The 57,671-nt window shown below is 56.7% G+C and carries 52 protein-coding genes (2 of these 52 cut by a window edge); 18 read left to right on the top strand and 34 right to left on the bottom strand.

The window, feature by feature from the left end:
* From greA to FNL37_RS04835, 5 genes are all read right to left on the bottom strand, one after another.
* Nucleotides 1-66, bottom strand: partial view of a transcription elongation factor GreA gene (gene greA / locus FNL37_RS04855; protein WP_013442662.1) — the 5' portion only. Its footprint begins 411 nt before the window's first position; the window shows 66 of its 477 coding nt (coding positions 1-66); it begins with the start codon at nucleotides 64-66; its stop codon lies beyond the left edge, outside the window.
* A gap of 85 nt (nucleotides 67-151) precedes the next feature.
* Entirely contained in the window at nucleotides 152-3,361 is a 3,210-nt protein-coding gene (carB, locus tag FNL37_RS04850; RefSeq protein WP_015830490.1) for a carbamoyl-phosphate synthase large subunit, read from the bottom strand.
* 78 nt (nucleotides 3,362-3,439) lie between these two features.
* Nucleotides 3,440-4,576 (bottom strand): glutamine-hydrolyzing carbamoyl-phosphate synthase small subunit, encoded by a 1,137-nt coding sequence (gene carA / locus FNL37_RS04845; protein ID WP_015830491.1) that lies wholly within the window; start codon nucleotides 4,574-4,576, stop codon nucleotides 3,440-3,442.
* Nucleotides 4,577-4,802: 226 nt separating this feature from the next.
* Complete coding sequence (gene dapB, locus FNL37_RS04840) at nucleotides 4,803-5,609, bottom strand: 4-hydroxy-tetrahydrodipicolinate reductase (RefSeq protein WP_159355328.1); 807 nt, start codon at nucleotides 5,607-5,609, stop codon at nucleotides 4,803-4,805.
* Between the two features lie 85 nt (nucleotides 5,610-5,694).
* Nucleotides 5,695-6,534 (bottom strand): outer membrane protein assembly factor BamE, encoded by an 840-nt coding sequence (locus FNL37_RS04835; RefSeq protein ID WP_244948204.1) that lies wholly within the window; start codon nucleotides 6,532-6,534, stop codon nucleotides 5,695-5,697.
* Nucleotides 6,535-6,626: 92 nt separating this feature from the next.
* Between FNL37_RS04835 and fur the strand changes: the two genes are divergently transcribed.
* Nucleotides 6,627-7,049 carry a ferric iron uptake transcriptional regulator gene (fur, locus tag FNL37_RS04830; protein ID WP_013442667.1) on the top strand — a complete coding sequence of 141 codons (423 nt, stop codon included), beginning with the start codon at nucleotides 6,627-6,629 and terminating at the stop codon, nucleotides 7,047-7,049.
* Nucleotides 7,050-7,052: 3 nt separating this feature from the next.
* Here fur and recN read toward each other — a convergent pair whose 3' ends face one another.
* Together recN and FNL37_RS04820 are read right to left on the bottom strand one after the other, a co-directional pair.
* Nucleotides 7,053-8,708, bottom strand: coding sequence for a DNA repair protein RecN (gene recN, locus FNL37_RS04825; protein WP_159355326.1), 1,656 nt, complete (start codon nucleotides 8,706-8,708; stop codon nucleotides 7,053-7,055).
* Between the two features lie 28 nt (nucleotides 8,709-8,736).
* Entirely contained in the window at nucleotides 8,737-9,600 is an 864-nt protein-coding gene (locus FNL37_RS04820; protein WP_041362253.1) for an NAD kinase, read from the bottom strand.
* A gap of 423 nt (nucleotides 9,601-10,023) precedes the next feature.
* Between FNL37_RS04820 and hrcA the strand changes: the two genes are divergently transcribed.
* The 8 genes from hrcA to FNL37_RS04780 all read left to right on the top strand — a co-directional run bounded on the left by hrcA (nucleotide 10,024) and on the right by FNL37_RS04780 (nucleotide 18,906).
* Nucleotides 10,024-11,040 carry a heat-inducible transcriptional repressor HrcA gene (hrcA, locus tag FNL37_RS04815; protein WP_041362792.1) on the top strand — a complete coding sequence of 339 codons (1,017 nt, stop codon included), beginning with the start codon at nucleotides 10,024-10,026 and terminating at the stop codon, nucleotides 11,038-11,040.
* 2 nt (nucleotides 11,041-11,042) lie between these two features.
* Nucleotides 11,043-11,963: a flagellar brake protein gene (locus FNL37_RS04810; protein ID WP_159355325.1), complete on the top strand. Its 921-nt coding sequence runs from the start codon at nucleotides 11,043-11,045 to the stop codon at nucleotides 11,961-11,963.
* 6 nt (nucleotides 11,964-11,969) lie between these two features.
* Nucleotides 11,970-13,079, top strand: coding sequence for a ferrochelatase (hemH, locus tag FNL37_RS04805; protein WP_159355324.1), 1,110 nt, complete (start codon nucleotides 11,970-11,972; stop codon nucleotides 13,077-13,079).
* A gap of 200 nt (nucleotides 13,080-13,279) precedes the next feature.
* Nucleotides 13,280-14,260 (top strand): ADP-glyceromanno-heptose 6-epimerase, encoded by a 981-nt coding sequence (gene rfaD, locus FNL37_RS04800; RefSeq protein ID WP_159355323.1) that lies wholly within the window; start codon nucleotides 13,280-13,282, stop codon nucleotides 14,258-14,260.
* An 11-nt stretch (nucleotides 14,261-14,271) separates the two neighbouring features.
* A complete protein-coding gene (locus FNL37_RS04795) occupies nucleotides 14,272-14,835 on the top strand; it encodes a D-sedoheptulose 7-phosphate isomerase (RefSeq protein ID WP_159355322.1) in 564 nt (187 codons plus the stop codon).
* 2 nt (nucleotides 14,836-14,837) lie between these two features.
* Nucleotides 14,838-16,304 (top strand): D-glycero-beta-D-manno-heptose-7-phosphate kinase, encoded by a 1,467-nt coding sequence (gene rfaE1, locus FNL37_RS04790; protein WP_159355321.1) that lies wholly within the window; start codon nucleotides 14,838-14,840, stop codon nucleotides 16,302-16,304.
* Between the two features lie 8 nt (nucleotides 16,305-16,312).
* Complete coding sequence (waaF, locus tag FNL37_RS04785; protein ID WP_159355320.1) at nucleotides 16,313-17,329, top strand: lipopolysaccharide heptosyltransferase II; 1,017 nt, start codon at nucleotides 16,313-16,315, stop codon at nucleotides 17,327-17,329.
* A gap of 17 nt (nucleotides 17,330-17,346) precedes the next feature.
* The gene (locus FNL37_RS04780) at nucleotides 17,347-18,906 is read left to right on the top strand and encodes a glycosyltransferase family protein (RefSeq protein WP_159355319.1); all 1,560 of its coding nucleotides are present in this window, start codon (nucleotides 17,347-17,349) and stop codon (nucleotides 18,904-18,906) included.
* Nucleotides 18,907-18,957: 51 nt separating this feature from the next.
* Here the strand turns inward: FNL37_RS04780 and FNL37_RS04775 are convergent, their stop codons facing one another.
* The 11 genes from FNL37_RS04775 to FNL37_RS04725 form a co-directional block, all read right to left on the bottom strand.
* The gene (locus FNL37_RS04775; RefSeq protein ID WP_159355318.1) at nucleotides 18,958-20,055 is read right to left on the bottom strand and encodes a glycosyltransferase; all 1,098 of its coding nucleotides are present in this window, start codon (nucleotides 20,053-20,055) and stop codon (nucleotides 18,958-18,960) included.
* A 4-nt stretch (nucleotides 20,056-20,059) separates the two neighbouring features.
* Nucleotides 20,060-20,755: a BUD32 family EKC/KEOPS complex subunit gene (locus tag FNL37_RS04770; protein WP_159355317.1), complete on the bottom strand. Its 696-nt coding sequence runs from the start codon at nucleotides 20,753-20,755 to the stop codon at nucleotides 20,060-20,062.
* Entirely contained in the window at nucleotides 20,752-21,414 is a 663-nt protein-coding gene (locus FNL37_RS04765; protein WP_159355316.1) for an HAD family hydrolase, read from the bottom strand. Before FNL37_RS04765 ends, FNL37_RS04770 begins: the two co-directional genes overlap by 4 nt.
* 107 nt (nucleotides 21,415-21,521) lie before the next feature.
* Nucleotides 21,522-22,148: a bifunctional 4-hydroxy-2-oxoglutarate aldolase/2-dehydro-3-deoxy-phosphogluconate aldolase gene (eda, locus tag FNL37_RS04760; protein WP_013442685.1), complete on the bottom strand. Its 627-nt coding sequence runs from the start codon at nucleotides 22,146-22,148 to the stop codon at nucleotides 21,522-21,524.
* A 103-nt stretch (nucleotides 22,149-22,251) separates the two neighbouring features.
* Nucleotides 22,252-24,066, bottom strand: a complete 1,815-nt coding sequence (gene edd / locus FNL37_RS04755; RefSeq protein WP_013442686.1) for a phosphogluconate dehydratase — start codon at nucleotides 24,064-24,066, stop codon at nucleotides 22,252-22,254.
* Nucleotides 24,067-24,197: 131 nt separating this feature from the next.
* Nucleotides 24,198-25,928: a carbamoyltransferase family protein gene (locus tag FNL37_RS04750; protein WP_159355315.1), complete on the bottom strand. Its 1,731-nt coding sequence runs from the start codon at nucleotides 25,926-25,928 to the stop codon at nucleotides 24,198-24,200.
* A gap of 10 nt (nucleotides 25,929-25,938) precedes the next feature.
* A complete protein-coding gene (locus FNL37_RS04745) occupies nucleotides 25,939-27,435 on the bottom strand; it encodes a lipopolysaccharide kinase InaA family protein (RefSeq protein WP_159355314.1) in 1,497 nt (498 codons plus the stop codon).
* Nucleotides 27,436-27,466: 31 nt separating this feature from the next.
* Nucleotides 27,467-28,273, bottom strand: a complete 807-nt coding sequence (locus FNL37_RS04740) for a glycosyltransferase (RefSeq protein ID WP_159355313.1) — start codon at nucleotides 28,271-28,273, stop codon at nucleotides 27,467-27,469.
* A gap of 94 nt (nucleotides 28,274-28,367) precedes the next feature.
* Nucleotides 28,368-29,153, bottom strand: a complete 786-nt coding sequence (locus tag FNL37_RS04735; RefSeq protein WP_159355312.1) for a lipopolysaccharide kinase InaA family protein — start codon at nucleotides 29,151-29,153, stop codon at nucleotides 28,368-28,370.
* A 25-nt stretch (nucleotides 29,154-29,178) separates the two neighbouring features.
* Entirely contained in the window at nucleotides 29,179-30,009 is an 831-nt protein-coding gene (gene rfaP, locus FNL37_RS04730) for a lipopolysaccharide core heptose(I) kinase RfaP (RefSeq protein WP_159355311.1), read from the bottom strand.
* Nucleotides 30,006-31,148 (bottom strand): glycosyltransferase family 4 protein, encoded by a 1,143-nt coding sequence (locus tag FNL37_RS04725; protein WP_159355310.1) that lies wholly within the window; start codon nucleotides 31,146-31,148, stop codon nucleotides 30,006-30,008. The genes rfaP and FNL37_RS04725 overlap by 4 nt, the downstream gene beginning before the upstream one ends.
* A 130-nt stretch (nucleotides 31,149-31,278) precedes the next feature.
* Between FNL37_RS04725 and waaC the strand changes: the two genes are divergently transcribed.
* The 4 genes from waaC (at nucleotide 31,279) to dnaJ (ending at nucleotide 36,253) form a co-directional block, all read left to right on the top strand.
* Complete coding sequence (gene waaC, locus FNL37_RS04720; RefSeq protein ID WP_425325803.1) at nucleotides 31,279-32,253, top strand: lipopolysaccharide heptosyltransferase I; 975 nt, start codon at nucleotides 31,279-31,281, stop codon at nucleotides 32,251-32,253.
* A 96-nt stretch (nucleotides 32,254-32,349) separates the two neighbouring features.
* A complete protein-coding gene (grpE, locus tag FNL37_RS04715; protein WP_013442694.1) occupies nucleotides 32,350-32,874 on the top strand; it encodes a nucleotide exchange factor GrpE in 525 nt (174 codons plus the stop codon).
* Nucleotides 32,875-33,067: 193 nt separating this feature from the next.
* Nucleotides 33,068-34,993 carry a molecular chaperone DnaK gene (gene dnaK, locus FNL37_RS04710; RefSeq protein ID WP_159355308.1) on the top strand — a complete coding sequence of 642 codons (1,926 nt, stop codon included), beginning with the start codon at nucleotides 33,068-33,070 and terminating at the stop codon, nucleotides 34,991-34,993.
* 138 nt (nucleotides 34,994-35,131) lie between these two features.
* Nucleotides 35,132-36,253 carry a molecular chaperone DnaJ gene (gene dnaJ / locus FNL37_RS04705; protein ID WP_013442696.1) on the top strand — a complete coding sequence of 374 codons (1,122 nt, stop codon included), beginning with the start codon at nucleotides 35,132-35,134 and terminating at the stop codon, nucleotides 36,251-36,253.
* A gap of 130 nt (nucleotides 36,254-36,383) precedes the next feature.
* On the opposite strand, the gene FNL37_RS04700 is transcribed toward dnaJ, so the two are convergent.
* Nucleotides 36,384-37,406, bottom strand: coding sequence for a glycosyltransferase family 9 protein (locus FNL37_RS04700; protein ID WP_244948203.1), 1,023 nt, complete (start codon nucleotides 37,404-37,406; stop codon nucleotides 36,384-36,386).
* Nucleotides 37,407-37,543: 137 nt separating this feature from the next.
* Here FNL37_RS04700 and FNL37_RS04695 point away from each other — a divergent pair, with 137 nt between their 5' ends.
* Nucleotides 37,544-38,812: an O-antigen ligase family protein gene (locus FNL37_RS04695; protein ID WP_159355306.1), complete on the top strand. Its 1,269-nt coding sequence runs from the start codon at nucleotides 37,544-37,546 to the stop codon at nucleotides 38,810-38,812.
* A gap of 33 nt (nucleotides 38,813-38,845) precedes the next feature.
* Here the strand turns inward: FNL37_RS04695 and FNL37_RS04690 are convergent, their stop codons facing one another.
* The 13 genes from FNL37_RS04690 to FNL37_RS04630 form a co-directional block, all read right to left on the bottom strand.
* Nucleotides 38,846-39,760, bottom strand: a complete 915-nt coding sequence (locus FNL37_RS04690; RefSeq protein WP_159355305.1) for a glycosyltransferase family 9 protein — start codon at nucleotides 39,758-39,760, stop codon at nucleotides 38,846-38,848.
* Between the two features lie 39 nt (nucleotides 39,761-39,799).
* Complete coding sequence (locus FNL37_RS04685) at nucleotides 39,800-40,813, bottom strand: glycosyltransferase (protein ID WP_159355304.1); 1,014 nt, start codon at nucleotides 40,811-40,813, stop codon at nucleotides 39,800-39,802.
* A complete protein-coding gene (locus FNL37_RS04680; protein ID WP_159355303.1) occupies nucleotides 40,810-41,946 on the bottom strand; it encodes a glycosyltransferase family 4 protein in 1,137 nt (378 codons plus the stop codon). Before FNL37_RS04680 ends, FNL37_RS04685 begins: the two co-directional genes overlap by 4 nt.
* A 10-nt stretch (nucleotides 41,947-41,956) precedes the next feature.
* Complete coding sequence (locus tag FNL37_RS04675; RefSeq protein ID WP_170291268.1) at nucleotides 41,957-42,922, bottom strand: mitochondrial fission ELM1 family protein; 966 nt, start codon at nucleotides 42,920-42,922, stop codon at nucleotides 41,957-41,959.
* Between the two features lie 226 nt (nucleotides 42,923-43,148).
* Nucleotides 43,149-44,840, bottom strand: a complete 1,692-nt coding sequence (leuA, locus tag FNL37_RS04670) for a 2-isopropylmalate synthase (RefSeq protein ID WP_425325802.1) — start codon at nucleotides 44,838-44,840, stop codon at nucleotides 43,149-43,151.
* A 364-nt stretch (nucleotides 44,841-45,204) separates the two neighbouring features.
* Entirely contained in the window at nucleotides 45,205-46,200 is a 996-nt protein-coding gene (locus FNL37_RS04665; protein ID WP_159355301.1) for an alpha/beta hydrolase, read from the bottom strand.
* 207 nt (nucleotides 46,201-46,407) lie between these two features.
* On the bottom strand, nucleotides 46,408-46,797 hold the full coding sequence (gloA, locus tag FNL37_RS04660) for a lactoylglutathione lyase (protein ID WP_159355300.1): 390 nt from the start codon (nucleotides 46,795-46,797) through the stop codon (nucleotides 46,408-46,410).
* 81 nt (nucleotides 46,798-46,878) lie between these two features.
* The gene (locus tag FNL37_RS04655; protein ID WP_159355299.1) at nucleotides 46,879-48,648 is read right to left on the bottom strand and encodes a methyl-accepting chemotaxis protein; all 1,770 of its coding nucleotides are present in this window, start codon (nucleotides 48,646-48,648) and stop codon (nucleotides 46,879-46,881) included.
* Nucleotides 48,649-48,770: 122 nt separating this feature from the next.
* Entirely contained in the window at nucleotides 48,771-49,022 is a 252-nt protein-coding gene (locus FNL37_RS04650; RefSeq protein WP_015830523.1) for a YfhL family 4Fe-4S dicluster ferredoxin, read from the bottom strand.
* A gap of 9 nt (nucleotides 49,023-49,031) precedes the next feature.
* Nucleotides 49,032-49,547 (bottom strand): pantetheine-phosphate adenylyltransferase, encoded by a 516-nt coding sequence (gene coaD / locus FNL37_RS04645; RefSeq protein WP_159355298.1) that lies wholly within the window; start codon nucleotides 49,545-49,547, stop codon nucleotides 49,032-49,034.
* On the bottom strand, nucleotides 49,534-50,127 hold the full coding sequence (rsmD, locus tag FNL37_RS04640) for a 16S rRNA (guanine(966)-N(2))-methyltransferase RsmD (protein WP_211371941.1): 594 nt from the start codon (nucleotides 50,125-50,127) through the stop codon (nucleotides 49,534-49,536). The genes coaD and rsmD overlap by 14 nt, the downstream gene beginning before the upstream one ends.
* On the bottom strand, nucleotides 50,117-51,433 hold the full coding sequence (locus FNL37_RS04635) for a M16 family metallopeptidase (protein WP_015830526.1): 1,317 nt from the start codon (nucleotides 51,431-51,433) through the stop codon (nucleotides 50,117-50,119). Before FNL37_RS04635 ends, rsmD begins: the two co-directional genes overlap by 11 nt.
* 68 nt (nucleotides 51,434-51,501) lie before the next feature.
* Nucleotides 51,502-52,851 carry a M16 family metallopeptidase gene (locus FNL37_RS04630; RefSeq protein ID WP_015830527.1) on the bottom strand — a complete coding sequence of 450 codons (1,350 nt, stop codon included), beginning with the start codon at nucleotides 52,849-52,851 and terminating at the stop codon, nucleotides 51,502-51,504.
* A gap of 306 nt (nucleotides 52,852-53,157) precedes the next feature.
* Between FNL37_RS04630 and ftsY the strand changes: the two genes are divergently transcribed.
* From ftsY to ribA, 4 genes are read left to right on the top strand one after another with little or no spacing between them, the layout of a single operon-like run.
* Complete coding sequence (ftsY, locus tag FNL37_RS04625) at nucleotides 53,158-54,183, top strand: signal recognition particle-docking protein FtsY (protein WP_015830528.1); 1,026 nt, start codon at nucleotides 53,158-53,160, stop codon at nucleotides 54,181-54,183.
* Between the two features lie 33 nt (nucleotides 54,184-54,216).
* On the top strand, nucleotides 54,217-54,870 hold the full coding sequence (gene ftsE, locus FNL37_RS04620; protein ID WP_159355296.1) for a cell division ATP-binding protein FtsE: 654 nt from the start codon (nucleotides 54,217-54,219) through the stop codon (nucleotides 54,868-54,870).
* A complete protein-coding gene (ftsX, locus tag FNL37_RS04615) occupies nucleotides 54,867-55,769 on the top strand; it encodes a permease-like cell division protein FtsX (RefSeq protein WP_013442715.1) in 903 nt (300 codons plus the stop codon). Before ftsE ends, ftsX begins: the two co-directional genes overlap by 4 nt.
* A 20-nt stretch (nucleotides 55,770-55,789) precedes the next feature.
* On the top strand, nucleotides 55,790-56,392 hold the full coding sequence (ribA, locus tag FNL37_RS04610; protein WP_013442716.1) for a GTP cyclohydrolase II: 603 nt from the start codon (nucleotides 55,790-55,792) through the stop codon (nucleotides 56,390-56,392).
* Nucleotides 56,393-56,507: 115 nt separating this feature from the next.
* Here ribA and FNL37_RS04605 read toward each other — a convergent pair whose 3' ends face one another.
* Together FNL37_RS04605 and FNL37_RS04600 are read right to left on the bottom strand one after the other, a co-directional pair.
* Complete coding sequence (locus FNL37_RS04605) at nucleotides 56,508-57,284, bottom strand: ferredoxin--NADP reductase (protein ID WP_159355295.1); 777 nt, start codon at nucleotides 57,282-57,284, stop codon at nucleotides 56,508-56,510.
* Nucleotides 57,285-57,320: 36 nt separating this feature from the next.
* On the bottom strand, nucleotides 57,321-57,671 hold the end of the coding sequence (locus FNL37_RS04600; protein ID WP_159355294.1) for an electron transfer flavoprotein subunit alpha/FixB family protein. The gene runs 576 nt beyond the window's last position; only the last 351 of its 927 coding nucleotides appear in the window; the start codon falls outside the window, past its right edge; it ends in the stop codon at nucleotides 57,321-57,323.

Raw genomic sequence — 57,671 nt, 5'->3', positions numbered from 1 at the left:
GCGAAGGCGTTGCAACTCCTGCTTGAGCAGTTCCGCGCCGTTTACTGTAATTGGGATTTGATTCATATTCTTTTCTCTACCATTGCAAACTATAAAACAAAAACCACACCTTCAGCCTGGAGGCGAAGGCGTGGTTTTGTGTAGGTCTATATTATGACTGAGTAAGCTGCTGATGCAAGCTTTGCAAGGACTGTACTTCCAGTTCCTGCATATGCGCCATGCCGATACACGCAGCCTTGGCACCGGCCAGGGTGGTGTAATACGTTACCTTTTGCTGCAAGGCACTGCGACGAATTTCATAGGAATCCGCCACGGCTTTTTTGTCTTCCGTCACATTGACAATAAAACTGATCTCGCCGTTCTTGATCATGTCGACAATATGCGGACGACCTTCGGCTACCTTGTTGACGGGAGTGACTTTGAGGCCAGCATCAGCCAGCGCTGCCGCAGAACCCTTGGTCGCCACCAGTTGAAAGCCGAGGTTTGCTAGTGAGCGTGCAATCTCGATGACCTTCTCACGGTCTTCGCGACGCACACTGATGAACGCCTTGCCTGCTTTGGGCAGCTTGGTGCCGGAACCCAGCTGGGACTTCACAAACGCCTCGGCAAAGGTCTTGCCTACGCCCATGACCTCCCCCGTCGACTTCATTTCAGGACCGAGGATGGTATCAACGCCAGGGAACTTGATGAAGGGGAATACTGCTTCCTTGACCGAGTAATACGGCGGCACGATTTCCTTGGTGACGCCTTGCTGCTTGAGGGTCACGCCCGTCATGCAGCGCGCGGCCACTTTGGCAAGTTGCAATCCACAGGCCTTGGAGACGAAAGGCACGGTACGCGAAGCACGTGGATTCACTTCCAGCACATAAACCACATCGCCCTGAATCGCGAATTGCACATTCATCAGGCCAACCACGCCGAGTGCCTTGGCCATCTGCACGGTCTGCACACGCAGTTCATCCTGCATCGCCTGGGTCAGGCTGTAAGGCGGCAGCGAACAGGCGGAGTCACCTGAGTGCACGCCTGCCTGCTCAATATGTTCCATGATGCCGCCGATGATGACATCCTCACCATCCGACAGCGCGTCCACGTCCACTTCCAATGCATCGTTCAGGAAGCGGTCCAGCAATACGGGGGATTCATTCGATACCTTGACGGCTTCGCGCATATAGCGCTCAAGTTGCGCCTGCTCATGCACAATTTCCATGGCACGACCACCCAGCACATAGGATGGGCGCACAACCAATGGGTAACCGATTTCCTGCGCCAGGCGAATGGCTTCTTCCGGTGTACGTGCAGTGCGGTTAGGCGGCTGCTTGAGGCCCAGTTCCTGCAGCATTTGCTGGAAGCGCTCACGGTCTTCAGCACGGTCAATCGCGTCAGGGCTGGTGCCGATAATCGGCACACCGGCTTTTTCCAGATCACGTGCCAGCTTCAGTGGTGTCTGGCCACCGTATTGCACGATCACGCCAACCGGTTTTTCCAGTGCCACGATTTCCAGCACATCTTCCAGCGTCAGCGGCTCGAAATACAAACGATCAGAGGTGTCATAGTCGGTAGAAACAGTTTCCGGGTTGCAGTTGACCATGATGGTCTCGTAACCATCTTCACGCATGGCAAACGCCGCGTGCACACAGCAGTAATCAAACTCGATACCCTGACCGATACGGTTAGGACCGCCACCCAGCACCATGATTTTCTTGTTGCTGGTCGGTTGCGCTTCGCACTCATCTTCATAAGTCGAGTACATGTAGGCGGTATCAGTCGCGAATTCGGCAGCGCAGGTATCTACCCGCTTGTACACCGGGCGTACATTGAGCGCCTGGCGATAAGCCCGCACTGCGTGCTGATCGGTACCCAGCAACTTGGCAAGGCGACGGTCAGAGAAGCCGCGGCGCTTGAGCTGGAACAGCAGATTTTTGTCCAGATCCGCCAGGCCCTTGCCCTTCAGTGCCTCTTCTCGCGCGATCAGATCGGCAATCTGCACCAGGAACCACTTGTCAATCTTGGAAAGCTGATGCACCTGCTCTACGGTCATGCCAGCACGGAATGCATCGCCCACATACCAGATGCGCTCAGGACCAGGCTCGCCCAGCTCCTTGTTGATCTGGTCTGTATCGGTTGTTTTTTCGTCCAGGCCATCAACACCTACTTCCAGGCCGCGCAGGGCTTTCTGGAAGGATTCCTGGAAGGTACGGCCAATGGCCATGACTTCACCAACAGACTTCATTTGCGTCGTCAGACGGGAGTCGGCCTGTGGGAATTTCTCAAAGGCAAAACGGGGGATCTTGGTGACAACGTAGTCAATCGAAGGCTCAAACGAAGCTGGCGTCGCGCCACCGGTGATTTCATTGCGCAGTTCGTCGAGCGTGAAGCCCACCGCCAGCTTGGCAGCCACTTTCGCAATCGGGAAACCCGTTGCCTTGGAGGCCAAGGCAGAGGAGCGCGATACGCGCGGGTTCATTTCAATGACGATCATGCGACCGTCGTCAGGATTGATGGCGAACTGTACGTTGGAGCCGCCAGTATCTACACCAATCTCGCGCAATACCGCCAGCGAGGCGTTACGCATGATCTGATATTCTTTATCGGTCAGCGTTTGTGCTGGTGCCACGGTGATGGAGTCACCCGTGTGCACACCCATGGGGTCCAGGTTTTCGATGGAGCAGATGATGATGCAGTTGTCCTTGCTGTCGCGGACCACTTCCATCTCATACTCTTTCCAGCCCAGCAGCGACTCTTCGATCAGCAGCTCGCTGGTAGGCGATGCCTCAAGACCGCGTTCACATATGGCAAGAAACTCTTCTTTGTTATAAGCAATACCACCGCCGCTGCCGCCCATGGTGAACGATGGACGAATGATCGCTGGGTAGCCAATACTGGCTTGTACCTGCAATGCCTCTTCCAGACTATGGGCAACCGATGAACGCGCAGAGCCCAGACCGATCTTGGTCATGGCTGTCTTGAATTTCTCGCGGTCTTCCGCTTTGTCGATCGCTTCTTTTGAAGCGCCAATCAGCTCAACATTGTATTTTTCCAGCACGCCATGCTTGGCTAGATCCAAGGCACAGTTCAATGCGGTTTGGCCACCCATGGTAGGCAGCAAGGCATCTGGACGCTCAATGGCAATGATCTTTTCCACCATTTTCCAGGTGACGGGCTCGATATACGTCGCATCCGCCATTTCCGGGTCGGTCATGATGGTGGCAGGATTCGAGTTCACCAGAATGACGCGGTAACCCTCTTCACGCAAAGCCTTGCAAGCCTGAGCGCCAGAGTAGTCGAACTCGCAAGCCTGGCCGATCACGATCGGGCCAGCGCCTATGATGAGGATGGATTTGATGTCTGTACGTTTTGCCATATGTTCTTTAAACCGCTGGTGAGCGCCGAAACCCACCACTGCACGCCGGTTTCTGGCATGCGTGGCGCAGCCCGGCGGTTAATTTGTTTTTTGCTTTTCCATCATGTTGATGAATCGATCAAACAGGTAGGACATTTCCACAGGGCCCGGGCTTGCTTCCGGGTGCCCCTGGAAACTGAATGCTGGCTTGTCGGTACGGGCAATGCCCTGCAGACTGCCATCAAACAGTGATACATGCGTAGCCCGCAGGTTAGCCGGCAGCGAGCTGGCATCCACCGCAAAGCCGTGATTCTGGCTGGTAATGAATACGCGCTGGTCGTCGGCATCCTGCACAGGATGGTTGGCACCATGATGGCCAAACTTCATCTTCAAGGTACGCGCACCACTCGCCAGGGCCAGCAACTGGTGGCCAAGGCAGATGCCGAACGTGGGCACACCACGATCAACGACGGTACGGATAGCCTCAATCGCATAATCGCAAGGCTCAGGATCACCAGGGCCATTGGAAAGGAAAATACCGTCAGGATTCAGCGCCAGGGCATCTTCTGCAGAAGCCTGTGCTGGCAACACCGTCACCTTGCAACCGCGGGCCGTCAGCATGCGCAGGATATTGCGCTTGACGCCATAGTCGAACGCAACCACATGGTAACGGCTGGCCTCAGGCTTGGCATACCCCGAACCCAGCACCCACTCTCCCTCATCAAAGGTATACGACTGGGTACAGCTGACTACCTTGGCGAGGTCCATGCCAGCAAGGCCAGGGAAAGCACGTGCCAGTTCAATCGCCTTGGCCTCATCAGCCTCGCCGGTAATAATGCAACCAGCCTGGGCGCCTTTTTCACGCAGAATGCGTGTCAGTTTGCGGGTATCAATATCGGCAATCGCCACCACATTATTGGCAGCCAAATAATCGGAAAGTGTTTGTTGACTGCGCCAGCAGCTATCCGTCAAAGGAAGGTCGCGGATGATCAATCCACTGGCATATACCTGACCGGACTCGACATCTTCGGTATTAACACCGACGTTGCCGATATGCGGATAAGTCAAGGTAACGATCTGCTTGGTGTAGGAAGGATCAGTGAGGATTTCCTGATAGCCCGTAATGGAAGTGTTGAACACCACCTCGCCAACCGTATGGCCTTGGGCACCAATCGAAATACCACGAAACACAGTTCCATCAGCAAGAACCAACATGGCTGGTGTGTGTTGCGGCACGTTCTAACCCCTTGTTTTTCAATGTTGACGCTAAGATAACAGCGGATGTGCAAAGCGGGACAAGTTCGAACTTATCCCGCCTGTAAAGTTTCAAGATTATAGCCTAAAAGGCTGCTCTCTTCAACGCGACCTTTCACTTCAACATGAATTAGCAGCTTCTTGCAGTGGGCTCGCTCAAAGCCGGTCAACACTGCGCAAAAAGACGCAATACGCGCGCGGTGTCTGCTTACTTGAGCGACAAGACATCCCGCATATCAAACAAGCCGCTGCTGCGCCCCGTCAGAAATTTGGCTGCGCGCAACGCACCCAGCGCAAAGGTGGCGCGACTGCTCGCCTTGTGGGTCAGCTCAACACGTTCACCGATACCTGCAAACAATACGGTGTGATCACCAACCACATCACCACCACGCACGGTGGCGAACCCAATAGTGCTGGGATCCCGCTCGCCCGTCACGCCTTCCCGGCCATACACCGCACACGTCTCCAGATCGCGTCCCAACGCCTCGGCCGCAGCTTCGCCTAATCTCAAGGCAGTGCCAGACGGCGCATCCACCTTGTGCCTATGGTGTGCCTCAATAACTTCAATGTCGTAACCTTCGGACAGCACCTTGGCTGCCTCCTTGACCAGATTGATCAGCAACGTCACGCCCACGCTCATATTGGGAGCAAATACCACCGCGATATCCGCCGAAGCTGCTTCAATCTGCTGTTTTTGCTCAGGTGTAAATCCGGTCGTGCCAATCACCATGGCAACCCCTGCCTGACGGCAAGCCTGCAAATACTGCAAGCTGGGCTCAGGACGCGTAAAGTCCACCAGCACATCTGCCCCGGCCAATGCTGCCGCAACATCGTGACTGATCAGCACACCGGTTTTACGGCCGAATTGTTCGCCTGCGTCACGCCCCAACTGAGGACTGTCCGAGCGGTCAAGAGCGGCATGCAATTGCAAAGCCTCATCGGCAAACACCCCTTCAAGCAGGGCATAGCCCATACGCCCACTGCAACCCGCGATCACTACATTCAGTTTTTTCATGACATCCTCACAAAACAAAACAGACCTCCCGTCGGAGGTCTGCCCAAATTACACATTAATGCCGCCACGCTAGTGGCGAAGCGTCTTAGAAACCAATTTTTTCCAGCATGCGCTCAAAGTAGCCAGGGTCTTCTTCTGGCGGCAAATCCTCTTCAGGTGCAGACTTGGAAGCTGCTGCTGGCGCTGCCTTGGCAGGTGCAGACTTGGCAGCAGGCGCTGAAGTCGCATTGCCCGAGGCCGACGGCGCGGCCTGCTTGGCAGGGGCAGCCTGAGTAGCGGCGGGAGCTGCTGCCGCTGGCTTGCTTGGCACTTGCTTGCTTGGCGCCGGTGCGGCAGCAGGTGCATCCTGCACTACCGCTGGTGCAATAGGCTCAGCCGGGTCACTGACATCGGATGGGCGGGCAGGCGACGAAGCAGGTGGATTGACCAGCATGGGGTCAAGCGCATCCTTGCTGGATGGCGTCTCGGCCACGGCGGGGGCAGTCGCAGCTGCAGCGCCAGCCGCGGCAGCTTCATCCGACTTCCAGAATTTCAGACGGTCCCACAAGCCTTTCTCTGGCTCCACTGAGCGACGTTGCAACTCAGGCACCGTGGGATCAACACCTGCCGGGATAGTATCGCCACGAACACGCTTCAGCTGCTCGTTCTCAAACTCAAGAATCACGCGACGTTGCTGAATGATCTTTCCATCCTTGCGATACTGATAGAAGTAATCCCAGCGATCGCCGTGGAAACTATCCTGCAAAAGCGGGGTCCCCATCACAAATCGCGCTTGCGATTTGCTCATGCCGGGCTTCAATTGCATCAACATTTTGGAGGTGACAATGTTGCCCTGCTGGATGTCCATGCGATAGGGCTTGAACGATGGAAATGCCGAACTGCAGGCGGCACATAAAAAGGTCAGTAAGAGAATTGTGTAGCGCATTACCATGACTTTGGCTGGAAATGGCGTTAATATACCATGACAGCCAGACGCCAGAACACCAACATCCCAAATACTAGTTGAGTACCGAAATCATGCGTGAACCCGATGAATTAAAAAATGCCGGACTGAAGGCGACCCTGCCGAGACTGAAGGTGTTGAGCCTGTTCGAAAACAGCAAAGACCGTCACTTGTCCGCAGAAGATGTTTACAAGATATTACTGTCCACCGGTGAAGATGTAGGCCTTGCCACCGTCTACCGCGTGCTTACCCAGTTTGAACAGGCTGGCCTGCTGATCCGCCATCACTTTGAAAGCGGCAAGGCCGTGTTTGAACTGAATCAGGGCGGTCACCACGACCACATCGTCTGTATCAAGTGTGGCCGTGTAGAAGAATTTTTTGATGAAGAAATCGAAAAGCGTCAGAAAATGGCCGCCACCGAACGCGGTTTTACCATTCAGGACCATTCCTTGTACATCTATGGCGTCTGCACCAAGCAGCCCTGCCAACCCAAGTAATCGCTAGGCTTTAGCCAGCATCTCGGCCGCGTGCTGCAAGGTGGTTTCGGTAATATCCACGCCACCCAGCATGCGCGCCACTTCACTGATACGTTCATTCGCACTCAAAGGATCAATCCGGCTCAGGGTTAATCCATCCTGCTGACGCTTGCTCACGCGCAAGTGTTGCTGCCCTTGGGCGGCGACCTGTGGAAGATGGGTAATCACCAGCACCTGACGTTCCTGCCCCAGCTGCTTCAGTAACTGGCCGACTATTTCCGCCACCCCACCGCCAATACCGACATCCACTTCGTCAAAAATCATGGTCGGAATATCGCCTTGTTGCGCAGTCACCACGCGAATGGCAAGGCTGATACGTGACAATTCGCCGCCAGATGCCACTTTGCTTAATGGCCTTGGCGCCGTACCGGCGTGCCCGGCGACCAGAAACTCCACCTGCTCCAGCCCCTGGGCAGATGCCTGCTGCTCGGCAAGTGCCACCTCGAAGCGTCCGCCAGAAAGCGACAGCCGCTGCATTTCGGTACTGATCAATGCGGATAGACGTTGTGCCGCCACCTGACGCTCCTTGCTCAAGCGCTGAGCCAGGTCATGATAAGTCTGCCATGCAGCCTTTTCCTGCTGCGCCAGCTGACCATCATCGACCATCAACTCAAGCTCGGCCATGCGCTGCTGCCATTGCGCCATCAGTTCCGTCAACTCTTCCGGCCGGACGCGATGTTTGCGCGCCATGCCGTGCAAGGCCTGTATGCGCGACTCCACCTCGGCCATGCGTTCAGGATCCAGCTCGGTACGCTGCAAATAGCGATTCAATGATCGGTCAGTTTCTTCCAGCTGAATGATGGCGGAATCCAGCGTGTCGGCCGCTTCCTTAAGGGTTTCATCCAGCTCGACCAGCGCCTGCAATTTATGCTGCAGTGCGCTGAGTTGCGGCATGACGGAATATTCACCTTCACTCAATATCTGCCGACACGCCTCCCCGCCAGCAATAAGGCCAGCACCATTGGATAGCCGCGCATGCTCCTGCTGCAAGGGTTCCCACTCATCGGCCACCGGCGCAAGCTGGCCAAGCTCGCGGAGCTGATCACGCAGCTCCGCCAGTTCATCAGCATAAGCCGCGGCATTCTGCTCGGCCGCCAGGCGTCGCTCATGCAAGGCATGCCAGGCATGAAAGTGCTGTGCGACATCTGCCACCAAGGCCGATTGCCCGGCATACAGATCCAGGGTCTGGCGCTGATAACTGGTCTTGAGCAGCGAATGATGGGCGTGTTGGCTGTAAATATCGACCAGGAATTCGCCCGCCTCACGCAATTGCTGCACGGTTGCCGGCATGCCGCCAATAAAAGCCTTGGAGCGCCCATCGGCATAAATCACACGGCGCAGCAACAGCTGCTGGTCATCCGACGGCAGCTCATGCTCATCCAGCCATTGCTGCAAATCAGGCAAACCCGCAATGTCAAAACTGGCGCTGATATCGGCGCGATCACACCCACTACGGGTCACGCCACCCTCGCCTCTTGCACCAAGTGCCAGAGAGAGCGCATCAATCAGGATGGATTTGCCCGCACCGGTTTCGCCGGTCAATACGGTAAAGCCGCGATCAAACTCGAGGTTGAGTTGATCGACAATGACGAAGTCGCGGATAGTGAGTGTCTGTAACATGGTGTCCTGCTGCGATGATGGGTGGGAATCAACCCCAGTTGAGCTTTTCCCTGAGCATGTCGTAATGGCTGTGGCCAAGCAAGTGCAGAAGCGTGACGGTTTTTTTCGCCCGCTCTACCAGTATCCTGTCGCCCTGCTGCAATTCAAACTGCATCTGGCCATCTAGGTGCATGCGCACATCCGGCGCTTGCACCACGGTAATTTCCACCTTGCTATGACTGCTGATGGCGATGGGCCGATTACTTAAGGTATGGGGGCAAATCGGCACCAGCGCAATGGCATCCAGCATAGGATGCAGAATCGGACCACCGGCAGACAATGAGTATGCCGTCGTGCCTGTGGGTGTCGCCAGAATCAAGCCGTCGGCGCGCTGGCGATGCACGAACTGGCCATCGATATGCACCTCCAGCTCAATCAGCCGTGCCATGCCATTTTTATTGATGACCACGTCATTCAGCGCCCGCCCCTGATGCACCGGTTCACCGTTACGCATGACCGTGGCCGACAGCAAAATGCGCTGCTCGGTCTGATATTCGCCTGCCAGAATCAGGCTCATAGCCTCGCACATGGATTCAGACGTAATATCTGTCAAAAACCCGAAGCGCCCACGATTCACGCCAACCAGCGGAATCTGATAATCCACCAGCGAACGCGCCACGCTCAGCATGGTGCCATCGCCACCGAGCACCACGGCAAGGTCAGCATAGGCGCCGATCGCATTGATATGCACCGTCGTGTAGCCCTTGATCTGGGATTGCTCGGCGGTTTTTTCCTCAATGAAAATACCAATCTGCCGCTCCGCGAGAAACCGGGCCAGCGCGAGTATCTGCTCGCGCATTTCGGGGTTCATGTATTTCCCGATCAGCGCTACCGTTTGGAATGCATTTTTCATGGCATGCATTTAATCATAGATAAGATAAGCACAGAAGAGCGCCGGTACGATGTGCGTCAACCGACCGCTGAAATTACTCCAACTCGAAGCATGCAAACATTACAGACAACGGCAGAGGCCGATTATCAAAATTTGAGCATCCTAGCTTCCACCCAAGCTGACGTCGCATTCCCGAATAAACAAAAACCTATATAAATTCATGCACATAAAAAAATCATACTCAGCGAGCACAAGCTTTGCATGGTAACCGCCACTTTAATGATTATTGGACAGGTTAATCCCGCCACATGGTCGTGGTGCGCCCTCAGCCGTAACAAGCCCGTCCGGGGTGCGTAATACTTATTGCGCTCCTCCTGCTTGTACCGGATAATTTTCAATGATGGGCAACCCGCCCGCCACAGACATTCGGTACAAGTGACTACTCTGGATAAACGCGCACAAATTCTGCTTAAAACGCTGGTTGAACATTACATCAGCGATGGTCAGCCCGTGGGATCGCGCACGCTTTCAAAATGCTCCGGGCTGGACCTCAGCCCCGCCACCGTGCGCAATGTCATGTCCGATCTTGAGGAGATGGGCTTCATTGCCAGTCCGCATACCTCGGCGGGCCGCGTTCCCACTCACCGTGGCTACCGTTTCTTTGTTGATACCCTGCTCACCATCAAACCGCTGCAAACACAGGAAATCCAGCGGCTGGAAAGCGAGCTTTCCTCGCCCGACCCACAAGAGCTGATTTCATCTGCGGCGGGCCTGCTCTCCAGCCTGACGCAGTTCGCCGGTGTGGTCATGATTCCACGCCGCAAGTCGATTGCCTTCAAGCACCTGGAGTTCCTGCCGCTTTCGGATACCCGGCTGCTGGTCATTATCGTCACTTCTGACGGCAATGTGCAGAACCGCATCATAGTCACCGATAAAGCCTACAGCGCGGCCGAGCTCACCCAGGCCAGCAACTTCTTCAATGCCAATTACTCGGGCAGCACCTTTGAGGATGTGCAGAAAAAGCTGCACGAAGAATTGAAACAGATGCAGTCGGACATGAACCGCCTGATGGCCGCCGCATTGGATGCCAGCAGCAAGGCGCTGGATGAAGATCGCGACAATGTGGTGATTTCCGGTGAACGCAACCTGCTGCAGGTAGACGAGCTGTCGACCAATGTCACCTCGCTACGCAAACTGTTCGAGATATTCGAGCGCCGCACCTCGCTGATGCAGTTGCTGGACAATAGCCAGCGCGCCGAAGGCATCCAGATTTTCATTGGAGGCGAATCCGGTTACCTGCCGCTGGATGAATGCAGCATGGTAACCGCTCCCTATGAGGCCAATGGCCAGATCGTCGGCACGCTGGGCGTCATTGGGCCCACTCGCATGGCTTACGAACGCGTCATTCCGATTGTTGATATTACGGCCAAGCTGCTCTCCAGCGGCCTGTCCATGAAATAACCATGTCGCGCCCCTCCAGCTTTCAGTTACTGAACAAATCCACCTTGCACATAGGAGCCACCATCCGGCATCCCCTGTTTGACGCCAAGGGACTGCTGGTATCGCCTGCGGGCCAGGTGATCCAGGACGCTGCCATGCTGGACGAGTTGCGCGCGAAAGATCTCTATGTCGACAGCGAGATCAGTGGCGACCAGAACCCCATCGAATCCATGCAGAAAAACGGCAAGGATATCAAGGTGGAAACCGTGGATGCCAGCAAGGAAAACATCACGCGCCAGCTGGCAATCGGCGACAACATCCAGCTTAAATTCCTGACCACGTCCGGCAGCCAGGATGCCTTCTTCGTCAAGTTTCTTGGCGGCTTGGCCCAGCGCAGCATCGTCTGCAGCCTGCCGGTAGTGAATGATCGTGTCATGTTCATCAAGGAAGGCAGCGCATTTTCAGTATCGCTGTTCAGCGGCCGCAATGTGTATGCCTTTACCACCACGGCCGAGGTGGTGTTTAGCCGCCCCTATCCCCATATGCACCTGGCTTACCCACGCACGGTGACCATGTCGAAGATACGGCGCTCGCAACGCATTCAGGTCAACATCATCACCTCTTTCACCAACCTTTCCACCCTGCTCAAGAGCAAGGCATCGGGCATGCTGGTTGATATCAGCATGGGCGGTGCACTGGTCGAATCTACCGAAGGCGTGGGCCAGGTTGGGCACGAACTGGAATGCAATTTCAAGCTGCACATCAACGGCACGGAAACTTTTTTCAGCTTGCCCAGCCATATCTGCAGCCAGCGCACCATACAGACTGACAGTGGCAAACTGGTAGTACAGCAGGGCCTGGAGTTCGATGACATTCCCTACCAGCAGAAAATCCTGCTGCAGAACTTCATCCTGCAATCCATTTCCAACATTCAACTCGGATAACACCGCATGAAAAAAACCATGGGGGCCTTTGATCATGCCACCCTGCCGAAAACCGGCATCCTCCTCGCCAATCTGGGTACACCGGATGCGCCTACCGCCAAAGCCTTGCGCCCTTACCTCAAGCAGTTCCTGAGTGACAGGCGCGTGGTGGAAATCCCGCGCATTATCTGGTGGCTGATTCTGAACCTGATCATCCTGAATCTGCGCCCGCGCAAATCCGCTGAAAAATATGCGCAAATATGGACCAGCGAAGGCTCGCCGCTACTGGCGAATGCCCGCAAGCAAACGGCACTGCTGCAGGGTTTCCTGAGCCAGCGCATTGCATCGCCTTACGCTGTTGAACTGGGCATGCGCTATGGCAATCCCTCGATTGCCTCCGCCATTGCCAAATTACAAGCACAAAACTGCACGCGCATTCTGGTGTTTCCGCTCTATCCGCAATACGCGGCAAGCAGCACCGCCTCGGCGCTGGATGCGGTTTGGGACACATTAAAACAAACACGCAATGTGCCGGCGATTCGCACCATACGCAATTACCATGATCATCCGGCTTACATCAAAGCGCTGGCAGATAGCGTGCGCGAATACTGGTCTATCAATGGCAAACCGGAAAAACTGGTCATGAGTTTTCATGGGGTGCCACGTTACACACTGGATAAAGGCGACCCTTACCATTGCGAATGCCACAAAACCGGCCGCCTGCTGGCAGAGGCGCTGGGGTTAAACAAGGATCAGTACCTGATCGCATTCCAGTCGCGTTTCGGCAAAGCGGAATGGCTAAAACCCTATCTGGCTGCCACGCTTGAAAAACTGGGTAAAGATCAGGTTAAACGTGTTGATGTGGTTTGCCCTGGCTTCTCCAGTGACTGTCTGGAAACCCTGGAAGAAATTGCCATGGAAGGCAAGGAGATTTTCCAGCATAACGGTGGTGGCGAATACCACTACATTCCCGCCCTGAATAGCCGCGAGAGCTGGATACACGCCATGTGCGACATTGCACTCGATAATCTCCATGGCTGGGTAAGTACCGAATGGGATGCCGAGCATGCGCGCCAGGAAGGCCTGAAAACCGCCCTGCGCGCCCAGGCATTAAGCGAAAGCAAGGCGGATGTCTGAGCTTCACTGAAGCTTGCGGCAGTCCCTGCCAGTGAGCGGTTTGCTATACTTGCAACCTTGCAGGCAAGTCGCATGGGCAGCGCCGCTGTCGCCACGCCCAGACCCCGGCTGACTGGCAGGTTAGAAACCTCACCCGCCACCCCGGACATGCGGTGACATTCACCGTGTGCCCCAACCTCGCAGAATTGGATACATAGCGCATGATAGTAATTACCGGCGGCGCCGGCATGATAGGCAGCATGATTGCCTGGCACCTCAATACCCAGGCAGGTCGCGATGACCTGGTCATCGTTGATCGCCTGCATCATCCCGAACAATGGCAGAACCTGGTGCACCGAAAGTACGCCCAGTATCTGGACAAGGACGAACTTGCCGGCTGGCTGGAGCAAGGCCACAAGGTTGAAGCAGTGATCCACATGGGGGCTATCAGCGCCACCACTGAGCGCGATTTCAACAAGCTAGTCCAGGACAACATCCACTTCAGCCAAGCCCTCTGGCAGTATTGCGCCGACAAGGGCATCCCCTTTCTCTATGCCAGCTCCGCAGCGACATACGGCGGTGGTGAAAAAGGCTATGTGGACGATGAGTCCTCCATCGATAGCTTGCGCCCGCTGAATGGTTACGGCTATTCCAAGCAGTTTTTTGATCAATGGGCATTGCGTCAGGTACGCACACACCAAGCCGTGCCACCGCAGTGGCAAGGCTTCAAGTTTTTCAATGTATACGGCCCCAATGAATACCATAAGGAACGCATGGCCAGTGTGGCGTTCCATACCTTTAACCAGTTCCGCGAACACGGCACGGTCAAGCTGTTCAAGAGCCATGTCGAAGGCTATGCCGATGGCATGCAGCTGCGTGACTTTGTCTATGTGAAGGACGCTGCAGCCGTGGTTGCCCACTTCCTGTTGCAGGGTGGTGCTTCCGGCATTTACAACATTGGCACCGGCAAGGCACGCGCCTTCCGCGACCTGGCGACCAATGTCATGACCAGCATGGGCAAAACGCCTTCCATCACCTACATCGACATGCCGCAGGATTTACACGGCAAGTATCAGTACTTTACCGAAGCCAGCATGCAGAAACTGCAGGCTGCGGGCTATACCAGCGCTTTCCATACGCTGGAAGAAGGCGTACGCGATTACGTGCAGAATTATCTGCTTCAGGCAGACCCTTACGCATAAGGCTGAGCAATATGACTCCCATTGAAAATTTACAGCAAGCCCTGTCCCAGCATGCCAGCGTGATGGCACAGCTGAAACCCATGCTGCCCCAAATCGCCGAAGTAGCCCAGGTCTGGCGCGACTGCCTGGCGAATGGCGGCAAGATCTTGTTCATGGGCAATGGCGGCAGTGCCGCCGATAGCCAGCACGTGGCAGCGGAGATCGTCGGCCGCTACAAGAAAGAACGCAAAGGCCTGCCTGCCATTGCGCTGACTACCGATACCTCCATTCTGACCTCGGTGGGCAATGACTACGGCTTTGATTTCATTTTCTCGCGTCAGGTAGAGGCATTGTGCCTGCCGCAGGATGTGGTGGTCGGCTTTTCCACCTCGGGCAATAGCGCCAATGTGGTCCGCGCCATTGAAACGGCCAAGGCCATCGGCGCCAAGACCGTGGGCATGACCGGCGGCAGTGGCGGCAAACTGGCTGCGCTCTGCGATTATTGCCTGACCATGCCGTCATCCGATACGCCACGCATTCAGGAAGCCCATATTTTTATTGGCCATAGCCTGTGCGATCTGCTGGAAGCCGATTAGCAATGTCGAACTTACTGATCAGCACCGTCAAAGAGCGCTTTGGGCAAGGCGACGGCTGGGCGCTTGTCATTGGCGACCTCATGCTGGATCGCTACCTGATAGGCGAAGTACAGCGCATCTCGCCGGAAGCCCCTGTTCCGGTGGTATTGCTGAAAGAGCGCAACGAACGCGCTGGCGGTGCGGCCAACGTCGCCGCCAACCTCGCCCTGCTTGGCATTCCGACCCGCATCTGCGGTGTGGTAGGACATGACGTGGAAGCACAAAGCCTTCTGACACTGATGCAGACGGCCAAGATTGGCACGACGGGCGTAATGCACAGCGGCGAGCGCCCGACCATCACCAAGACGAGGGTACTGGGTGGCATACAGCAAATGATGCGCCTGGATCAGGAAAGCAGCGCCGCTTTCAGTGCCGATGAAAAGCAACAACTGCAACAGCAGGTCGATGATCTGCTGGCGCAACAGCCCGCCATGATCATCCTGTCCGATTACGCCAAGGGCGTGCTGGGTGCCGAATTGGCGCAGCACGTCATCAAGTATGCCAAGCAGCACGGCATCCTCCTGCTGGTAGACCCCAAGGGACGCGATTACAGCAAATATCGCGGCGCCACGGCATTGACCCCGAACAAGCGCGAAACCGCCGAGGCCTGCAATGTCAGCGGGCAGGACAATGCGGCATTGTTGCAAGCCGCCGCAGAATTACGCAAAACGCTGGCGCTGGATTTCCTCGCGGTTACCCGCGGGGAAGAGGGCATCAGCATGATAGAGGCGGACGCCACCAGCCATATCCCCGCCACCGCCAAACAGGTATTCGATGTCTCTGGCGCGGGCGATACCGTTATCGCAACCTTGGCCGCAGGCATGATGCACGGATTGCCACCGCACCAGGCATTACAGCTGGCAAATATCGCGGCGGGTATAGTGGTCGGCAAGGTCGGCACCGTGCCCATTTCGCGTGAAGAGCTGCTGAACACTTTATTGAGCGCTGAAACCGCCAGTCAGGCCGACAAGGTGTGCAACATGGAAACATTGCTGGCAAGAGTAGCGGCCTGGCGCCAGGCTGGTGAAAAAATCGTCTTCACCAATGGCTGCTTTGACCTACTGCACGCAGGGCATGTGACTTATCTGGAGGCCGCCAGCAAGCGCGGCACCCGCCTGATTCTGGGATTGAACACCGATCGCTCCGTGAGCGCGCTCAAAGGCCCTACCCGCCCCGTTATCCACGAGATGGACCGGGCACGTGTATTGGCCGCGCTGGAAGCCATCGATGCCGTGATCCTGTTTGACGACGACACGCCGCTTGAACTCATCAAGGCCATACGCCCAGATGTGATCGTCAAAGGCAGTGATTACCGTGAGGACCAGGTAGTGGGCGGCGCCGAAGTCAAATCCTGGGGTGGCGAGATCGCGCTCATCCCGGTCGTCCCCGGTCGCAGCACCAGTGGAATCCTGGAAAAAATCGCCAGTTAGGCTTGGTCATGGCAGTGAATAAAATCCTGGTAATGGGCCCCTCTTGGGTGGGCGACATGGTGCTGGCGCAAAGCCTGTTCAAAACCCTGCGCCAGCAGGACCCTGATGTCATTATCGACGTCGCCGCCCCGAGCTGGACACTCCCCTTGCTGGAGCGCATGCCCGAAGTCAACCAGGGCATTGCCCTGCCCTTCAAGCATGGGCAACTCGCGCTGCTTGAGCGCATACGCTTCGGCCGCGCGCTACGTCAGGGGCATTACACCCAGAGCATCATGCTCACCAACTCGTTGAAATCCGCGATCCTGCCTTTTGCGGCGGGCATTCCGCAGCGTACCGGTTTTCTGGGCGAACAGCGCTATGGCCTGCTCAATGACATCCGCCCGCTGGACAAGCAGAAATTACCCCGTACGGTGGACCGTTTTGTGGCCCTGAGCCAGCCGCGCGATACAGAACCACAGCGCCCACTCGCCATCAGCAACCCCAGCCTGCAAGCCAACCCGGAGCAAGCGCAGGCTGCGCTTGGCAAGTTAGGCCATACCCTGCCGCAAGTGCCCGTATTGGCGCTTTGCCCGGGCGCCGAATATGGCGAAGCCAAGCGCTGGCCAGTGGAATACTATGCGGAGGTCGCCCGTGCCGCGACGGCCCAAGGCTGGCAGGTCTGGTTGTTCGGCTCGGCTAAAGATATTCCCGTCACGCACGAGATCAACCGCTTGAGCAATATGGCTTGCCTGGACCTGGGAGGCAAAACCCAACTGGGTGAAGCCATAGACCTGATGGCTTTATGCACCGCCGTCGTCAGCAATGACTCCGGCCTGATGCATGTCGCCGCCGCCCTCGATAAGAAATTGATCGCCCTTTACGGCTCATCCGATCCGCACCACACCCCGCCGATGAGCAGCAAAGCCATCATCGAATACCTCGGCCTGTCATGCAGCCCCTGCTTCAAGCGCGAATGCCCGCTGGGACATTTGAATTGCCTGAAGATGATTTCACCTGACCGCGTCATCCAGGCGATTTCCATATAAATACGACGGATAAACCGATGAAGAATATGTGGCAAAAGCTTATCGTGATGAACACACGGCCATTGATCTTACTATTGACACTGACCGGCATTTTACTGGCTGTCGAGACCAATTACATCCAGCATGGCTGGATCAACAACGATAGCGTCCTTTACTTTGAAGCTGCCCAACGCGCAGTTGCAAAAGATTGGCAGGGCATGATGCAAATCTTCCCATGGCCTTTTTTCTCGCTTTTCATTGCTGGCTTGCACCAACTTACGGGATTCAGCATACACCTGAGTGCTCAAATCTTGAACACCGCCTTTTTTGGAATTGCCACCTTCAGTTTTCTGAGCTTGGTAAGGGAAAGTGGCGGTAATAATCCAGAAATTGCTGCTGGTGCCATTCTCCTTTTCAGCTCAAGTTATATTGTTGGAGATATCCTGCCAATGCTGATCAGAGATCAGGGTTTCTGGGCCTTTTTTCTACTCAGCATATTATTCTTTGTGCGCTACACCATCCAGCAACGTTGGCAGGATGCTTTATGGTGGCAAGCTGCGATGATGCTTGCACTGTTGTTTCGTGTGGAGGCCATTGTTTACCTGTTCAGTCTCCCCTTATTACTGCTCGGGCTGAAAGGCAAACCCTTTAAGCAACGTCTTATCGCTTTTATTCAAGCTAGTAGCCTGACACTCATAGCGTTGGTGATGCTGACAGTAGTTTTGCTGACAACCCATATTGGCATCGAAAAACTTGGGCGTCTCAAAGAAGTTTTTTCAACTGACATTTACCAGCAAATTACTCAAAAACTGTTCGAGCGGGCTGAAATCATGGGCTCGCAGGTGCTCGGTGAATACCTGGACGAATTCGGGCTTACTGGACTGTTATTGACGTTTATGTACGTCATGCTCAAAAAAACCGTGTTTTCTACAGGAATCATCACTACCGTTCTGGCTGCAGTAACATTACGTAAAACATCACCGATTCTAGATAAAAAAGCACTTCACGTTGTGGTGGGCGTGATGACCATATCTTTGGTCATCATGTTTTTGATCATCACAAAAGTATTTGTATTATCAAGCCGCTATATCATTCCCTTGTCGTTCATGCTGATGCTGCTTGCGGCATTTTCCCTTGGGCAAATACTTTCTCACTTGCACCAAAAAACAATAGCTAAATCCTGGAAAAAAATACTGCTAATTCTGATACTCGGACTAATGGGGCTCACTACGATCAAAAACATCCTGCCCAAGCCAGCAGGATATACCTACGAGCAAGAAGCGGCTCGTTGGCTGCGTCAGGAAAATTCCCGTCATGAGGCCGTCTACTTTGACAGTGCCCGTCTGAGGTATTATGCCGGAGAGCCTTATACGGGAACATTAACGCCATTGGCCGCATGGAAAAATTTCGAAAAGGCAGTTTCTAACGGCGAGATCAATCGGTATAGGTTTATTGCGCTTAATTTGGCCCAAAAACATCCTGAAAAAAGTGCCTATATTCAGAAAAATTTATCAGGATATGCTGAGGTTGCCCGCTTCAGCTCTGATGACAAGAAGAAAAGCATCGTGATATTCAAAAAAGCACCATCTGGGGAATGAAGTTCGAGTGAGAACTCCGTTTTACTTTGGAATACGAAAATCCACCAGGTATTACGCAGTAATAGGCAATGCCTTTTTTATGTAAGGCAAACTGAAAAAAGTTGAGCGGGCAGCTGTGTCTGAGAAGCGACTCATAAGAGTCTCACGTGCAATAGGCGCATTTAGCAATTGCCCCCTGCTAATCAAAAGCTCAGATAAGGCCGTCGCATCCCCCAGCGGGAATAAGGTGCCCACGCCCGCTACTACTTCCGCCCCGCCCCCGCTGTTGCTGCAGATGATGGGAAGGTCAGCGGCCATGGCTTCAAGCAGGACCATGCCAAAAGGTTCATGGTCCGAGGTCAGGACAAATAGATCAAAAGCACGGAAATAGCGCCGTGCGTCGGGGATGACGCCGAGGAAGCGCACGCGATCGGCAATATTCAAGCTATCGGCCAGCGCCTTGAGCTCACGCTCCAGTGGGCCTTTACCCAGTATCACCAGTTCGGTGTTGGCAGGCAGCTCTGGCAATGCTCTGGCATAGCCTTTCAACAGCGTGGCCTGATCCTTGTCGTGATGCAGGCGCCCGACATTGGCGATCACATACCTATCCTCGGGCAATTGCAGGGCTTGGCGCGCCTGATCTCGAGGGACTAGCGCGGAGGTAACAGCCTCCACATCGATGCGGTTATACAGGGTTTCAATCTGTTCGGCTGGCCAGTGCGAAAGATGGGAGCGCATTTCATCGCGCACGGAATCCGAGACACATAGCATCAACAGGCGTTTGCGGCAGAGATTAACGAGCAAGCGGCGCGAGAAACGGCCAAAGTCATTGTAATTGTGATGAATACTGACAACGGGAAGGGAGGTCGCCAGCAGCGCTACATAGGTAGGCTTGGCCCGGTGTGCAATGCACATCACGAAGTCGCGCTCGGCCACCAGTTTACGTACCTTGGCAATCGCCGCCAGCTTAAGTCCGCGCACCTGCTTGCTGCTGAAGCCTAAAAAAATCACCTCATCAGAAGCACTGCCGCGCACGACCTCGGGATCCGGCTTGCCTGTGAGATACACGGTTACCACCTTGTAAGGAGAACCATGAAACAAGGCAGCGTATTGACGGGCGCAATCCAGAAAAGGCGGATAGTAGCTATGGCAGATATGCAGGATATTCATGGGTTCAGGTCTGGGGCAGATATCTGAATTTTGATCTCAATGTGGCCTGGTCGCGCGCGGAAAGATCACTCGCGGCAAAATAAGCCTCGATGAATGCTTGCACGGCCTCTGTTGCCACCATGTCCCAGTCGTGCTTGAGCCGCTGCAGGTGGCGAAAATTGCGGGCACGATGCCCAACATGCAGTCGATGGCGGTACAGCTTGAGATCGGCAATATCAATCAAGCCCAATGCGTTGTCTGGAGTAAGCACGACATTGCCAAAATGCAGGGAGCGGAAATAGACACCTCGTGCATGCAGATCTGCCACAAAGCGTCCAAAATCCGCCATTAACTTGTTGTCCAATTCGCCGGCCTGCGCTAGCTGACGCAAGGTCCTGCCTGGCAATGGCTGATACAGAACGGCCGTATCGGCACTCCCCGTAAAATGCAGAAGGCGGACGACCTTGACCGTAGGAATCCCCAGTCTTGCCAGGCCATCTGCATTACGGCAAAAATGCCTGGCATAAGAATAAATACGCGCCAGACTAAGCAAACGGCGCACCCGAAACAGCTTGAAGATGCGGCCGTCGGACAATTGCAGGACTTTAACGCCCCGGGCATCCTGTTCGAGGATCGTGGCTTGGGCGCGCAGCTGTTCGAAATCCTGCGCGGAAAGCGCTTCACTCTGCCGCCCAAACAGGCTGGATATGCGATGGATCATGCTGCAGGAATTAGTTGTTCTAACTGTGCGACAACACGAATGCCATGCTGCTGGGTGTAGCTTTCCCACTCAGGGAAATCGGTCCACGCGTGCATGAACACGAAATCCAGCCCGGCCCGGGTAGAGGATTCATGGTCATAACGGCTATCGCCCATGAACAAGGCAGGCTGCCGGATATTGCCCGTCGCCAGTTCGCGGGCGAGGATCTGATCCTTGTTATCCGGGCTGCCGAAAATGCCGCCGTCGAACAAGTCCAATATACCGCGGTCGGCGAAAATGGCCCGCAGCTCCTCCTGATCGCCACCCGAAATCACCAGCCAGTTGCTGCTGGATGTCTGTTCGCGTAGCGCTGGCAAGCCTGGCGCGATTTCGCAGGTAGAGAGCCGCTTACGCACTTCTCGGCCAAAGTCGGCCAACAGAAAGTCAACATCCTTGCGGCTAGCAGGCCGCTGAAGAATATCGGTAAGGAAGTATTCGAATTTGACAAAGCGGGAGATGCCGCCGAGCTTGATGTGGTAATCGACCAGCGCTTGCGCTTGCTGATCATTGGCGCCAAAGTTTTTGGCGGTCGCGAAATAGGCCTCAATTTTAAGAAAATTGGAATTGAGGATGACACCGTCACAATCAAAGACCAGGCTTTGATATCGCGCTATATTCATGTTGAGCCTGACCGGATGGGCATCGCGGCTGACCTCCGGGAGATCGTCAATCAGCCGCGACAATTTCCAAAATTTAGCAGGCGGCCCCGATCAGGGCCGCGACTGCATTATGCTGCTTTAATGGCGCTGGCTTCGCGGGCCAGTTTGGTAATGTGAGCCCAGTTCTTGGATGCGACCGCATCCGCAGGGGTCAGCCATGTACCGCCACACACCACTACGTTAGGCAGCGCCAGGAATTGCGGTGCGCTTTCTACAGTCACGCCACCGGTTGGGCAGAACTTCACATCGCCGAATGGGCCAGAAAAGCCCTTGAGCAGATTGATGCCACCCACAGCGACTGCTGGGAACAGCTTGAGGAAGTAGTAATCATCGGCATTGGCCTGCATGATTTCACTGCCGGTAGAAACACCGGGCAGCAGTGGCAAACCGATTTCACGGGCAGCCAGACCCAGCTGACTGGTGTAGCCTGGGCTCACCGCGAACTGGCAACCAACATCCTTGCATGCTTGTGCATCCTTGATGCTGCGCACGGTACCGGCACCCACGATGGCATCGGGCACAGCCTTGGCAATGGCTTCCATTGCCTGCAGCGCTACCGGCGTACGCAGGGTGACTTCCAGCACCTTGATACCGCCTTCGAGCAAGGCTTCTGCCATGGGCACGGCATCTTCCACCTTGTTGATGACGATAACCGGAATGACCGGGCCGTGATTAGCTAAGTCTAAAGTGTTCATTTCACATCCACATTGATATCAAGAAAAGAGTTGCGGCCAGAGTGCAGGCTCGCCAAACCGGTGACTGATCCGCATACCCAAGGCATACGGATCAGTGATCAGATCAAATCCAGGTAACGGCACCTTCTTCGGCACTGTGCACATTCTTGCGCATGCCACCGAAGAGTTCACGACCAATGCCATGGCCGTTGTTGTGCTTGTGTGCTTCGGTCATCACCGCCTGGGTGCGTGATTGCCATTCATCTTCATCCACCAGCGCATTCAATGTGCCGACGATGGAGTTGAGGCGAATCATGTCGCCGGTACGCACTTTGCCAATCGGGCCGCCCGCCAGGGCTTCCGGGCTCAAGTGGATGGCAGCAGGCACCTTGCCTGAAGCACCACTCATGCGGCCGTCCGTCACAATGGCCACCTTGAAGCCCTTGGCTTGCAAGACGGACAATGGCGGTGTCAGCTTGTGCAGCTCAGGCATACCATTGGCACGTGGCCCCTGGAATCGCACCACGGCCACAAAGTCTTTTTCCAGCTCGCCACGTTCAAACGCCGCCAGCAGTTCTTCCTGACCGTTGAAGACAATCGCTGGCGCTTCGATCACCTGGCGATCTTCAGGTACAGAAGAAGTCTTGATCACGGAACGACCCAGATTGCCTGTCAGCAGGCGCAAACCGCCAGATGCGCTGAATGGCTTGCTGGTCGTACGCACGATGGTTTCATCCACGCTTTCCACTGGCAGGTCGACCCAGATCAGGCCGTTGTCAGACAGCTCAGGCTTCTTGCAGAAATCGCGCAGGCCACCCAGCACCACGGACGAAACGTCGTCATGCATGTAACCGCCTTCAACCAGTTCACGAATCACGAAGCTTGGGCCGCCAGCATTCTGGAACTCATTCACGTCAGCCGTACCGTTTGGATAAACACGGGCCAGCAATGGGGTAGATTGCGACAACTTGGAGAAGTCGGACCAGTCAATGATGATGCCGGCAGCACGAGCAACCGCCACCCAGTGAATGACATGGTTGGTACTGCCGCCAGTGGCCAGCAGGGCCACAATCGCATTCACAATCACGCGTTCATCGACCAGACGGCCAATCGGGGTAAAGCGCTGGTTCTGCGTAATCGAGAGCACGGTTTTCACTGCTTCGCGGGTCAGCGATTCGCGCATGCCTTCATGCGGATGCACAAACGCCGCACCTGGAACATGCAGACCCATCGCTTCAAGCAGCATCTGGTTACTGTTGGCGGTGCCGTAGAAGGTACAGGTACCGGCACCGTGATAAGCCGCCGACTCGGACGCCAGCAGCTCTTCACGGCCCACCAGACCCTGAGCGTATTTCTCACGCACCTTGGATTTGGAGGTGTTATCAATGCCTGTGCTCATCGGGCCCGCAGGCACGAATACACAGGGCAGGTGGCCGAAATGCAGGGCGCCGATCAGCAGACCTGGAACAATCTTGTCACAGACGCCGAGCAGCAGGGCTGCATCGAACACATCGTGCGACAGGCCGATGGCGGTTGCCATGGCAATGGTGTCACGCGAAAACAGTGACAGCTCCATGCCGGGCTCGCCCTGGGTGATGCCGTCGCACATGGCTGGCACGCCGCCTGCCACTTGCACGGTGGCGCCATGCTTGCGTGCTTCATCACGGATGATATCGGGATAGGTTTCGTAAGGCTGATGCGCTGACAACATGTCGTTGTAGGCGGTGATCACGCCGATGTGCGGGGCCTTCTCGGCCACCACACGGAATTTGTCGTTGTTGGGCAGGGCCGCAAACGCGTGTGCCACATTGGCACAGCCCAGACGATCTGCGCCACGTGGGCGCTGAATGATCTGATCGATACGTTGAAGATATGCCTGACGGGTGGGCGCACTGCGTTCGCGAATGCGTTCCGTAACCTCGTTGAGTATTTGTTTCATTAGATGTTGGGCGCTATTTATAAAGTGGGATCAGCCTTGGATTATCCTCAAAGCGCATGCCCCCGTCAAATGAAAGGGCATGCAAAACCCGCCATAAATCAAGGGATAATCGCACAGGACATGAAGAAAAATCAGGGAGTTGCTGTTTCCTTGACGACAAGTACATCTTCCATAATCAGGTACTGCAGATCACAGCCGTAAAACATGTTCAGGGCATCGGCGGGACTACAAATCATGGGCTCACCACGGCGATTAAGCGAGGTATTCAACACCACAGGCACGCCGCGCAAGCGCTCCAGTTCCTCGATCAGGGCGTAGTAACGGGGATTGGTTTCCCGCGTCACCACCTGGGCACGCGCGGTGCCGTCCTCATGCACCACCTCGGGTATGCGCGGCTTCCAGTGATCCGCCACGTCAAAGGTGAAGGTCATGTAAGGCGCGGGATGCTCGGTCTGCAACAGATCAACTGCCACGCGATCCAGCATGCTGGGGCAAAATGGACGCCAGCGTTCGCGGTATTTGATCTGGGCATTGATGCGGTCTGCCACGCCAGGATGGCTGGGGTCACCCAGGATACTGCGGCAACCCAGCGCACGCGGACCAAATTCCATGCGGCCCTGGAACCATGCCAGCGGATTACCCGCGGCCAGCAGTTCGGCGCCCTTTTGAGCGGCATTTTCAATACGGTAAAACGTAGGCTTGGCCGGATGCACTTCGCAAGCGGCAATACACTCTTCAGTGGTGAAGGATGGGCCAAGGTAAGCATGCTGCATGGCCTGCACCGGCTCACCGCGTTCGGCTGCCACAAAACTGGCCGCGCCCAGCGCCGTACCGGCATCGCCAGAGGCGGGTTGCACAAATAGTTCTTTGACGCCCGGCATGGCGATGATGCGCTGATTCAGCTTGACGTTGAGCGCCACGCCACCCGCCATACAAATACGGCCGGTTTCACGAATGATGTCACCCACATAGTGATCGATCATCTTCAGGGCAATGTCTTCCAGCAAGGCCTGCACAGAAGCAGCGTAGTGGATGTAAGGATCATCGATCTCATCACCTTCGCGCTTGGGGCCCAGCCACTCCACCAGTTCGGGCGTGAAGTAATAGCCCTTGCCTTTTTCCTTGTAGCGGCGCAAACCCACCACATTCACCAGCTTGGTGTTGACCTTGAGATCGTCGCCATCAAACTCGACCAATCTTGAAAGATCGTACTTGGTAGGATCGCCATACGGCGCCATGCCCATGACCTTGAATTCGCCATCCAGCATCTCAAAGCCCAGGTATTCGGTAATCGCGCCATACATGCCGCCCAGCGAATCCGGATCGTAGAATTCCTTGATCTTGTGGATCTTGCCGTTTTCACCGTAGCCAAAGAACGTCGTCGCGTATTCGCCCTTGCCATCAATGCCGACAATCGCGGTTTTTTCCTTGAAACCACTCAGGTGATAGGCGCTGCTGGCGTGTGCCAGATGGTGCTCCACCGGCACAAACTCGGCTTTATTGATGCCAAGGTCGCGCATCAGCTGCATGGCCTTGTCGCGGTTACGGCGGTAGCGGCGATTGCCGTTGAACAGCGCATCCAGCGCACGATCAGGCGCATACCAGTGGCGCTTGGCGTAATGCCAGCGCGCTGCCGAGCTAAGCGGAATCTCGCCGTAGGGAAAGGCCACCACATCGACCTGATCAGGCCGAACACCCGCCTCTTTCAGACAGTAGCGCGCGGCTTCCAGCGGCAATTTGTTCTTGGCATGCTTGTCGCGTATGAAACGTTCTTCTTCGGCAGCGGCAATGATCTTGCCGTCCACCATAATGGCCGCTGAAGAGTCGTGCCCGAGAGCACCGGATAATCCTAAAATAATCATGTTGGTTCGCTTAGTTGATGGAGATGCCAGCTTTTTTCAGAAAAGCGGCGTCACGATAAATGTCGGCAAAGGCATGCGCCAGCATCCGGTAAACCCGGGATTGCGGCGGCCAGTTTCGCATAAAGCGGCGTAAATCGCGCGCGTGGTATCGCGCAAATCGGTAGCAGGACACATGCTCCTGCATACTGTCCAGATCAATCAGGTATGGCGTGGTATTCACCATTTTGATATTGCTTGCCTTGCAATCACCGTGCGAGATTTTAAGCAATTTCAGCTGATAAAACATCCGGGCAATATGACGGCATGCCTGCAGATAGTCTTCATCACTCAGATTCGGCTGCTCAAAATACCCACTGACATCCGGCGCATCCAGATACTCTGCCAGCAGATAAGCCCGGCGGCGAAATGGCCCCCAGCGCTCTTCCAGCAACGCTAGCGGCTTCGGCGTGCCTATGCCATACCGTTGCAAGCGAAAGCCATTGCGCCAGGATACCGCTGCCCGACTCTGGCGCCAGGCACGGCCAATGCCATGCCAGAAATTCTTGATATTGTACCTTTTAATCACCACCGGCACGTTATCAAGATCATGCCTGACTACAGTGCTGGTGTTACCCCGCTTCAGGGCTTCCGCACTTGCCACCTGGCTGATCCAGCCGTCCAGTTCGGCAGGCGATGGCACGGCCAGCAGGCTCATCGGCGGTTGTCTATTGAGCGCGGTAAACAGCGAGGAAGTCTTGTGCACGATGACGTCAGAGCAGGTACGCAAGACTTTCTTGTCAGCATATTGATAACTGGCATACCAGCGGCAAGCATCGATCAGTCGGCGCAGCAAAGGCGAGACCGATCCCGCGCCCAACTGCCTGACTTCACGGTAGCGCTGCACCAGTGCAGGCAAGTCACGATCCAGCACTTCCAGGTCAAGTTTGGCGAGCAATACCGCCAGATTATGCCAGGCGCGCCATGACGAAAAAAAACGACCCAATGGGCGAATGCCATCGCCGTCGATCGCATGGACTGTCGCGTTTTCAAGAGTACCGTGTTTAAGAGTACCGTTTTCAATCAGGAAATTCTTGGGATACATATCGGTCTGCACCAGCCCAGCTTCATGCTGGGCGGCAACGGCTTCGACCAACTGGCGAGTGATGGCACTGCGTCCCGATGCATCGGCAGCCTGCAGGGCCTGCTCGGCATTTTCGGCCCCCGTCAGTGCCTCATACAGCAAGACCTGCATATCGCCCGCCTGGCTGGATGTCTGTGCCAGCAAGGGTGGCGTGGCGAGATGAGCTTCCAGCAGGCGCTTTACGCCATTGGCGTCACGCTCGGCGTAATGCGCTGCGCGCTTGCCCATGAACACCTTGGCCAGCACTTGCTTGCCCTGCCATTCACCAAAACAGACCAGTCGGCGGCCGGGCAACACCCGCAGATGCTGGCCGATACGCAAGCTGCTGCCATCCGCCAGCATCAGCTCTGTATTAATTGCCAGCGTGACATTCATTGCCATGCTCATGTTGCGCTGGTCTCCATTAAACCATCATCCACTACTTGGCCTTCACCCGCGCCATGATGCGCTGGTAGTTTTTTACGCGTTTATGATCCTTGCCCAGGCCATTGACCAGCGACACCGTGCCGGCTTCCACGTGATCCAGATATTCGAACATATGCTGCGGCGGAATGGCGACGAAGCGGTAACCCGCCGCCTTTAATCTGTCCTGCATTTCGTAACCGGGGATGCGCTCCGTCATGGCAAAACTCAATGCCCGCTGGCGAATGATGTCGACGTTCCACAAGGTGCAGAAACTCTTGAGGTAGATTTCATAAAACAGCCGTGGTTCGCGGGTATCCAGGCCCAGCGCCACCTTGGCGCGGCGATAGTAATACTTGGTTGCGCGTATAAAGATGCGCCAGGCGGTTTCCAGGCGGGTGCGGCGCACTTGCTCCAGACAGCCAACCGCGGCCACCCTGTCACCCGAGCGCATATGCGCCAGCATCTGCCGCAGAATATCCACGTCATAGATCAGCGTATCGGTGTGCATCAGCAACAGATAAGGCGTTTGCACCCGCTCAAGGATCAGGTCCAGCGCCCGGCCATGTGCCATGAAACCTTTTTCCGGCGCCTCCGCCTTGCGCTCGATCAGATTGATCCAGTCCAGGGACTTCAGATATTCCGTGCTTTCATCGGCAGAATTGTTATCCACCACCCACACTGGCACGGCATTATCCCCCAGGGCTTTTTTCAGCAGGTCCAGACAAAGCGAGGTCACCTCGTGCGTCTTGTAATTGACCAGCGCAATGCTGAAATCAGCCAGACGCCCCTCCCCGGATACGGGTGTATGTTCAGTATTCATTTGAATGCGATACCTTTTTATCCAATCTTCATCAGCGCGTGACGTCTTCCCGACAACCCGCCGCGCTGTTTACCTCTGGTTTATTACTGCTGGTTTATTTTGCCCTGGGCTTGAGCCTGGCACGCGAGCGCCTGGCGATCAGCTTGCATACTGCCCGCTGCCAGCCACTGAGCGCGCTGGTCGCGTAATACTGCTTGAAAAAATACAGCCGTTGCGTGCGACTCCAGCCGGTAGTGCGATAGTTCAGGGTCACCAGATCATGCACGGTACGAAGCACAGGCACGCGATTGAAACGGGATTTTTCCAGATCAATCACCACCACCCGGTAACCTGCGCCCTGCCTGGCAGCAAAAAGATGCTTGGCATACAGCGAGCGATGCTGCACACCGGCCAGATGCATCTGCCGCACCGTATGCGCGGTGGCGGCCAGCAACTGGCGTTTCTCGGCGGGCGGCATACGGTTGAATTCCTCACTGGCCCACAGGGCATCCAGCGGCTGATAGCCATCCAGCGCCAAGGTCATCAGTACCGCTCGCACGTCGTTTGCCACATGGCGCTCGCCAAACAGCATGGGTTCCAGCGTGGGCACGCCATGCGCCTGCAGATGTTGCACCATATCAAACTCGCGCTTGAAAGTAGCCTCGCCGCGCAGAGGGTGTTTCCACGATGGTCGCGTATGGTTCTGCTGCCGCTTGAGAAAGGCGCCTGTCGTATCGCCTTGCGCCGATGACAGATTCACCCGCCCTACGCCACTCAAGCCACCTCGACCATCATTCGGCGCCTCGACCCACGCCACTTCGCGCGTCCATGCGGCATCTACGCTGTCGAGCGCGTTTTCGGCCAGCACGGCTCGCCATTGTGGCGCGATAAAATCAGTCATGGTCAACACCCATCATGCTCAAAAATCAGTCATCCAGCTGGGATGGCATTTTGCCATGGAACTTGACGTACAAACGCTGCGCACGGGCCGTGACCTGCTCAAGAAAAGCGCGCTCCTGCTGCAAGGTCTGGCGCAGCGGCTGGGCGCGATAAGCGCGCAAGAAGCGCAATATATCGCGGCGTGTCAGGCCGATATTCATCGCGGAAAAATACAGGGCGGCAATATCCTTCATGCGGGCTACAGGCTGGATGCGTGCGCGTATGCCCACGCGATGCAGATCAATCAGGTAAAGATATATCTCGTTATGCTGCTGCCAGCGGGGCTGGTCCAGGCAAAAATGGCAAATATAAAAATCGCGATGGTTCATGCCATTGTCGTGCAACAGCCTGGCCAATCGGGCGACTTCCAGAATCAGCCTGCGCTTGAAGGCAGGGGCTGGCGGCGTTTCACCCCAGGGGGCACACAAAGTTTCCAGAGAAATAATATCGCCCAGATCGCGCGTCACCACGAATGACTGGCGACTGGCAGGATTCAGGCCACGCCAGCCATAGGCAACGCCAGGCGTGGTGGGGATACCCACTTCCCCCAGCTTCTGGATGGCCTGCCATTCGGTAGCGGCGCTGATAATGGGCCAGCGCAGGCTGAACAGGTTTTTGAAAATCTCGCCCCAGCCCACGCCAAAATGCTGCTTGATGAAATAGGGTTTGCCATCCAGCTCGCAGCGTATGGTTTTGCGGCCCGGCACATCGCGGAACACTTGCCCTTGCAAGCGCATGATGGCATCGAATACGGGATTACCGAGCTTTGAGCGCAGCCAGTCTGGCACGTCCAGCACCTGAGTTTTCAGCCAGCTCATGCGGTGTGCTTCCGTTTCTGATTTGCGAGCGCCAACAGGATATTGGCCTCCGCACGGCCATCGTTGGCTTGCATGAGCTTGCTGGCATAGGCAATACCATTCTGACGCCAGCGCTCGGTCTCCGGCGAGACCAGCATCTGGGCAAACAGGTGATTGAATGCCTGCTGATCAAACGGCGCCGCGGCCACCATGCCAGCATCGGCATCCAGCACATGGTGGGCGTAACCGCAGGTTTCGGTCACCAAGGCTGGCAAGCCGGCCGCCAGCGCTTCGAGAATCACCAGCCCGGTATTTTCCCGATACGCGGGGTGCACATAAAGATCAGCGCCCTGCATCAGCCACGGAATATCAGCGCGGCCCTTGGCGATGACCAGCTGCTCTGCCACGCCCAGCTTTTGCGCCATGCGCATGAAGGGGCCGGGCTTATCCTGCCCGATCGCCACCAGCCGCGTTTGCAGGCGTTGCGCCTCCGGTAGTGCCGCCAGGGCCTGGATCGCCCGGTCCAGCCCTTTCATGTGGAAGCCGGAACCGACCAGCAAGGCGATACGATGCTGCGGGTTGAGCTGGAAGGCCTGGCAGAGATGCGCCCGCATCTCGGACCTATCCTTTAATGCCAGCCGCTCGGCCGACAGGAAAGGCGGAATATAGTGCATGCGCTCGGGCTGGGTGCCATACCATTTTGCAAATAGCGGCATTTCGGTCTTCGCCACCATCAGTATCTGGCAATCGGAAGCGCGGTCAAATACCGCGCGCTCGGCGGCGGCAAACCAGCGGTAACGCGGCGTAAATCGATAAAGCCAGCTGCGTTGCTGGCGGCTGCGTTCGACAAAACAGGGGTCGGCAGCAAAATGCACATCCAGCCCCGGCATACGGTTATAGCCGACCACGCAATCAATATCGCCCTGCTCTTTCAGGCGCGCATGCACGATATCAATGAAGCGCTGGTAGCGCTGGAAATTGAACCACGCCTGCACCGGGATCACATGCACGTGAATGCTCTGGGGGATATCGCCCTCCCACGACAGCGTATAGATATCGACCTGATGCCCCTGGCTCGCGAGATGGCTGGCCGTGCGCAACATATCGCGCTGCATGCCGCCAAATGGGAAATATTTAAATACGATAAAAGCGAATTTCACGAAGGGGTACCCGTTATCCTTGATTCATCTGCGACAGGGCTGCCGGGCTCCATGCCCCGGCCTTTCGGGCCATGTCATGATCATGACGGCGGCATGCGCCAATACGCGATTGTATGCGAAAATGGCATTTATGCCGCGTATCCTGATCGTCAAAACATCGTCCATGGGCGATGTCATTCATAATCTTCCCGTCATTTCCGACATTCACGCCCATGTGCCCAATGCGGTGATTGATTGGGTGGTGGAAGAGAGTTTTCAAGACATTCCTGCCATGCATCCCGGGGTGACCCGCATTATTCCGGTCGCGGTGCGCCGCTGGCGCAAACACCTGCAGCGCAATGAGACATGGGAAGAAATCGGCGATGTGCGCCGCCTGCTGAAAAAAGATCGCTACGATTACATCATTGATACGCAAGGCCTGCTGAAAAGCGCCGTCATTTCGCACCTCGCCGAGGGAGAACGCCACGGCTACAACCGCTGCTCTGCGCGCGAACGGCTCGCCTCTTTTCTGTACAAGCATACCCATGGCGTGGATCGCCGCCTGCATGCCGTCATCCGCAACCGCGCCCTGGCCGCAGAAGCCCTGGGCTACCCACCGCCGATTACGGCTCCGGATTACGGCATTGCCAACGGCATGCAGCCAAGCCCGGCGTTTACTGGCGGCCAATCTTATGTCGTAGGTCTGCATGCCACCAGCCGCGATAGCAAATTATGGCCGGAGCCGAACTGGATCGCGCTGGGCCAGGCCCTTGCCAGCCAGCACATGATGCTGGTGCTGCCATGGGGCAATGCCACCGAAGAGATGCGGGCAAAACGCATTGCCGCGCAAGTACCCGGCAGCCTGGTGCTGCCCAGGCTTTCGCTTTCCGCGCTGGCGCCCACTCTGCTTGGCGCTCGCGCTGCCATTGGCGTGGATACCGGCCTGGCTCATCTTACGGTCGCCCTGAATATTCCCACCATTGCCATCTACACCGATACCGACCCGACCAAAACCGGGCTTTACCCGGGGGCCAAAGCCCGCGCGGAAAATCTCGGTGGCCGCGGTGCCGAGACCCCCGTCAGCGTGGTGCTTATGACATTACAATCCATGTTGCCCACCGAATAAAAAAACGGCGCGCAAAAAAATCATGGCGCGCGCTTGAAATATCCAAAGCCACCCCAATTTGCCTGCGTATGGCAGTTATTTAACAAAGGGAATTCCATGCAAGAAGAAAATCAACATCCTGAACAGGACGAAATTTCAGAAGCCCAGGACGCGGGTGCAGCAGGCTCGCTGGATGCGCGGATTGCCGAGCTTGAAGCGCAACTGGCAGAGCAGCAGGCCAATGTGCTATATGTGAAAGCCGAAGGCGAAAACATTCGCCGTCGTGCAGCTGAAGATATCGACAAGGCACGCAAGTTTGCCCTGGAAAAATTCTCCAGCGAGCTGCTGGCCGTCAAAGACAGTCTGGATGCTGCCCTGGTCGTGGAAAATGCCACCGTGGAAAGCTACAAGAGCGGCGTGGAACTCACCGCCAAGCAATTGCTGAGCGTGTTCGAGAAATTCCACATCACCGAAATCAATCCGCTGGGCGAGAAGTTTGACCCGAACAAGCACCAGGCGATCAGCATGCTGGAATCCGATCAGGAACCCAACAGCGTGATCAGCGTGCTGCAAAAGGGTTACGCCCTGAATGAGCGTGTTTTACGTCCGGCACTGGTGACCGTTGCCAAAGCAAAAAGCTGAAAACAGCGCTAAAAACGGAGAATTTGCGCATAAATCGCAAAAATCTCCATGGGAAATCTTGAATTCCCGATAAATACCCTTACTTATGAAACAGGCATTACCGCAGTAGCAGACATCAGGACAATACCGACACCTCGCGTATTGCCAGCACTGCCAGCAGCGGTTACTCAAGGATTAAAAAAGGAAAACATCTATGGCTAAAATTATTGGTATTGACTTGGGCACCACCAACTCCTGCGTTGCAGTGATGGAAGGTGGCAAGCCACGTGTGATTGAAAATGCAGAAGGTACCCGTACCACTCCTTCCATCGTCGCCTATCAGGACGATGGCGAAATTCTGGCTGGCGCCCCTGCCAAACGTCAGGCCGTGACCAACCCCAAGAACACTCTGTATGCGGTAAAGCGTCTGATCGGCCGTCGTTTTGAAGAAAAAGAAGTCCAGAAAGACATCGGCCTGATGCCTTACACCATCACCAAGGCAGACAACGGCGATGCATGGGTGGAAGTGCGCGGTCAGAAAATGGCCCCTCCACAAATTTCCGCTGAAGTGCTGCGCAAGATGAAGAAGACCGCCGAGGACTACCTGGGCGAAGAAGTGACCGAAGCCGTGATTACCGTTCCGGCTTACTTTAACGACAGCCAGCGTCAGGCAACCAAGGATGCAGGCCGTATTGCCGGTCTGGAAGTCAAGCGCATCATCAACGAGCCAACCGCTGCTGCGCTGGCCTTTGGTCTGGACAAGCAGGAAGGTGATCGCAAGATCGCCGTATATGACCTGGGTGGCGGTACCTTCGATATCTCCATCATTGAAATTGCCGAAATCGATGGCGAACACCAGTTTGAAGTGCTGTCCACCAACGGTGACACCTTCCTCGGTGGCGAAGACTTTGACAATCGCCTGATCGACTTCCTGGCTGATGAATTCAAGAAGGAAAACGGCCTGGATCTGCGTAATGACCTGCTGGCCAAGCAACGTCTGAAAGAAGCCGCAGAAAAAGCCAAGATCGAGCTGTCTTCCGCACAGCAGACCGAAGTTAACCTGCCTTACATCACGGCAGATGCCACTGGTCCCAAGCACTTGGTGGTGAAGATCACCCGCACCAAGTTTGAAAGCCTGGTGGAAGACCTGATCGAACGCTCGATCAAGCCTTGCGAAGTCGCGCTGAAGGATGCTGGCGTCAAGCTGTCCGACATCCAGGACGTGATCCTGGTCGGTGGTCAGACCCGTATGCCCAAAGTACAGGAAAAGGTAAAGGAATTCTTCGGCAAGGAGCCACGCAAGGACGTGAACCCGGACGAAGCCGTAGCCGTGGGTGCTGCGATTCAGGGTGGCGTGCTGCAAGGCGACGTGAAAGACGTGCTGCTGCTGGACGTAACGCCATTGTCACTGGGTATTGAAACCCTGGGCGGCGTGATGACCAAGCTGATCAAGAAGAACACCACGATCCCGACCAAGGCTTCGCAAGTGTTCTCCACCGCTGAAGACAACCAGAACGCCGTGACCATTCAGGTGTTGCAGGGCGAGCGCGAAATGGCCGCCGGCAACAAGAGCCTGGGCCAGTTCAACCTGTCCGACATTCCACCTGCACCTCGTGGCATGCCACAGATTGAAGTGACCTTTGATATCGACGCCAACGGTATTCTGCACGTGTCTGCCAAAGACAAGGCCACCGGCAAGGAAAACAAGATCACCATCAAGGCAAACTCCGGTTTGTCCGAAGAGGAGATCAAGCGCATGGAAGAAGATGCGGCTGCCTATGCCGATGAAGACCGCAAGCTGCGTGAACTGGTCGATGCCCGTAACAGTGCCGACGGCATGGTGCACAGCGTGAAGAAGTCGCTGACCGAACATGGCGACAAGCTGGATGCTGGCGAGAAGGAAAAAATCGAAGCCGCGATCAAGGATGTAGAAGATGCGATCAAGGGCGACGACAAGGAAACCATCGAAGCCAAGACCAACGCCCTGATGGAAGTCTCGCAAAAGCTGGGCGAGAAAGTCTACGCTGAGCAGCAAGGCCAGGCCGGTGGCGCCGAAGAAGCGCAGCCACAAGGCGAAAAAACGGTAGATGCCGATGTGGTGGATGCCGAGTTTGAAGAAGTGAAAGACGACAAGAAGTAATAGTTAAGTACCTTTGCCAGAGGGGAAGTCCAAACCGGGATTTGATCAAACATCAGCTCCCAGCAAGGGCTTCCCTTCAGCATGCTGGTCTACGGCGTCCTTCCGACGCAGTATTGATAATCAGACGATTGAATTGATATGGCAAAAAAAGATTACTACGAAGTTCTGGGTGTCAATCGCGACGCCAGCGATGAGGAAATCAAAAAGTCCTATCGCAAGCTGGCGATGAAATACCACCCGGATCGCAACCCGGATAATCCCAAGGCGGAAGAAAGCTTCAAGGAAGCCAAAGAGGCTTATGAAGTACTGTCCGACGAGCAGAAGCGTGCGGCTTACGACCAGTACGGCCATGCCGGTGTCGATCCCAGCGCAGGTCCGGGCCCCGGTGGTCAGGGCTTTGGCAACTTTGCCGATGCATTTGGTGACATCTTCGGCGACATCTTCGGCGGTGGCGGCGGCAATCGCCGCTCCAACGTGTATCGCGGGGCTGACCTGCGCTACAACATGGAAATTTCGCTGGAAGACGCTGCGCGCGGTACCGAAACCAAGATCCGCATTCCGGTCATGTCCGAATGCGAAACCTGCCATGGTTCCGGCGCCCGTCCTGGCACCCAGCCCGTAACATGTACCACCTGCGGCGGTCATGGCCAGGTGCGCATGCAGCAAGGCTTTTTCTCGGTACAGCAGACCTGCCCCAAGTGCCATGGCAGCGGCAAGATGGTGAAAGAGCCATGCCCGAGCTGTCACGGTGCTGGCCGCGTCAAGAAACACAAGACCCTGTCGGTCAAGATTCCGGCCGGGGTGGATGAAGGCGATCGCATCCGCCTGTCAGGCGAAGGCGAAGCCGGCGTCAATGGCGGCCCGCCTGGTGATCTGTATGTCGTGGTGCATTTGAAGCAACACGATATTTTCCAGCGCGATGGCGGCAATCTGCATTGCGAAATGCCGATCAGCTTCACCACGGCAGCGCTCGGTGGGGAAATCGAGATCCCCACGCTGGATGGGCATGCCAAGATGAAGATTCCACCCGAAACACAAACCGGCGCCACCTTCCGCCTGCGCGGCAAGGGCATCAAGCCGCTGCGCAGCAATGATCCAGGTGATCTGATGTGCCATGTGGTGGTCGAGACGCCGATCAAGCTGACCGAACGACAGAAGGAACTGCTGCGCGAGATGGAAGAGATCAACCTGCAAGACTCGGACAAGCACAGCCCACGCGCCAAGGGCTGGATGGACAAGGTCAAGGATTTCTTTCAGTAACGCTTTCAGCAATAGCGCCTGGTAATACCCAAAACCGGAAACTGCAAGTGTAGTTTCCGGTTTTTTTATGCCTGATAAACGTATTTGCCCTGGCCTGAGCCGGGCCTGGCCCATCAGCTGATGGCCGCAATCATGGTCGCACCCATGCCCACTTCTGCCGGATATAAGCCGCCACCTCGGCTGGCGTTAGCGATTGCATGGTGCCATCCTGACTCTGCAGCCAGCCGGCGGATGGCCCCCAGGGACGATATCGCGCAGGCAAGCTAGGCCCGAACAGGGTCATGGTCGGCGTGCCCATGGCGCTCGCCATATGTCCCAACCCGGAGTCATTCCCTACAAACAATCCGGCATGCTCCAGCAAAGCGGCGGTTTCAAGCAGATTGCATAGGCCGCAGGCATGAATCACCGGCAAGCGGGATCCCTCAGAAAACGCCTCGGCACGGCTTGCATCCTGTTGATTGCCCAGTAGCAGCACGCCATCAAAACTATCTGCCAGCATATTCACCAAGGCAATGAAATGTGCGACTGGCCATATCTTGCCCTCGAAATTCGCCCCCAGGCCCAAGGCAAGAATTCGCCGTTCTGTCCAGCCAGCCAGCATCCCTTCAGCAAAGCGGCGATCCCGCGGACTGATCCATATCCGGGTTTCCGGCGTCACCTGGATGCCGAGCGGATTCAACGCCGCCGCATGCTTCTCGGCACTATGCAGATCACGCCCTGCCCGACTGGAAAGCTTGCCCAACTTGCGGCGCGCTCGAATGAAATAAAGCATCCAGTCCGATCGCAAGTCTATCGCCAGATCATAACGCTGGCCGCGCAGCAACAGCATCAACGCCAGGCGACCACGCCAGCCTGCCTTTTTATCCAGCACAAACAAGCGACCCAGATAGGGGCAAGCACTGAAAATCACCTGCGACCGTGGGTCGCTGACAATATCGATAACTGATTCCGGATACTCATGATGCAGGGCCTGCAAGCACGGCGTGGTCAACACCGCATCGCCAATGTTGGAAAGACTCACCAGCAGAATCCGCTGTACCGTGAACTGGTCAGCGAGATGCTCTCCCGGCGCTTGAGTCCAAAAGCGAGGCCGCCAGTGGCGAAACAGGGATTTCATGTGGCGAATCGGATGAAGGATCAGCGTATTTTTCATGAATAACAGCATCATTTCAGTCTGTGTCAGTGATGTTTAATTTTGATGACATTTAAGCGGCCTATACTCGCCTTGCCGAATGCGCCTACGGGCGATTCCCCTTGTCATTAACTCTCACTCCATAGGCTAGCTTTGCGATGTCCATATCCCCCACTCTGCTTACCCCCGCTCCAGTCAATGTCCTGACATGGGCAGAGCGCATATTGCCGTGGCTGCTGCCTGTGCTATTGCTCAGCTCGCGCACACTGGCAGATATCAGCGTGGTGATGGTATGCCTGCTGTTTTTATACCGCGCCTATCGACTGCAGGACTGGCAATGGGCGAGCCAGCCCTGGTTCAGGCTGGCGCTGGTGTTTGCAGGCTATGTGCTGCTGATCAATGCGCCTCTCAGCATAGCCCCGCAAGCCAGTATGCTGTATGGGCTGACTTTTCTGCGCTGGCCGCTGTTTGCCGCCGCGCTCGGCTATTGGCTATTGGCAGATCACACCCGTCAGCGCAATTTTCTATGGGTGTTACTGGCCGCTTGCACGCTGATTGTTGTTGATAGCGCGATGCAATACCTGCTGGGGCATGATGTATTTGGCCGCCCCATGTTCACGGAGAACAGGCTGACGGGGCCTTATAACAGCCCGATTCCTGGCATTACGCTGTTGCGGGTATGGTTTATTGCCATGTTTGCGCCCTTGCTGTTGCTCCCCGCCGTGCCCGCCTCGCGGCGGCAGGCATTCATCATGCTCATGCTGGCGATCGGGATGCTCTTCATGTTCATTACCGGCGAGCGCATGGCCTTCATGCTGTTCATTGCAGCCAGCATGGTCACACTGTGCGGCCTATGGCTGAACAAGCGCTCAGGCAGTGCCGAGCCGCGCAGCCATCATTCTCGGCTATGGCTGGCGCTTATCGGCTTTGTGCTATTGCTGGGGCTGGTCATGCTGCTGGCCCCAGCCAATGCGGAAAGAAGCGTTTTCAGTATCTTTGAAAAGCTGGGGCATTTTGCCGATTCTGACTATGGCAAAGTGTTCCGTGCCGCGTATGCTGCCTGGCAAGAGGCGCCTCTGTTCGGCCATGGTTTTCATGCCTATCGGCAGGTGTGCGAACAGATGGGGCTGCTGGCAACGCTGGGCATGACCTGCACCCACGCACACAACCTCTATCTACAACTGGCTGCCGAAACGGGTGTTACCGGGGTATTGCTCTTCGCATGCATGCTGGGCGCCATCTACTGGGCAGCGCTTGCTCCGCTCATGCGTCACAAGCACTGGTTGCTGGCCGCCCTGTCTTTTTCTGTACTCAGCGTCTGCTTCTGGCCTTTGATCGGCGGCATCAGCCTGCTGAACAACTGGGTAGCCGCCCTGGCCTGGCTGGGCGTGGGCTGGGTGTTGGCCATGCGGAATACGCGCTGCTGATCTCAGTTAAGCCGACACACGGCGGTATCGCACTCAAGCCAGCACGGGCAACTTGGGGCGCAGCTTGTCCATGACCTGGCTGACAGGCAAACTTTCCAGGGCATCCACCTGCAGGGTTTCAAAGCGCCCACGTGCAAGCTCGGAGCGCAAAGGTGAAGTGGAGGCGCCAAACAAAGCCAGTCCGGGCCGCCCCAGGCAAGATGCCACATGGCTGGGCCCGCTATCATTCCCCACCACAACGGCGGCCTGCTGCAGCACGCCAGCCAGGGTGAACCAGTCCAGACCCTGCAATACGCTGCAGGCAAAGCCCGCCGCCAGGTCTTTTTCATCCGGACCCAATATGCTGACGCAGGCATGGCCTTCACGCTGCAGCGCGGCCGCCAGCTCGGCATAATGCGGCCAGCGCTTTTCCGGATGCCGTGCCGAAGAGCCGGGAAGAAGCGCGACATAAGGCCGGGTAATGCCAAGCTGTGTGAGCAAGCTCTCCACATTGGCTGCCATCCAGCTCAAATTCGGCTGCATGGCATGGCTGGCATCAATCCCCGCTTCCTGCAGCAGATACTGCTGGCCGCGCAAACCCGTCACCGGTGCCGGGCCGCGCAAACGCCCTATCCAATGGGCATGACGCAACATACTCCGACGATAAACAGAGGTGCGCGTGGAATTTTGCAGATCAATCACGGTATCCCACCGCACCGCGCGCAAACGCCGATACAAGTCCCATTGCCGCGGCAGATGCCATAGCGGTGCCCGGGTATCCACCAGCACTTCATCAATATGCGGGCAGCGCTGCATCAGCCCGACAAAACCGGGCGTGGTAAGCAGGGCCAGATGCGCATGCGGAAAATGCTGGCGGATATCGTGCAATACACCTTCGGCCTGCATGAGATCGCCGAATGCGCCATGCTTGATAATCAGTATGCGCCCGGATCGGATGGGTCTGGTCATGCCACCCCCGCCATGCTGTGATGGAGTCGCCAGGCAAGCTTATGCATAGTGGACGAGGCGGCGGTAGACCGCCAATGTATTGGCCGCCATGACGGGCAATGTCAATTGCCGGGCGGCAAACTCTCGGGCAGGTTGCTGCAAGGCCGCCCATTCTGTGCGCCTGCCCAGCCAGTGGCAAAGGCGCGAGCGCAAGCTGGCAACATCTCCCGTGGGGACAATAAAGTCAGGGGCAAGCACTTCGTTGGCAACAGGCACATCCGTGGCTAAGACGCATGTGCCCATCAACAAGGCCTCATTGCAGACATAGGAAAAGCCCTCCCGCCGTGAGCTGATCAGCACGGCGTCGGCTGATCGCATCAGGCTGGACGCATCGTCCCGGTGTCCGGTCAAAACGCATCGTGTAATGGTGTTCAAGCTCTGCGCGCGCTTTGTCAGTCGTGCATGCTCCGGCCCGTCACCCACAATCAGCACCGCCAGTGGCAAGCCGTCCACCGCCTCCAGCAAAAGATCAAAGCCCTTGGCGTGCACCAGGCGACCCACTGCAACCAGCACGGGGTAATCTGCCGGCAATGCAAAGTGTTGCCTGATATCCAGCGCTGCAGCTTCAGGCGCAACGATGCCGTTATACACCACGGAGGTTTTCTCCGGCGGCAGCGACGCGGCTAATTGCCGGCTGACCGCGATGACATGATCGAATCGGGCATAGAGACGCACATCGCGCTTGATATTGTGCAGGGTGGCGAGCACGGGCAAGGCTAACCATGGCCGCAACTGATTAACCAGAGAGGCGGCTTTGCTGGCCTGGGCATGCACCAGATCAAAGCCGCCGCGACGCAAGGCCAGCAGGAGCTTTAACAGCAACCATGGGTGATAGCGGCCCAGATGCGCGGGTATCGGCATCCGTCCGATATTGGCAGGCAAACTTGCCAGAAAGGCGGCGGGTGCGGCAATGGTGATGTCATGCCCCTGCCGCACCAGCTCGCTGGCGAGTTCACGCACATGCTTTTCCAGCCCGCCATTGCCACGGCTTGCCATGACCATGCAGATATTCATGCGGGCGCTACCTGCTGTGGCAAGCTGGTGAGTTCGTGATAGATAGCCAAGGTGTTTTCCAGCATGGTCTGCAAGCGGAACACCCGGTTTTCCGGCACCTGCGGTGGCTGTTGCAGCCATGCCAGACTGAGTTTCAGCGCCGCCTCCAGATCGCCCACAGCTATCGCGCCCTGTGGCAGCAGCTCGGCCAGCTGCTCGGCCACGCCGCCATGCGCATAGGCAATCACCGGCACCCCAATGCTGAGCGCTTCCATGGTCACCCGGCCAAACGCTTCCGGCTGCCGAGAGAGGGAAAACACAATATGCGACATCGCCATGATGTCGCGGATATCCTGCCGATGGCCGGTAAAGGTGATGCGGTCTGCGACATCCAGTCCCTGGGACTGCAGCTTCAGGTCCTCCAGATACGCTGTCTTGCCCGCCTGCACATCGCCCACCACCAGACCGTGCACATTGGCACCTTGCTGCCGGAGCTGCGCCAGCAAGGTGATGAAATCCTGCTGCCCTTTCCAGCGGGTGAGTCGCGCAGGCAAGGTCAGCAACTGGCGTCCCTGGGTTTCAGGATAATCGCGGTACCACGCCTCCAGCCAATCGGCCCTGGGTTGATAGCCATGGCGATGCACGTCAGGGTCCACGCCGCGGTAATTCAGGCGCAATCGGCCCGCATCCACCGGGTAATGCTGCAAGACATAATCGCGGATCATGTTGGAAATGACGATCACGCGCTCGCCCTTGGTCATGACCGCACTATAGGCAGACACCGAATAGGTGCCATGCACTGTGGTCACCAGGCGCGGGCGTTTGGCAGGGTCCATGCCCTTCCATGCCAGATAGCAGATCCAGGCAGGAAAGCGCGAACGCACATGCAGAATATCCACGGCATGCTCGCGCAGAAAATGCCGCAATGGCCGCACCAGGCGCAGGCTTAAAAAAGATTTGTGGCCGACCGGCCATTGAAAATGTTCGCTGCCCTGCTGTTCCAGCTGCTCAACCAGACGGCCGCCGGCGGACATCACCAGCGAACGGTGGCCCTGCTGCACCAGGTAATGCCCCAGCTCCAGGGTGCCGCGCTCCACGCCACCTGATTCCAGCGCAGGCAGCACTTGCAGCACGGTGAGTCTTTTATGGGTCATGCGAAACAGCTCAGGCGATGGTTGCTGTCGCCACCTGTGGCACGGAGGCTGGCACTGGCTGCAACCAGCGACGCAGTATCCAGTTGGCGCAGCGGTCGGCTTCGGTAAAACCGGCGACCGGGTGCAGGCGCTGCTGATAGTGGGCATCGCTATCAAAGCGTACGATCATGCCTTGCTGCAGCAAGTGCTCCACGCCGCGCGATACCCGGTTTTCCTGCTTCAGAGGCAAGTTCAGCAGCCCCACCGCCACTTGCGCCGTCAGAGCTTCGTAGACCATGGAAACCGAATCTTCCGAGACCCAGGCGGTGGCAGACTGCGCCAGCTGCTCAGCGACCCAGCCCGGCTGGGTCTGGCTGAAAGGCACCACGCGCAGATTGGGGGCTGACAGGCTATGCAGACCGACGATGAAATCCGCCGGCGTGCGACGCGAGGTGGTCAAGGTGTACTGCATCCATGGGCGATGGGCGAGCAACTGGCGAATCTGGGACAGCATGTTCACGGTATCCCAGCCGTAATGGCGCGAGGGCCCGCCTATCATAATCAGGGTTTTGTTTTCCTCATGCCGGCCTTCGGCATGCAAGGGATTCAGTACGCCGCGTGTTTCGATGTAATTGCCGCCGCCACGGTAACGGTCATGCTGGGGAATCAGGCACAGGTCAAACAGGGCCACCGGCAGACTGGGTTGCATCAGCACCACGGCCTTGCCGCCATAAGCACGTCGTGCGGCCAGCATGGGCAGGTGAGTGCGATGCCCGGCGCCGATGATCAGATCCGGCAAAGGCAAGCCACGCGCAAACGGCCAGGTAGCACTGGCAACGTTGAACAGCGACTCCACTTGCCCGCTCACCCGTATATCAAACGACTCGCAGGCCTGATGGCGCTGCAGGGATTTGACCAAGCCCAGCGTCTGGGTTTCGTGCCCGGGCTTTCCATCCAGCAGACGCCAGACGATGATGGGATTAACGGAGGTGCTCATTTCATGGGTGCCTTGGATATGCATGGTCAGCATGTGAGCAAGGCCGACATATACATCGACCTGCGCACGACTGCCGCACACTATAGGCAGGCTTTATTGCGGGCTGACGTCAGAAAGATGACAGCCGCGTGATGGCGGGCTGGAAGTGACAAAGACAGCACATAAAAAAATCCCGAACCGTGTACACGATTCGGGATTCTGTTAGCTCAAGGCATCAGCGCTATTTCTACTGAACGTTGTCCAGCAACTGCTGGCGCCCCTGCGCATCCAGCTTGCCGTACAAGCGATTGATACCGCTGACCACGGCGAGGATGGATGAGGTGACGAGATTCTGGTGCAGGCCTGCGCCATAGACGCTGCCTGCGATGCCGGTCATGCCGAGTTCAGCAAATGCCACGGCCTGGGCATCGGCGCCACCGGTCATGGCACGCTCTTCGTAATCCAGAATATTCACCGGGTAACCCAAGGCATGCACCAGTGCATCTATCGGCCCATTGCCCTCGCCTTCACGCACCACGGTTTCGCCATGCAGGCGCATGGTGAGCTTGATATGTTGCCGGCCAGCATGCTCGGTCAATTCGTGACCGACATAATGCAAGGGCTCCCTGGCAAACAGGTACTCGGCTTCAAAAAGCTGCCAGATCCCTTCGGCTGACACTTCCTGCCCGGTGGCATCGGTCAGCTTCTGTACGGCGGCGCTGAATTCAACCTGCATGCGGCGTGGCATGGACAAGCCGTAACCGCTCTCAAGCAGGTAGGCAATGCCGCCCTTGCCGGACTGGCTGTTGACGCGAATGATGGAATCATAAGTGCGGCCGACATCATGCGGGTCTATCGGCAGATATGGTACTTCCCACAAGGTATCCGGCTGTTGCGCGGCAAAGCCTTTCTTGATCGCATCCTGATGCGAGCCGGAAAAGGCGGTAAACACCAGGTCACCGGCATAGGGATGACGCGGATGCACTGGCAGCTGGGTGCAATCTTCCACCGTGCGCGCAATGGCATTGATATTGGAGAAATCGAGCCCGGGATGCACGCCCTGGGTGTAGAGATTCAAGGCCAGGCTGACCAAGTCGACATTGCCCGTCCGTTCGCCATGACCAAACAAACAGCCTTCGATACGGTCCGCCCCGGCCATCACGGCAAGCTCGGCAGCGGCCACAGCCGTGCCACGGTCGTTGTGCGGGTGCACGCTCAGAATCACGCTATCGCGGCGGGCGAGGTTGCGGTGCATCCACTCAATCTGGTCTGCGTAGAAATTCGGCGTGCCGACTTCCACCGTGGCGGGCAGATTCAGGATCACTTTGCGCTCTGGCGTGGCGCCCCAGGCTTCCGTCACGGCGTCGCAAACTTCCTTGGCAAAGTCGAGCTCGGTGGCGGTAAAGGTTTCCGGGCTGTACTGGAATACCCATTCCGTCTCCGGCTGTTGCTCGGCCAATTCGCGAATCAGGCGAGCGCTGTCGACGGCCAGCTGCTTGACCTGCGGCTTATCCATGCGGAACACGATGCGGCGAAACTCGGGGGCGGTGGCGTTGTAGACATGCACAATGGCACGCCGCGCGCCACGCAAGGCCTCGAAAGTGCGGCGAATCAGGTCTTCGCGCGCCTGCGTCAATACTTCAATGGTGACATCGTCCGGAATATGCTTTTCTTCGATCAGCCTGCGCACGAAGTCAAAATCGGTTTGCGAGGCCGAGGGAAAGGCGACTTCAATCTCCTTGAAGCCGATCTGTACCAGCATCTTGAACATGCGCATCTTGCGCTCGGCGTTCATGGGCTCAAACAAGGCCTGGTTGCCATCGCGCAGGTCGGTACTCATCCAGATGGGAGGATGGGTAATGGTCTTGCCTGGCCATTGCCGGTCAGCCAGTGCCACCGGCGTAAATGGTCGGTATTTCTTATTTGGTTGCTTCAACATCATGGTCATTCCTGTTCTTGATAATTCGTTACTAGACAAAGACGTAGTCTGTGGCACACAGGTTGTCAGGCAGCCACCGGCACATGGCCTGACAACCGGTCATTAGTCGTTCGCAAAGCAAAAACACAATATTCAACATGGGGGTCGCTCTTTCTGAAATAGCGATGGATCAGCCCCGGTCTCACACGAGACGGGCAGCGGGTAAAGCCAACAATAGGGGGAGAATTTAGATGCGCGCGACGCGCAGCAGTCGCAGGCCGAGGAGGTCGGCCAGCTGCAGGGAGAGTGCGGAGATGTTCAAAAATTGACGCATGGCAGCATCTTAATCAATCTGCCGCCATGCGTCAAACAGCAAAAAACGCTATCAGGCCAGATGCTTGCGGATTTCCTGTGCTGCCTGATTGAGGGCAGCCCGGGCAGGCGGTGTCAATGCGAGTGCATTGAGCAAGCCAAAATCATGGATGGTGCCAATGTAACGAGTGGCAGTCACCTTGACGCCCGCCTCATTCAGCAGACGAGCATAGGCTTCGCCTTCATCGCGCAGCACATCGCATTCCGCGGTCTGGATCAAGGCAGGCGGCAAGCCCTGCAACTGCTCGGGATCGGCCTTCAAAGGCGACGCATAGACCTCGGCGCGCGACTCATCATTGGTCGTGTAATTGTCCCAGAACCACTTCATCATGTTGCGCGTGAGGAAATAGCCATCTTCAAAATCGTCGTATGAGCCGGTATCGAAATTGGTATCGGTCACCGGCCAGAACAAGGTTTGATGACGGATGGTCGGACCGAAACGGTCTTTGGCCATCAGGCAAACTGCGGTGGCCATATTGCCGCCGGCGCTATTGCCCGCCACGGCGAGTCGCTGACCATCCAGCCCTACCTCGTATCCATTTTCAGCTATCCATTTGGTGGCGAGATAGGCCTGAATCACCGCTGTCGGATACTCCGCCTCGGGCGACCGTGTGTAATTGACGAACACCACCGCACAGCCTGACAGCACGGCAATGTCACGTACCAGGCGTTTATGCGTAGGGAAATCGCCCAGCACCCAGCCTCCACCGTGAAAGAACATCACCACCGGCAAAGGCGCCGTGCCGGAGGCCGCGGGGCGTACGATATCAAGCTCGATGACGTGGCCTTCGCAATCGATCGTCAGTTGCCGCGTGTCAATGCCGCTGAGGTCGACCACGGTTTCCTGTTGCGCCTGTTCCAGCACCTGCCGTGCTTCGGCTGGGCTCAGCTTCTCCATGGGGGTGCTGTCCGCCTCGGCCAATGTTTGCAGAAAAGCACGCGTTTCAGGGTCCATTCCGCGGTATGGGTCTTGTGTAAAGGGTTTAATCAACGGATCAAGTATGTTCACAATATCTCTCCATCACAGGGTGAAAAACCGCTTTTGTAGCGGTGCATCGGGATATTGTGGAGGCATCGAAGGCGAGGCGATGCCCGGCACTGGCTGATTTGCTTGTAGGCGCATCTTGCCGTTTGGGTGGTAAATGCAATGAAAAGGCTGGCCACATGCCGGGCCAGCCTTTTTTCAGTATGGCGGACGATCCGCCATCAAGGCGTATTAAAAAGTGCCTTTCTGGATGAACTCGACCTTGTAACCATCGGGGTCTTCAATAAAGGCAATGACCGTGGTGCCGTGCATCATGGGACCAGCCTCACGAACAACCTTGCCGCCTGCCTGCTTCACGGCTTCACAGGCTTTGTAGGCATCGTCCACCTCGATGGCGATATGGCCATAGGCATTGCCCTTGTCGTAACTTTCGGTGCCCCAGTTATAGGTCAGTTCCAGCACAGTGTTGTCCTGTTCGTTGCCGTAACCGACAAACGCCAGGGTGAATTTGCCGTCCGGGTATTCGTGTTTGCGCAACACCTGCATGCCCAGCACCTGGGTGTAAAACGCAATGGATTTATCAAGATTGCCGACGCGCAGCATGGTGTGTAACAGTCGCATGGTCTCTCCTCATGGCAGTTTATTGTTGAATTAACTGCCCTATTATAGGCCTTCGCTATAGGCCTTTGCAGACTTATAGGCCTATGCGGGCTGCTGCTGAAGCCAGTCACGATAAAGCTCGGGCTCACCGCGCAAACTTCCGGCTTCCCCCTGATAGCCTGCCGTGCCATGTACGGGATAGAACTGCCAGCGCAGCTCCAGCGTCTCGCGCTCTCGCGTGCGGCTGAAGTCACGGATGAAGGCATTCACATGCTGCAGCAAGGTATAGCTGGCCGGATCATCGGCGACAGCCACCGTGTAATACCAGGGGCTGGGCGCGATATTGCCATTGAGCAACTCAATGCGGCCATGCCAGGGACTGTCCTTGCCATTGCAGGCCCAGGCAAAGATGGGCTGGTCTACGGCAAAGGCGTCGATCTTGCCATCGGCAAGCGCATCGTGAATGATGGACTGATCGGTGTAGGCAATCAGGTTGGCCAGCCGTATGGTGCCGCGCTCCTCGCGCTTGTGCTTGCTCCAGCGCAGACCTGCCGCCTCCAGCGTGGCAAAGGCGCCAGGGTCGTTGATGCAGCCCAGCACCTTGCCCTGCAGACTGCCCAGGCCGCTGATGCGCTCATCCCCTGCCCGCCGCGCCAGCATGTAATGCAAATAGGTATAGGCATCGGAATAAGCGACCTTGTAATAGCTGGCACTGGGCGGCAAGGCACTCCACACCAGATCCGCCTCCGGTTCGCCGCGACTGCGGCCGATGTGCAGCAAATCCACGCATTGATCCCAGGGATGCTCGATAAACTCGATCTGCACGCCGAGGTAACGCGCAAAGGCCGTAGCATATTCCACATCCAGTCCGCGCAATGCTTCACCGGGGCGCAGCCGGAACGACAAGCCCTTGAATGAAGGCTCAATCGCCACGCGCAAAACCCCGCGCTGCAAAATATCGTTCAGGCGATCATAAGCCTGTGGTTTGTAGCCGCCATCCTTGCGCAGTACACGCGCCAAATGCAGGGGCAGTTGCAGCTCGGTGACGCCAGCACTTTTCTGCAAATCTTCAGCCAGCTCCTTGGCCCAGGCCACTTTGACGCGCTGCCCCTGGTAACTGCCGCGATCCAGATGGTGCATGGTCTCGATCACCTTGCCATGCTCCACCAGTGTCTGCATGGAAGTACGTATCTCGCCAAACGCCTGCTGCACCTTGGAAAACGCCGCCACCGTCTGCTTGTCCACCTGGTCGACATTTTCGCGGCTGGAATGCCCGAAGCCGATCAGCTGCTGCTGAAAATCCTTGAAATCCAGCATCTGCGAGACTTCATTCGCATTCTGGACGGTATGCCGCGCCAGCTGGCGCACATGATCCGCCACCACGCTGAAACTGCGCCCCGCCTCACCGGCGTGCGCGGCCTGTATGGCGGCATTGACGGCAATCAGCTCCAGTTCGCGGCCCACGCGCTCCAGGCCCCGCACCACCTCATTCACCTTGGTCAGTTTTTCTGACAAGCTTTGCTCCAGTTGCCACAAGCCTTGCGACAACTCACTGCTGGCTTGCGAGAAATCCTGCTGGGATTGCTCGCGCAGCTGTTCGGCTTCGTGCATGCTGGTTTGCATACGCTCGGTGACCGCCTCCACTTCCATGGTCATTGCACCAACACGGTTCTCCACTTCGACAAAACGCGCCGACTGGGTGCTTTCGGTATTGAGCAATTGGCGCATCAGATGCGAGAGCCGCGCTCCCAGGCCGGCAATGCTGATATTGGCATCTGGCGGGCGTGTCGACATGGCAGACGTCGCTGGCGCAGCAGATGCGCTGCGATCAGGCGCCTCATAAGAGGTAAGCGAAGAGGAAACCGGCGTCATGTTAATCCTAGGCAATGAAGTCCGTGCAATGGACGATATGGCTGTATGCAGGCAAAAATTATGCCTGAAGATTAACAATGTTTACTTACATGAAAAATTCCCGCCTGGATAAACGGAGGAACTCAGGCTTTGCCGACCAGTTTCAGGTATTTCTGATAGAGCTGATCGCGGTTTTCCACGACATCGGGATCCAGGGGAATACAGCTGACCGGGCAGACATCCTGGCACTGCGGTTTATCGAAATGCCCCACACACTCGGTGCAAAGGGCAGGATTGATGACGTAGATTTCAGCGCCCTGGGAAATGGCCCCATTGGGGCAAGCCGGTTCGCACACATCGCAATTGATGCATTCATCGGTAATCATTAATGCCATGAAAAAACCCTATCGACCCGCCGCGTGGTCCAGTTTGCGCTGGATATGCGCCTGCACCAGCGGGGAGACAAAATTGCTGACATCGCCATTAAGCCGGGCGATCTCCCGCACCAGACTGGCAGAGATGAACATGTATTGCTCGGCCGGCGTCAGGAAGAGCGTTTCCACTTGGGGAAACATATTGCGATTCATGCCCGCCAGCTGGAACTCATACTCAAAGTCAGACACCGCGCGCAAGCCGCGTATCACCACACGGGCACCCTGCGCCTGCACGAACTCCATCAGCAAGCCCGAAAAGCCCATCACGTGGACGTTGGAGCAATCCTGCAAGACCTCAGAGGCCATGGAGACGCGCTCGTCCAGCCCGAAGAAAGGTGACTTGCCCGGACTTTGCGCCACGGCCACAATCACCCGGTCAAACAGGCCCGCCGCGCGGCGCACGATATCCTCATGACCGCGGGTGATGGGATCAAACGTACCAGGGTAGACGACGGTCAGGCCGCCAGAAGATTCATTCGTTTGCATCCGCCAATTTTAACAGGTGATAGCAAACATTGCCCGCTTTGCCGCTTTTCAGCACCTGCCACGGCGCGCTGTCTGCCAGCACGTACTCGGCTTCGACATACACCCGGCCATCGGGTGCCAGCAAAGCGGCCACCGCTGGCAACAGCTTGTCCAGCCAGCCCTGGTTGTAGGGCGGATCCAGAAAAATCACATCAAAACTGCCAGCCTCCAGTTTGGCGGATGGCGCACTCAACAACTGCGCGGCATCGGCATTGAGCAGGCTGGCGCCATCGGCGCTTAGCAGGGTTTTGCTGGCCTGCAGCGCGCGGAATGCGGGCAGGGATTTCTCCACCATCACCACTTCACGAGCGCCACGCGACAACGCCTCAAAGCCCAGCGCACCGGTGCCGGAAAACAGGTCCAGACAACGCATGCCATGCAGATCCTGCCCCAGCCAGTTGAACAGAGTCTGCCGCACGCGATCCGGCGTCGGGCGCAAACCGGGACCATCGGGGAAACTCAACAGGCGGCTGCGCCAGGTGCCGCCGCCTATGCGTACTTTGTTGACTCCACCCGTCTTGCTGACAGCCTTAGTTGCCACCGACCACCACCGTGACCAGTTTGTGGGTATCAATACGGCGACTGAATGCATCCTTGATCTGGGCCGTGGTCACGCTATTGATATTTTTGTTGAAATCTTCCAGATAGGTCAGTGGCAGCTTGTAGAAGCCGATCACTGCCAGGTAATCCAGAATCTTGCTGTTGCTGTCTAGGCGTAGCGGAAAACCACCGGTGATATTCTGCTTGGCCGCCACCAGCTCGGCTTCGGTCACGCCGCCCTGCATGAATTTTTCCAGGGTCTGCTCCACCACTTTCATCGCTTCCGCAGATTGCTCGCGCTTGGTTTGCAAACCGATCTGGAATGGCCCCAGCTCGGCCATGGGCATGAAGTAGCTATACACGCTGTAGACCAGCCCGCGCTTCTCGCGCACCTCTTCAGTCAGGCGTGAAACAAAGCCACCGCCACCGAGAATGTAATTGCCGACATAGAGGGGAAAGTAATCCGCATCGCCGCGCTTGACGCCAGGGTAACCCAGCAGAATATGAGACTGGGTCGCCGGATGCTGGATGCGCTCATCCACGGCACGCTCAGGGAAAGTCACTGCTGGCAAAGCCGGTTGCGCCTCCACGGCAGGCAGTTTTGCTGTCAGGCGCTCGGCAATCTGGTTCGCTTCTTCGCGCGTCATGTCGCCTATCATGGCAATCACCGCGCCTTTAGCGCCGTAGTGCTGCTGGTAAAACGCCTGCAGATCATCCCGCTTCAGTGCGGCAATGGTTTCCGGCTCGCCTCCGTCATCCAGCGCATAAGGGTGCTTGCCGTACAAGGCTTTCATGAAGGCCTTGCTGGCGATGCTTTCAGGCTGGGTCGCAGCTTCCTGCAGACCGGCAATGGCGCGGGCTTTCTCGCGCTCCAGCGTCGCCTGTGGGAAATCAGGCTGTTGCAGCACCTTGGCGAAAATATCCAGCGCCTGCTCGCGCTCGCGGGCCTGACTCAGGGTGCGCAGCTTGAAGGCGGCACGGTCTGCATCCAGCTCGCCACCCATGATGGCCCCGACATCGGCCATCTTGCGCGAGATTTCCTCATCGCTCATCCCGGCCGCGCCCAGGGTCATCAGATAGCGCGTCATGCCTGCCAGGCCGGATTTATCGGCCACATCGCGTGCGCTGCCCGCTGCAAAATTGACGCTGAGATCAATGATGGGCAAATCGTGATTTTCAACAAAGTAAACATCGGCGCCATTGGCGGTTTTCCATTGCTGGATATTCACCGCCGCCTGGGCAGATACGCTCAACAGCACGGCGGCCATGCCTGTCAGGCATTTTGCGTAAAGTTTTTTGATCAACATGGGGTTACCTTTGAATTCCGTAAGTTCAGTGTCTGGGCAAGACGCTCGGCCCTGCCCGGTTGCCGGGATTAATGATCGCTGGGCCGGCCCTTGGGCTTGGCGTTAGGATCAATCGGCTGCGGATCCAGCGTCGCCACGGTGAGGTTGTCACGCGTGAGATATTTGCGCGCCACTTCCTGCACCTGCTGCGGTGTCACCTGCTTCAGCTTCTCGGGGTAATCCTTGAGAAAGCGCCATGAGAAACCGATGGTTTCAAGCTGGCCAATCTGCATGGCCTGGTTGAACATGGAATCGCGTTGGTACACATCCGCCGCAATCACCTGCGCCTTGACGCGGTTCAGCTCATCCTCGGTGACACCGGATTGCTTGATATCCTCGATCTGCTGCAATAGCGCAGCCTCAATGTCAGCGGCGGTCTTGCCTTCACTGGGCGAGCCATCCAGCTCAAACAGGCTGGTCGCACCGCGCTGGGTAAGGTCATAGCCTGCGCCCACATCCACGGCGATCTGCTGGTTGCGCACCAGATTCTGCGTCAGGCGGGCCGAGGCATTGCCATCCAGCACACCGGCCAGTATCTCCAGCGCGTAGGGTTCCCAGTCATTGACCGGATCCCGCAGGGCCGGCACATGGTAGCCCATCAGCACATAAGGCAAGCGGGCGGGCGCCTTGACGATCAGACGACGCTCACCTTTTTGTGCGGGTTCCAGCTGCGGCTTGCGCACGGGCAATTTGCGCGGCTTCAGCGGGCCAAAATATTGCTGGGCCAGCTTGTAGACTTCCTGTGCCTTCACATCACCGACCACGACTACGGTCGCATTGTTGGGGGCATACCAGTTGTTGTACCACTCGCGTGCATCTTCCACGGTCATGTTTTCGAGGTCATTCATCCAGCCCACCACCGGGCGGGCATAGGGGTGCGCCTGAAACACCACAGACTGATATTGCTCCGCCACGGTGGATTGCGGCTTGTCTTCCGTGCGCCAGCGGCGCTCTTCCATCACCACCTTGATTTCCTTGGAGAACTCTTCCTTGGTCAATTGCAGATTGGCCATGCGGTCGGATTCAAGCTTGAATGACAGTGGCAGCTTGGATTTTTCCAGCTGCTGGTAATAGGCGGTGTAATCGCGGCTGGTAAAGGCATTTTCACGGCCACCGGCTGCGGCCACCAGGCGGGAGAACTGGCCTGGCTTTACGTTCTTGGTGCCTTTGAACATCATGTGTTCCAGCAAGTGGGCCACGCCGGTCTTGCCGTTCACTTCATCAATACTGCCAGCGCGATACCACACCTGCGACACCACGACCGGGGAGCGATGATCTTCCTGCACGATCAGACGCAGGCCATTGCTGAGCTTGAATTCCTGGGTTTCTGCGGCGGCTACGCCGGGTAATGTGACACTGGGCACCAGGCCCAGCAGCATGACGATCCTGACTAATTTGCGACTCAACACCTTATTGTTCTCCTTTGATTAGAGCAGCAACCACACCCCGCGGTGCATGCCTGGCAGCATCCCCTCGCGCGGTAACGTTCCTTGCTCTTCAGCATCATTATAGCCAAGGCGCCTGACGGCCCGATCAACTTTCAAGCCAGCAGTGCCGTGGGCTATGCAACGTACAGGCGTCTGACCCATGACCAATCACTTAGTTTCGCGGTGCGATGGCGTGAATAGATTCGTGCATGGGCGGCCGAATACGACTAAAATAAGGCGAAATTCTAGTTGAAGCGTATGTTCGATTTTTTCAAAAAAGACAAGACACCCCCTCCCACGCCAGATGTGCCAGCCAGCACCCCTGCGCCCGAGACTCCCGCCGCTCCAGCCCCCACGGAATCTGCCGCTGAAAACAAGCTGAGCTGGACTGAGCGTCTGAAAAACGGCCTGGCAAAAACACGCAGCCAGCTGGGCAATCAGCTGGCCAGCCTGTTCGGTGGCGGCAAGATCGATGAAGATGTATACGAAGAGCTGGAAACCATCCTGCTCACCTCCGATGTTGGCGTCGCCGCCACGCAAGCGCTGCTGGAACAGATACGCCAGCGCGTAAAACGCCAGAGCCTGAGCGACACCACCCAGCTGAAACAGGCCCTGAAAGATGCCCTGCTAGAGCTGCTGGCCCCGCTGGAAAAACCGCTGGTAACCACCACCCACCAGCCGTTTGTCATCATGCTGGCCGGCGTCAATGGGGCTGGCAAAACCACCAGCATCGGCAAGCTGGCCAATCTGTTTCAGGCGCAAGGCAAATCCGTGCTGATCGCCGCCGGCGATACCTTCCGTGCCGCCGCTCGCGAGCAATTGCAAGCCTGGGGTGATCGCAACAATGTGCATGTGGTTGCCCAGGAAAGTGGCGATCCGGCTGCCGTGATTTTTGATGCAGTGAACTCCGCCAAGGCACGCAATATTGATATCGTGCTGGCCGACACCGCCGGCCGCCTGCCAACCCAGCTCAACCTGATGGAAGAAATTCGCAAGGTGCAGCGTGTGATCGGCAAGGCATTGCCGGGCGCGCCGCATGAAATCCTGCTGGTGCTGGATGCCAATACCGGCCAGAACGCCATCAGCCAGGTCAAGGCGTTTGATGATGCCCTGGGCGTGACCGGCCTGGTGCTGAGCAAGCTGGATGGCACGGCCAAGGGCGGTGTGATCGCGGCGATTGCCCAGGCGCGGCCCATCCCCATCCGTTATATCGGCGTGGGCGAAAGCATTGCCGACCTGCGGCCGTTCAAGGCAGAGGAATTTGTAGATGCGCTGTTTTCGTGATGGGCTTTTCATACACGCTGCGCAGGAGCCGAGATGATTAAATTTGACCAGGTCAGCAAACGCTACCCCGGCAGTGAGCAAATCCTGCGCAATGTCAGTTTCAGTATTGAACCAGGCGAACTGGTATTTGTTGCGGGAGCGTCAGGTGCCGGTAAAAGTACATTACTAAAGCTGATCGCCGCCACCGAACGGCCAACCTCAGGCACCGTCCTGATCGGCAACCAGAATGTCAGCAAGCTGCGTGCCGCGGCACTGCCCTTTTTGCGCCGCAAATTCGGCCTGGTGTTTCAGGATCACAAGCTGCTTTACGACCGCAACTGCTTTGAAAATGTCGCCTTGCCGCTTTATATCAATGGCATTACCGGTCATGAAGCCGGCAAGCGCATACGCGCCGCGCTGGACAAAGTCGGCCTGCTCGGCAAGGAAAAAGCCATGCCCATCACCCTGTCAGGTGGCGAACAGCAGCGGCTGGCGATTGCCCGTGCCGTGGTCAGTCGGCCGTCCATCCTGATTGCAGATGAACCGACCGGCAACCTGGATGAAGGCTATGCCGAAGAAATCATGGCGATCTTCTACGCTTTTCAGCAAGTGGGCGTCACCGTTATTGTCGCCACGCATGACCAGCATGAAATCGCGAACTCAGGGGCACGGGTGCTGCGCCTGGAGCAAGGAACCCTGACAGCATGAAACATTGGATAAATCAGCACACGCAGGCTTTGCGCCTGGTATTTGGTCGCATGCGTCACCGCCTGCTCGCCACGCTGGTGATGTGGTGCGTGATGGGCGTGACCGTATGCCTGCCCGCCATCCTGTTTGTCATCGTGGATAACCTGAACCGCCTGACCGGCAATATCAGCACCGAACCGCAAATCAGCGTCTTCATGAAACTGGATGCCGAGCCGGGCAGCGTTACACGCCTGCAGCAATGGCTCACCCAACAGAAGGATGTTGCCCGCGTTACGTTCATCAGCAAGGATGCCGCCTGGAAACAACTGCAGCAGGAAACAGCTGGCGCCATCAATCTGGAGAAGAATCCCCTGCCTGATGCATTCCAGGTCGCTCCGCGCAACCATGATCCGGCCGCAATCGAGGCCCTGCAATCCCGCATACAAAAGCAGCCCGGTGTAGAACTGGCGCAGATGGATGCCACCTGGATCAAGCGCCTGTACGCGATCCTGGAGCTGAGCAAGAAGGCTTTGCTGGTGCTGGTGGGCTTGCTCGGCTTTGCCCTGCTCGCCATCATCGGCAACACCATCCGCCTGCAAGTGGTCACGCAGCGCGAGGAGATCGAAGTCAGCAAGCTGATCGGCGCCACCAATCGATTCATCCGTCGCCCGTTCCTGTATGCAGGCATGGTCTATGGCCTTGGCGGCGGCATTGCCGCCCTGCTGCTGCTGGCGGGCGTGATTCAGCTGTTCAATTATTCGATTGCCGACATCGCCGCCCTGTATGCCAGTGATTTCCATCTCGGCATGCCACAGCCGTTTGTCTGCCTGGCCATTGTCCTGATCCCGGTCGCCCTGGGCTGGCTCGGGTCCTATGTCGCCGTCGGTCGCTCGCTTGCCAAGCTTGAATCCAGCCGCTGAGCCCCCATCTTTTTTTCATTATGCAAACCGTCAAGAAAATCGCCACCTCCCGCATGCCCACCTCGCATGGGGATTTCACCTTACATATCTATCGATCAGACAATGATCCGCAAGGCCTGCAAGACCAGGTGGCCCTTGTCGCTGGCGAGCTGAAGCCAGGCCAGGAAGAAGTGCTGGTACGTCTGCACTCCGAATGCCTGACCGGCGATGTCCTGGGATCCAGACGTTGCGATTGCGGCGAACAACTCGCCAAGTCGCAAGAAACCATTTCAAAAGCCGGCTGCGGCGTGATTCTCTACCTGCGCGGACACGAAGGCCGTGGCATAGGTCTTGCCCATAAAATCAAGGCTTATGCGCTGCAAGACCAGGGCCGCGATACGGTACAAGCCAATCTGGAACAAGGCCTGCCGATTGATGCCCGCAGCTACGAACTGGCCGCCGCCATGCTGCGCGACCTCGGGCTGCAACGCATCCAGCTGCTGACCAACAACCCTGAAAAAGTCACCCGCCTGCAGGCAGCAGGCATTTCCGTCAGCCGTCGCGTACCGCTGCTGATCACCCCCAACCAGAATAACGCCGAATACCTGCAAACCAAGCGGACCAAGCTGGGGCACTATCTTTAGTAGTCGCATTAGCTTGTGCATACAGACATAAAAAAACAGGCCTTGAAGGCCTGTTTTTTTATTCTTGTCCGCTTACTGAGATTGCCAGCTCACGGAAGTCAGTACTGGTTGCAGCTTACTTCTCGGCAAACGCACGCTCAATCACGTAGTCGCCCAGATCGCCAATACGCTTGGAAACCTGCAAGCCAGCGGCATCCAGAATGCGGCAGGTGTCTTCCAGCATTTGCGGGCTGCCGCACAGCATGGCGCGGTCGGTTTCCGGGTTCAGCGGTGGCAGACCGATATCGGCAAACAGCTTGCCGTTTTCCATCAGGTCGGTCAGGCGGCCTTCGTTGCGGAAAGGCTCGCGCGTCACGGTGGGGTAGTAGATCAGCTGGTTCTTGACCTGCTCACCGAAGTATTCGTTTTCTGGCAATTCCTTGGTGATGAAGTCTTCGTAGGCCAGGTCATTCACGCGGCGTACACCGTGTACCAGAATCACTTTTTCAAACTTCTCGTAGATTTCAGGATCCTGGATCAGGCAGATGAAGGGGGCGAGACCAGTACCGGTGGACAACAGGTAGAGGTTCTTGCCGGGCTTGAGGTCAGACAACAGCAGCGTGCCGGTAGGCTTGCGGCCAACCAGGATGTCATCACCGACTTTCAGGTGTTGCAGGCGCGAGGTCAGCGGACCGTTCGGCACCTTGATGCTGAAGAATTCGAGGTCTTCGGCGTAGTTGGCGCTGGCGATACTGTAGGCACGCATCAGCGGCTTGCCATCCACTTGCAGGCCGATCATGACGAACTGGCCGTTTTCAAAACGCAGGCCAGCGTCACGCGTGGTGGTGAACGAAAACAGACTGTCATTCCAATGCTTTACCGACAACACTTTTTCGGTATTAAACGCGCTCATAGTTCTTTATCTTTCAAATGGTTAATTGATTAGCGATCAGCCAAGGGCGGCATTGAGTTCAGGCAGGGCCTTGAACAGGTCGGCCACGAGGCCGTAATCCGCATGCTTGAAGATCGGGGCATCGGGATCGTGGTTAATGGCGACGATCACCTTGCTATCCTTGATACCGGCCAGATGCTGCATGGCGCCGGAAATACCGACCGCAATATACAGCTCAGGCGCAACCACGGTACCGGTCTGCCCAACCTGGAGGTCGTTGGGGGCAAAGCCGGCATCCACGCAGGCGCGGGTGGCACCAATGGCGGCATTCAGCTTGTGGGCCACTGGTTCCAGCAGGGTGTTGAACTGCTCACCCAGGCTACGGCCACCGGAAATCACCACGTTTGC

The sequence above is a fragment of the Methylovorus glucosotrophus genome, assembly GCF_009858335.1.
GTDB classification, from domain to species: domain Bacteria; phylum Pseudomonadota; class Gammaproteobacteria; order Burkholderiales; family Methylophilaceae; genus Methylovorus; species Methylovorus glucosotrophus.
Note: the sequence above shows the minus strand (reverse complement) of the source record. Positions and strands in the feature narration are given on the sequence as shown.

Excerpts from the sequence above, each read along its gene's own strand:
- carB (WP_015830490.1), bottom strand. The coding sequence starts at position 3,361 with ATGGCAAAACGTACAGACATCAAATCCATCCTCATCATAGGCGCTGGC.
- dapB (WP_159355328.1), bottom strand. The coding sequence starts at position 5,609 with ATGAAAAAACTGAATGTAGTGATCGCGGGTTGCAGTGGGCGTATGGGC.
- FNL37_RS04835 (WP_244948204.1), bottom strand. The coding sequence starts at position 6,534 with ATGCGCTACACAATTCTCTTACTGACCTTTTTATGTGCCGCCTGCAGT.
- fur (WP_013442667.1), top strand. The coding sequence starts at position 6,627 with ATGCGTGAACCCGATGAATTAAAAAATGCCGGACTGAAGGCGACCCTG.
- recN (WP_159355326.1), bottom strand. The coding sequence starts at position 8,708 with ATGTTACAGACACTCACTATCCGCGACTTCGTCATTGTCGATCAACTC.
- FNL37_RS04820 (WP_041362253.1), bottom strand. The coding sequence starts at position 9,600 with ATGAAAAATGCATTCCAAACGGTAGCGCTGATCGGGAAATACATGAAC.
- FNL37_RS04810 (WP_159355325.1), top strand. The coding sequence starts at position 11,043 with ATGTCGCGCCCCTCCAGCTTTCAGTTACTGAACAAATCCACCTTGCAC.
- hemH (WP_159355324.1), top strand. The coding sequence starts at position 11,970 with ATGAAAAAAACCATGGGGGCCTTTGATCATGCCACCCTGCCGAAAACC.
- rfaD (WP_159355323.1), top strand. The coding sequence starts at position 13,280 with ATGATAGTAATTACCGGCGGCGCCGGCATGATAGGCAGCATGATTGCC.
- FNL37_RS04795 (WP_159355322.1), top strand. The coding sequence starts at position 14,272 with ATGACTCCCATTGAAAATTTACAGCAAGCCCTGTCCCAGCATGCCAGC.
- rfaE1 (WP_159355321.1), top strand. The coding sequence starts at position 14,838 with ATGTCGAACTTACTGATCAGCACCGTCAAAGAGCGCTTTGGGCAAGGC.
- waaF (WP_159355320.1), top strand. The coding sequence starts at position 16,313 with ATGGCAGTGAATAAAATCCTGGTAATGGGCCCCTCTTGGGTGGGCGAC.
- FNL37_RS04780 (WP_159355319.1), top strand. The coding sequence starts at position 17,347 with ATGAAGAATATGTGGCAAAAGCTTATCGTGATGAACACACGGCCATTG.
- FNL37_RS04775 (WP_159355318.1), bottom strand. The coding sequence starts at position 20,055 with ATGAATATCCTGCATATCTGCCATAGCTACTATCCGCCTTTTCTGGAT.
- FNL37_RS04770 (WP_159355317.1), bottom strand. The coding sequence starts at position 20,755 with ATGATCCATCGCATATCCAGCCTGTTTGGGCGGCAGAGTGAAGCGCTT.
- FNL37_RS04765 (WP_159355316.1), bottom strand. The coding sequence starts at position 21,414 with ATGAATATAGCGCGATATCAAAGCCTGGTCTTTGATTGTGACGGTGTC.
- eda (WP_013442685.1), bottom strand. The coding sequence starts at position 22,148 with ATGAACACTTTAGACTTAGCTAATCACGGCCCGGTCATTCCGGTTATC.
- edd (WP_013442686.1), bottom strand. The coding sequence starts at position 24,066 with ATGAAACAAATACTCAACGAGGTTACGGAACGCATTCGCGAACGCAGT.
- FNL37_RS04750 (WP_159355315.1), bottom strand. The coding sequence starts at position 25,928 with ATGATTATTTTAGGATTATCCGGTGCTCTCGGGCACGACTCTTCAGCG.
- FNL37_RS04745 (WP_159355314.1), bottom strand. The coding sequence starts at position 27,435 with ATGAGCATGGCAATGAATGTCACGCTGGCAATTAATACAGAGCTGATG.
- FNL37_RS04740 (WP_159355313.1), bottom strand. The coding sequence starts at position 28,273 with ATGAATACTGAACATACACCCGTATCCGGGGAGGGGCGTCTGGCTGAT.
- FNL37_RS04735 (WP_159355312.1), bottom strand. The coding sequence starts at position 29,153 with ATGACTGATTTTATCGCGCCACAATGGCGAGCCGTGCTGGCCGAAAAC.
- rfaP (WP_159355311.1), bottom strand. The coding sequence starts at position 30,009 with ATGAGCTGGCTGAAAACTCAGGTGCTGGACGTGCCAGACTGGCTGCGC.
- waaC (WP_425325803.1), top strand. The coding sequence starts at position 31,279 with ATGCCGCGTATCCTGATCGTCAAAACATCGTCCATGGGCGATGTCATT.
- grpE (WP_013442694.1), top strand. The coding sequence starts at position 32,350 with ATGCAAGAAGAAAATCAACATCCTGAACAGGACGAAATTTCAGAAGCC.
- dnaK (WP_159355308.1), top strand. The coding sequence starts at position 33,068 with ATGGCTAAAATTATTGGTATTGACTTGGGCACCACCAACTCCTGCGTT.
- dnaJ (WP_013442696.1), top strand. The coding sequence starts at position 35,132 with ATGGCAAAAAAAGATTACTACGAAGTTCTGGGTGTCAATCGCGACGCC.
- FNL37_RS04700 (WP_244948203.1), bottom strand. The coding sequence starts at position 37,406 with ATGAAAAATACGCTGATCCTTCATCCGATTCGCCACATGAAATCCCTG.
- FNL37_RS04695 (WP_159355306.1), top strand. The coding sequence starts at position 37,544 with ATGTCCATATCCCCCACTCTGCTTACCCCCGCTCCAGTCAATGTCCTG.
- FNL37_RS04690 (WP_159355305.1), bottom strand. The coding sequence starts at position 39,760 with ATGACCAGACCCATCCGATCCGGGCGCATACTGATTATCAAGCATGGC.
- FNL37_RS04685 (WP_159355304.1), bottom strand. The coding sequence starts at position 40,813 with ATGAATATCTGCATGGTCATGGCAAGCCGTGGCAATGGCGGGCTGGAA.
- FNL37_RS04680 (WP_159355303.1), bottom strand. The coding sequence starts at position 41,946 with ATGACCCATAAAAGACTCACCGTGCTGCAAGTGCTGCCTGCGCTGGAA.
- FNL37_RS04675 (WP_170291268.1), bottom strand. The coding sequence starts at position 42,922 with ATGAGCACCTCCGTTAATCCCATCATCGTCTGGCGTCTGCTGGATGGA.
- leuA (WP_425325802.1), bottom strand. The coding sequence starts at position 44,840 with ATGTTGAAGCAACCAAATAAGAAATACCGACCATTTACGCCGGTGGCA.
- gloA (WP_159355300.1), bottom strand. The coding sequence starts at position 46,797 with ATGCGACTGTTACACACCATGCTGCGCGTCGGCAATCTTGATAAATCC.
- FNL37_RS04655 (WP_159355299.1), bottom strand. The coding sequence starts at position 48,648 with ATGACGCCGGTTTCCTCTTCGCTTACCTCTTATGAGGCGCCTGATCGC.
- FNL37_RS04650 (WP_015830523.1), bottom strand. The coding sequence starts at position 49,022 with ATGGCATTAATGATTACCGATGAATGCATCAATTGCGATGTGTGCGAA.
- coaD (WP_159355298.1), bottom strand. The coding sequence starts at position 49,547 with ATGCAAACGAATGAATCTTCTGGCGGCCTGACCGTCGTCTACCCTGGT.
- FNL37_RS04635 (WP_015830526.1), bottom strand. The coding sequence starts at position 51,433 with ATGTTGATCAAAAAACTTTACGCAAAATGCCTGACAGGCATGGCCGCC.
- FNL37_RS04630 (WP_015830527.1), bottom strand. The coding sequence starts at position 52,851 with ATGCTGCTGGGCCTGGTGCCCAGTGTCACATTACCCGGCGTAGCCGCC.
- ftsY (WP_015830528.1), top strand. The coding sequence starts at position 53,158 with ATGTTCGATTTTTTCAAAAAAGACAAGACACCCCCTCCCACGCCAGAT.
- ftsE (WP_159355296.1), top strand. The coding sequence starts at position 54,217 with ATGATTAAATTTGACCAGGTCAGCAAACGCTACCCCGGCAGTGAGCAA.
- ftsX (WP_013442715.1), top strand. The coding sequence starts at position 54,867 with ATGAAACATTGGATAAATCAGCACACGCAGGCTTTGCGCCTGGTATTT.
- ribA (WP_013442716.1), top strand. The coding sequence starts at position 55,790 with ATGCAAACCGTCAAGAAAATCGCCACCTCCCGCATGCCCACCTCGCAT.
- FNL37_RS04605 (WP_159355295.1), bottom strand. The coding sequence starts at position 57,284 with ATGAGCGCGTTTAATACCGAAAAAGTGTTGTCGGTAAAGCATTGGAAT.